Below are 57671 nucleotides of genomic sequence, written 5' to 3' on the forward strand. Positions count from 1 at the left end.
CTCCCTTGCTCCAGAGCTCCCGAAGCTTCTATTGTTCTAACCAATATGACTGCTGCTATATCCATCTCTATCCCTTCCAGCTTGAGCTGGGAACGCGCCTCGGTTGGCTCTGCCTTCTTTTTTCAATAAGCATCTTAAAAGCGTAACAGCTTACCTCCCTGTGGCGCTCCTGCTGCTGGTGTCTTTTGCAGGAGAGGGCACCAACTCAAAAGAGCCTGTCGGGATAAAACCGCTGAAAAATTTTTTGATATTTTCTTCAGCGGGTTTAACCCTTAGAAGTAGGGTTTAAAGGCTACGAAATCAATTAGAGTCAAGATTGGCCAAATACAAAGGGGAATAAAATACTAGGAGATCGGCAGATTGATTGACTCCCTCTCCAAAATAAGTCTTTCCCGAAGAACTCTCCTGAACAGATGTTGAGGAATTCACAGGCCCTTTAATCTTAACCTTGTCTGGCGGGGCGTCAATTGTTACTCCGCTAGAAGTGCTCACAGATCCGCCTTTTATATCGCCCCTCAGGGTGAAGTTCATTTCTTCAAAAAAACTTAGATCTGTAATCGGTAGTGCGCTCATTGTGTCTCTCCTTTTTCTCGACAAAACCGCTGAAAGATTTATCGAGTCTGGCTAGACTTTCAGCGGTTAACCTAGTTCAACTGCTCAACCTCATTAGTCGAGATTTAGAAATCTACGGGTCAATGGCTACGTCTTTGACGCTGTTCGACTGAAGCAGCACCGAGGTGTTGGTAGCAATAGCAGTCGTATTGGCATAGGCGCTTCCTTTGTTAGCGGTAGCCTTCCCGCCGAAAGCGATGGCATAAGCACTCTGGTAAACATCGGCAATGTTGAAAGCGGAGAGATTAACACCGGCTCCCAAAACATCGCTTTCAGAAATGGGTTCAAAATGGTTCAGATCAGAGATAATCATCGGTCGTCTCCTGTATAGTGAGTTGAAAATTTCAGTGGGTTTACTGAGAGGTTTTAGGAGCCCTAAACAGTTCGCAGCGTTTCAGCCGTTCTGCTCTCCTTTTTTAGGACTGCCCAACTGCTCAACCTCATGAGTTGAGGTTTATAAATCTAAGGGTCGATCGCAACGTCTTGGACGTTGTTGCACTGGGCGAGCATGGAGCTGTTGGTAGAAATAGCAGTCGTATTGGCATAAGCGCTGCCTTTGTTAGCGGTAGCCTTTCCGCCCAAAGCAAAGGATGTAGCATACTGGCTCACCCAAGCCGTATTGAAAGCAGACAAGTCAACACCGGCTCCCACAACGTCGCTTTCAGAAACGGTTTCTAAGAGGTTTAGGTCAGAGATAATCATTGTTCTTCTCCTTGAGAATTAATTGAATGTTTCAGGGGGTTTACTGGGAGTACGGAGTCAGGACGCTGTGCTTGTTGCTGTTTTGCTATCCTTTCTCAGGACTCCCCAACTGCTCAACTTCATGAGTTGAGATTTGTATAAATTTACGGGTCGATTGCTACGTCTTGCACGTTGTTCGACTGAACCAGCACGGAGGTATTGGTGGAAATAGCAGTCGTATTGGCATAGGCACTGCCTTTGTTAGCGGTAGCCTTCCCGCCGAGAGCGAAGGATGTGGCATACTGGCTCACCCAAGCCGTGTTGAAGGCAGACAGGTTAACACCGGATACTGGTGGGTTGTAGCTATAACCGGCTCCCACAACGTCGCTTTCAGCAACGGTTTCAAAATGGTTCAGTTCAGAGATAATCATTGTTCTTTTCCTTGACAATTCGTTGAAGGTTTCAGGGGTTTCCTGGGAGTCCCGGAACGGGGCGCAGCGCTTCAGCTTTTCTCCTATCCTGTCTCAGGACTCCCCAACTCCTCAATCTCATGAGTTGAGATTTAGAAGTCTACGGATCTATGGCTACGTCTTGGATGTTGTTCGACTGACAGAGTTCGGAGTAGTTGGTGGCAATGGCAGTCGTATTGGCATAGGCACTGCCTTTATTAGCAGTAGCCTTCCCGCCGAGAGCGTAGGCATCAGCATACTGGGACACCCACGCCGTGCTGAATGCAGACAGGTCAACACCGGCTCCCACAACGTCGCTTTCAGCAACGGTTTCAAAAAGGTTCAGGTCAGAGACAATCATTGTTCTTTTCCTTGACAATTCGTTGAAGGTTTCAGGGGTTTCCTGGGAGTCCCGGAACGGGGCGCAGCGCTTCAGCTTTTCTCCTATCCTTTCTGAGGACTCCCCAACGCCTCAATCTCATTAATTGAGATTTAGAAATCTACGGATCGATGGCTACGTCTTGGATATTGTTCAACTGACAGAGTTCGGAGTAGTTGGTGGCAATGGCAGTCGTATTGGCATAGGCACTGCCTTTGTTAGCAGTAGCCTTCCCGCCGAGAGCGTAGGCATCAGCATACTGGGACACCCACGCCGTGTTGAATGCAGACAGGTCAACACCTGCTCCCACAACATCGCTTTCAGCAACGGTTTCAAAAAGGTTCAGGTCAGAGATAATCATTGTTCTTCTCCTTGACAATTCGTTGAACATTTAAGGGGGTTTCCTGGGAGTCCGGGGTCAGGGCGCAGCGATTCAGCTTTTCTCCTATCCTTTCTGAGGACTCCCCAACTCCTCAACCTCATGAGTTGAGATTTAGAAGCCTACGGATCGATGGCTACGTCTTGGATATTGTTCGACTGGTAAAGCATGGAACTGTTTGTGGAAATAGCAGTGGTATCGGCATAGGCACTGCCCTTGTTCGCGGTAGCCTTCCCGCCTAATGCTGTGGAGAACGCTGTTTGGCACACGTCGGCAATGTTGAAGGCGGACAAGTTAACACCGGCTCCCACAACGCCAGCTTCAGCAACGGTTTCAAAATGGTTCAGGTCAGAGATAATCATTGTTCTTCTCCTCCAAAATGAGTAAAAAGTTGCAGCGGTTTTTATCCAGTGTGAGGAGTCCTAAACAGGTCCGGGGGTTTCAGCCGTTCTGTTCTCCTTTGGCATTTAGGACTCCTCAACCGCTCAACTTCATGAGTTGAGATTTAGGGATCTACGGGTCGATGGCAACGTCTTGGATGTTGTTGGACTGAGCAAGGAAGGAGGTGTTAGTAGAGATGGCAGTCGTATCGGCATAGGCACATCCCTTGTTCGCGGTAGCCTTCCCGCCTAACGCTGTGGAAAAGGCTGTTTGGTACACGTCGGCAGTATTGAAGGCGGACAAGTTAACACCGGCTCCCACAACGCCAGCTTCAGCAACGGTTTCAAAATGGTTCAGGTCAGAGATAATCATTGGATTGGTTCCTCCAAGTAGTTTTTCTGTGGCTCACAACCTTTTCTTGTTGTTATTAACACTCTAACGAACCAGAACATCACCGTGTTGCCAATTTGGCAGATAATTCTGTTTTTTTATCCTGGCAACCGCTCTAGCTTCAGAACTGTAGGCAAAAGCGAGATTCAGGTGCGTTCCTGCCAGGAAGCGCTGACCCGGAGCCGGCTGAGACATCTCTAGCTCGAAGAGTTTAAGCCGGCACCTCCCCATGCCGGTGAGAGGGCGTCTAGCGAGCGCCAACTCTCTGCCACCTGCGCGGGGCTTTTCCTGCGCTGCCTCAAGATTTGTGCTGCTGCGGAAAAGGAACACATGCTCGCACTCTGGGCGGCGGGTTGCGCTCGTCCGTGGCGTGCGCCAATGCCGGCTAAATTTCTTAAGTCCCTGTCCAGCGGGAACGATACAGGCGAGGGTTCTGTGCGGTGCCGGTCTGTAGGAGATATTTGCCGGCACTCGCACCCACCGGCTCTCCTTATAGATAGAACTGCGATCTCAGTCTTCTCGGCTGACTTTTGCAACAGGTCTTGAAAGCGATTTTACCTAATGCAAATTTAGAGGGCCGGCCAGAAAGCCCGCCCCATGAGAATGGCGGGGGCTTTTCGCCCACCCTACAATCACCAGCCGCACAGCACCCATTTACTATAGCAGTATTCACTTAGATTAAGACATTAATAGCATGCGCATAGCGCATGGGGCATAGCGCATGGGGAAGACTCACAGCTTTTGTCCAATGCCCAATACCCAATACCCAACGCCCAATTTTCATGTCCTAAACTTACTGGTTATTGCTATAATAAAACAATTGAATCTGGTTGCAGGGAGTTCCCGCCACCAGACACCGCCCGCTCGCCACCGGCCACTCCCCAGCCACATAAAACAGCTGAAAGCGTGGCAGCCTCCAGCGGTTTCCGGCTCTCAGTAAAGAAGCCATTATTTTACAGCTGCAAAAAGTCAAAGCTATTCAGAGAAATAGCTGTGGCCAGTACGTCGCTCTTAAACCCAAAGGCAGTCGCTCCAGCGATAGCACTCTGTTTTACTAGGGCGCGGTTTACTTCAACTGTGTACCCATACTCTCCCCCTACAATCCTGGGAGGTTCGGAAACATTTTCCAAATAGCTCAAATCCGAAATAATCATTGGATTTCTCCTTGAAATTGAAGCGTTTGAACAACCTCGCTTTGCCTTTCTCCGTGACTACAGCAGGCCACCGATGAAATTCCCAGCGTAAGTCTGCGTGCCAGCCCCACCGCCAATTGAGGCAGCACCAGCAGCAGAACCTGCAGCGCCACCATAACCAATGAGGTTGAGCTTAAATCCATCGGTGAAGGTTCCGCTGACGTCATGGTTTGAAAATGCCAAAGTGTCAATGGCTGTACTGATGGAAGTTGAAACACTGGGTGTCAGACCTGTGGTGTTTATACCCCCAGCGCCCCTGATGTCATATTTGTCAGGACCGGCGGGCTCAAAAAAAGTTAGGTCTGCGATCGCTAATTCGCTCATAGCGTCTCTCCTTTTAAGTAAGGTTAAGTAAGGGATTGAGTCCAGACTTGCCCTATTGCCAAGTCATTCCCCCGAGCGGTTAAGAAGCCGGAAGAATTAAAATCGCTGAAAGATTGATTCCCCCTAGCTCTCAGCGATTTTCTTGTTAAATAGGGAATGACAAAACTTTTTTAACCTACAGACAGTGAAGATGCTGCTGCTATAGAGCTAGAGAATAGGCCGCTGACCGTAGCCGTTTTCACGACGCTATTTGTCAGGGATTGGAACCCAATAGCATCAGCAATCGCAGCGGAATCAGCCTTAGCAATAGGAAGTGCAATCCCCTCAAACGTGTAAAACCAGCCGCCATTGATTGAATTGGTTTCTTCAGAAACGACTTCTAGATGGGTCAAATCAGCGATAATCATTGGGAGTTCCTCCTAAATCTTTGCGTTAGACCTGTTTGGCTAACTTGTTATTAATACTGTAGCTAAATGCAGCTGTTTTGTTTGCCATTTTGGCAATAGCTTTGCCAAAATGGCAATAAAGCTATGGATAGATATTTAATTAGGTTTTCCTCCTAAAATAATTAAAAAAAGGGATCCTTTTTATCTAAAAGAACCTGGCAGGATGTATGTTGCGGGGATTTTGAAGCTTACGCTTAAACTAAATCTCTGTGGGCTAGCATTCCGCTTTAGGGACAGAACACTCATCGTGACTGGATTTACAAGCTTCTCTATGAGCGACTATAACTGCCACCCTTTATCTGGGTTTGCTGGCAGCCACTCTCTTCTCGACAGCCGGCGTCCTTCCTCTGGCGCACGGTAAACTTGCGCCAGCTACTTTGCTGCGAACAGAGCCTCTGCTAGTGCTGTTCAGACTCCCTTAAGAGCACTGGGCTAGCAGCTCCAATCCAGCCTCTTGGCAATTAACCTTTCTTAGGGAAGTGAAGGGGGAGTGTATGCAAAAGCCAAAATGTTCCCGAAGCCAAAAGCTATAGAACCGCCGAATGGTAAATCTCTAGCAACGCTGAAAGTCTCAGCGTTCGTCCTGGTGTATTGGCCCAATGCCTCTGCCAAAACACCAACTCCAACTGCAGACCGGCCACCGAAAACGACCGTCTCTTCAGGCACCAGTCCTGAAGTCTCTAAATCCGAGATAATCATGTTTTCTCCGTCTCTTAGACTTGCAATATTTCTTGCATTGCTTTGATACTAATATACCTTCCCCAATCAGGGCAGTGTTGCCATTTTGCCCTTCTCCCTGAAGCCCCTCTCCCTCTCTCTTCTGGTGGGCAGCCGGCGCACAGCGGTGGCAGGGGCGGGCCCATTGCGCCCGCCCGCAGCGGACAGTCTAAAAAAAAACCGCCCCGTCACAGCAAGTAACGAAGCAGAACTAGCCACCTATAAGCCTTGAGCAATGTTGGAAAACCTAACCGCCGCCAATCCAAACCCGAAACAGCTGGATGCAGCGAGAACGCAAGGGAGAGTGATATCGTGTCCGCCTCGCACCTTATTGTGGGGTGGGGGGGTTCACTAATCGCTTGACCACCCGCCGATATCTGGGATAAACCCACCCCTAAAACTGCGTGCAGAGAATCTATGGAACCAGACACGAGCTTAAGGAGCGTCCAGAGTGATGCCGCTGCGTGAAGAGTGGCGCGTAACAGTCTCTGGGTCGCTCACATCCCCAATCTTGCTGAAACCTTCTGGCGGGTGTCCGCCCCTCTGCTGCCTGATGAAGCTTGGCTGCTGGTGTTTATATTGCTTTTCTCGGCATTCTGTTTGTTAACCTGGGAGTTGTCTTTGATCAGCCTGTTGTAAGTCCTGTAGGGAATGTAGTGTAAGGGATTGTAACCGGCAAAACGCAAAATCAGCACACAAGCCCAAGAATACTTTCCCGCCAGTATGGCGTCCACCACCTGATTGAACTGGTCAGCATTCATTGCTCTGTCCATTTTTGCACTGGAGTACGAAGATTGTGAATACATGCTCATTATCTCCTGATAGTCCCGCTGAGTTAATAAATTTGCTCTCACTTTATTTTGCATAGCGAGGGTTTGGAATCCCCCTCAAGAGGTATTTTGTGCGAGCCAATTTAAAGTCATTCATCTTATAGGTCGAGGCCACTCTTTTGCAGCTGCTTGATAGGAGCTAGAAACACATCTGCAATCCGGCGGCGGCGGATGATGATATCTGCAGTGGCGGTTTGACCCGCCTTAAACGGAATCCTTTGACGGTCGTCTCTCACATAGTTGCGATCCAGAGTTACCTCCACTTCATAAACAGCACCCAGCTTTTCATCCGGTTTTACGTCCGGAGAGATAGATGTAACCTTGCCTTGAACAATTCCGTAATCCTGATAGGGATAAGCGTCAAATTTGATTTTCACCGGCATGCCGGTCTTGACAAAGCCCGCTTCTTGATTCGGCAGGGACGCCTTCAGGACTAGGGGCGCACCGTGGGGAGCTATTTCTGCCACCGTTTGTGCCGGTTGCACCACCTCCCCAGGCTTGCTGACATTCAGCGACAGCACCACCCCATCGGCAGGCGCTTTCAAAAACCTCTCCTTCAGCTTTACATTCGCACTGTGGAGCAGATTCTGCGTCTCAACAATTTTGGCTTTCAGCGCCGTCAGCTCAACTTCCAATTGCTGAATTTGCTGCTGCGCCTCCAGCTGAATCCGTTGCGCCTCAGCTTGCTTCTGGCTGACCACAGCCTGCAGCTGCTCGGCTTGCGCTTTCGCTTGCTGAGTTTCACCCTCCGTTTGAGTGATCGACTGCCGGCTCTCTCGCAGAGCTTGCTCTGCCGCAAACAACTGCTCCTTCAAATTCGTCCCCTCTTGCAACTGAGTTTGGGTAATCGCGCGAGTCGCGCTGCTCAAACCTTGCTCCGCTTGAAACAGCTGTTCCTTCAAACTCGCGCCCTCTTGCAACTCATTTCTCGCAATCGCGCTTTGCCGGTCGCGCAAAGCTTGCTCCGCTTGAAACAAAAATTCTTTGGAGATCGCCCCCTCTTCCACCAGCGGTTTTAACCGCTCGACTCGCTCTGCCGCCGCCTCAACATCCGCCTGCAATTGCTGCTTCAATTCTTCAGAAGTGCCCGCCAGAGGTTTCAGCCGCTGCAATCGCCCAGATGCAGATCGCGCATCCCCTTGCAGTTGCTCGATCAATTTTTGGTTAGTCGCCAGCAGCGGTTGCAGCCGCTCCAGTCGGGCTTGATGCGCAATCACTTGCTTGCGCAGCGCTTCCAGCAGCTGGCTGGCCGTAGCCGCCTTCTCCCTCGCCGCCACCAGCCCCGCTTTTTGCGCCTGAATGTCAGCCTCGGCAATGGCTGCGCGAGTGCCGGCTTCCAGACGCGCTTTTTCCAGCAAAGAAAGCTTCTGGTTTAATTCAACTTGGTAGGACTTCAGCTGCTCCTCCAGTCGCTGGACCTCACCGGCAAAAAGCTGGGTGTCCAGTTCCACCAGCACCGCACCGGCTTTAATCGCCTCACCTTCCTTGACCGCCACATTTGCCACCTTGCCTAACTCAACCGGGTGAATTTTATAGACCTCTCCTAAAGGCACCAATCGCCCCCTGGCGTGACCCACCTCTTCGATTTGCCCCAGCCACGCCCAGCCGGCAAACGCGGCGCAGAAAACCAAACCTGCCACCATCACGCGCGAGGTAAACGACGCCGGCGGTCTGTCGAGCACCGTCTGCAAGGACACAGACCAGTTGGGCAACGCTGGAGCCCCTATCTGGGGAGCAGCCAGCGGGCGCTCTTCTGGGAAATTTGCCGGTGTTTGCGGAATTTCCCTCACGGGAGCCGCCACACCCCCATAAATAGAAGCAGCCCGCTCAGACGCATCAGAGGCAAAATTGCCGTCGCAGTCATTTAAGGAGAGATTTTGCACTCCGAGATCCATCTCCCGATGCAAAACTCCCTCCTGACTTGAGGCATTGCTCCCATCGCACCCCTGTAAAGGATTGGCAGCTGCCAAACGATTTCTGAAACCAAAATTCATCGTCTGATTTCCTTTCCCTTTCGAGACTGCTTGCCACTTACCCAATCGAACCCTCCCACACTTGACTGATCCCATTTCGGGCTGCCAACCGCTGGCATGAATGCCTATCGCCCCTCAGTATCTTCCCAAAACCTCTCTCTGCGTGACTGTACAGAGTTCCTGCGGATAGACGCTCTTGCCTCTGGAAGGGTTCCGTAATTATACTAAGACGGAATTCAGGGCTGAGTTGGCCATATTGGCATCTTTGTAGCTTGATTTACAGTTTCTTTAAACTTCTCTCGCACAATCTCGTGGCTTTGCCGCTATTTTAAAGTTTTCGTAAAGCACTTGCTGCCTGACCTCCGTGTTTGTACTGCATTCATAAAGTTGCAATCAAGACACCGCTGGAGCGGGCCGGCAGTGCGCACCTCAGGCTGCGAGGGGTTTTCAGCTGGATTGAGGGCCCTCCAGAAACCCGGTTTCTTAAAGAAACCGGGTCGCACCTCAGTTAAAGATCCAGCTGCTGCTGCGCTAAGTGATAGTACAGACCGTGCAGCCCCATCAGTTCCTCGTGCGTGCCTTGCTCTACCAGAACGCCCCGGTCGAGCACGATGATCGTGTCAGCGTTGCGCACCGTAGACAGCCGGTGGGCAATAATAAAAGTCGTGCGATCGCGCGACAAGCGCTCCAGATTCTGCTGAAACCGGCGTTCCGATTCCGTATCGAGGGAACTCGTCGCCTCGTCGAGCACGAGAATCCTCGGATCGCCCAACAGGGCGCGCGCAATCGCAATCCGCTGTCGCTGTCCCCCAGAAAGCAGAGATCCCCGCTCACCCACCTTGGTGTTGTATCCCAAAGGCATGTCCTGGATAAATGCGTGCGCCTCCGCCAGTTTGGCCACCTCCGTCACTTGCTCCAGGCTGAATTCAGACCGGTATAACGTGATATTCTCCAGAATCGTTCCCGAAAACAAGAAGCACTCTTGCGGCACCACGCCAAGTTGCGACCGCAAAGATTGTGGAGAAATCAGCCGGATATCGTGCCCGTCTATCACGATGCGACCGCTCTCAGCATAATACAGGCCCTGCAGCAAACTCACCAAGGTGCTCTTTCCGGAACCGCTGCGACCGACAATGGCAACCGTCTGTCCCGGACGCGCCTCGAAGGTAATATTCTGCAGCGTGTTGCGATCGCGATCGCTAGAGTAGCGGAAGGTCAGGTTCTCGAACCGCACCTCCCCCTGGATGCGGGGCAAAATCAGCATCAGCTTTCCAGGGCTTTCTTCTGGCTGGGCTTCAAACACATCATTGAGCCGCTCCACCGAGATGAACACTTCTTGCATCTGGTTCCAGAGATTCACCACCGACAGCACGGGGCTGATCACCTTGCCAATCATCATGTTGAACGCCACAAACTGGCCAATGCTCAGTTCGTCCTGAATCACCAGCGTGGCTCCATACCACAGCAATGCCGTGTTGCCGAGCGTATTAATCGACGCGCCGATAACTTGCAGCACATTCCCCAGCTTCTGGCCCCGAAAGGCCGCATTCAGGAAGCTGGTAAAGCGGTCTTCCCAGCGCCAGCGCAGCTCTCGCTCCGCTGCAGCCGCCTTGACTGTGGACACGCCGGTCAGCATTTCTACCAGCAGCGAGTTCTGCTCTGCTGATTCGTTAAAGATTTCCTTGGAGATGCGCCGCAGGAAAGGAGTGGCCACTAGGGTCAAGATCGCCAGCGGGGGAATCAGAGCCAGCACCAGCAGGGTCAGGTGCCAGTTGTAGTAGAGCATCAGCCCCAAATAGATAACCCCCATCAGCATGTCCAGCCAAGCCAGGACGACTTGCCGGGTGAGAAATTGCTGGATTTTCTGGTTTTCCTGAACCCGCGTGATGATGTCCCCCACCCGGCGCGATTCAAAAAACTTCAGGGGCAGGGTGAGGGTGTGGCTGACAAAGCCGCTGATTAGGGTGAGGTCAAAGCGATTGGAGAAATAGTCCAGCAGGTACTGGCGGGTGGCGGTTAAGCCAATGCTCCAGACGCCAAACAGCACCAGCCCCAGGGCAAAGACATTCAGGGTGACGAAGCTTTTGTTCACCACTACCTGGTCGAGAATGATTTGGGTGAACAGCGGGGTAATGAGGCCAAAAATCTGGATCAGTAAGGAGGCAAAGATGATTTGCCCGATCGTGGAGCGGTAGGGCGCAAGGGCGCTGGCGAACTTCCCGAGGGAGATTTTCTGAGATTCAGCTTCTTTCAGCCGCTCTGTCGGCTCGAGCAGCAGCGCGTACCCACTCCAGTTGGCGACAAATTCTTCCCGCGACAGGGTGCGCTTTCCCGCTCCGGGATCGCCAATCAGCACGCGGTTGCCTTTGCAGCGGTACACGACGATGTAGTGAATTCCCTGCCAGTGCGCTATCCAGGGGCTGCTGGACTCGGCAAGTTTGCTCAAAGACGCTCGCACCGGCCTCGCCTGAAAGCCCAGGCTTTCCGCCGCTTTGGCTAAACTTTGCAGGGAAGCGCCGGAACGCCCCACACCGGCAATCTCCCTGAGAAAGTTGATGCTAAACCGCTTTCCCCAATACTGCCCGATGGTAGCTAGGCACGCCGCCCCGCAATCGGAAGAGCTCTGCTGCTCGATTAAGGGATATCGAGCGAAAAAGTCCATCACCCGCCGGCGAGTTGGTTTGGGAAATGCTGCTGTTTCCGCTTTGGCATTTTCCGCTGCTGCGCCGGCGCTCCCCCCCTGCCGCGATCCCGCGCTGCGGGGGGCTGCCGGTGCGCCGGCGCTCCCCTGCTGTGCGGGTGAGGGAAGGGAAATCTCTGTGCGCTGGTGCTGGAATCGGGCTCTTGGCTTCAGGTGTCCGCTGCCACCTGCAATCTCTCCAACGGCTAAAGCCAGTGCCGGTGCGACTCCCTGTGCGGCTTCCCAGTGTTCGCAGGGCAGCTGCACCACCCACAAATCGGTTTGGGCAACCCAGTCTGCCGGTGTTGTGTTCGGATACCCCCAGCTGCCACCGGCTCCTTTGGGCTGGGATGGGTTGGATGGCTGGTGAATTTTCCCAGAGCGCAGCCAGAAGCGTCCCGTTTGTGCCGGTGTTGCTTTCACAAGCTGAGCGCCTCTGTCAATCCGCTGTTCTGTCAGGTAAGGCAGCAGTTGCTGCAGCTGGTGGCTCGAAAGCGAGCGCAGTTCTGTCTGCGTTTTGAAGAATAGCTGCCGCTGGCGCACCTCGGCTTGCTGTTGCAGGCGATCTCGCAACCCCGACAGCTCGCTGAGCTCGGCGTGCAGTTTGGAAACAGAAATGCGCGCGCACGAGCCGGCAGAGGCTGCGATCGCCCGGTAAGGCATGGGATCGTTGCAGAACAGGCGATCCCCGCCAAAGGTGTCGCCGGTTTCCAGCACTGCCGCTGACACTTCCCGCTGTCGCTCCGGGTCAAAGGCAACCAGCCGCACCCGCCCCTGACACACGACGTAAAGATCGCCGCTCCTTTTTTCGGAGTGCGCGGTTTGTTCTGAGAGTTCTGGAACTGTGTCATTGAATAGCACGTCCCCTAACTGGAAATCGCCGGTTTCAAAGGCTTTTTTCAAGTCAGACGCCGCTCTGGAATTGCTGCTCATTGGAATCAGCAGGTTGAGCGGAGCGGCACCCTGCGCCGGCTCTGCCGGCAATCGTGAAAAAGGAGGTTGGGATTCCTCCCTACCTTCTAAGTTGTTTTTCATAAACCAAATCGGGCCGCACGCTCATCCCCGTAAGGGGATTGACAGGAAAGCCCGCCTCCGAAAGACAGCAACTGTGAGACAGTAATATCAAGTTGAGATAGAGAGTATTTTTTTGGCACGGCAAAAGCCCCTTGATGTCTCGGGTTTTAATCCCAAATTTAAGCCCGATTACCTGTAGAGTGGCTGCCTGAGTAGCAGCGGGGTGCGTTCTGAACGCACTCCTACTTGTGGGGTGGCGGAGCAAGTCCTGAAAAGTTTAAGTTTTTCTGACATGGTTTTTGCTTGTGAGCTGGTTCACCTGTTTGGGGGCGCGCGCCAGGTCATTCAGGTCTGTTGCAGATTGCGCGAAGAGCGAGCGCGCTTCCGTTTGGGCGCGCCGGCGCACCCGGGCGCGCTGTTTCAGTCGCTGCTCGCCCAGAGGTTTTCCCAGACCTCAGACCGCCACCTGTCAAACCCAAAAGCCCATAGCAGCTAGGTGGTATCTCTTCTCGGTCTGCGCCACCTTCAAAATGGACTGGCTAGCGCTCTGTCTGTAAATTCACTGGCCCTTACTAGGAGAGTAGAGCGCTGCTGTGAAGAACTTGTGAAAACTGCGGAGCTTTACAGAAACTTTAAATTACTCGGTTCGCCCTACATCATTTCTTTAAAAAACTCTCCGGTGATTTACTGAAGCCGGCACCCTCCGGAATGCAGGCTGCGCGCACGCCCTTCCCCGGCGCACCGCTCTTGTCCCTTCCTGCTTTGAAGGGAGCTGCCACCAACCGCCGGCAGCTCAGGCACGCGGCGGAGCCGCACCCCTCAAACCCAGCCCAGACACCGGCTTTAGGCGCTTCCCTGACGGTGAATTTGTTTTTACTGCCTCTATCATAATAGTGTGAAAACACAAGCTTTTTTATAAAAATTTAATCTAAAATCTCACCAAGGAGAGATGACTTGTGGGATTCACCGGCAACTCTACCATTCAGTATATTCCCTGGGTCGCAGGGCTGCATTTTCTGGAGCCCTGTTGATGTGAAGCCCAGTTAATTGCCAGGTGGAATGAATATTTCGCTCGGCGCTCCGAGACGCGGTGAGACGCGATAAAACGCCCGGAGACGCTATGAATCGCAGCTGTACAAGCAATGGTGGGGGCGGGGGCTCCTGCGCCGTTGCAGTGCCGCCGGCACGTTGCGCTGCGATCGCCCCTCCCGCCGGCTCTCACTCCCGCCATGCCGGCGCACACTTTTCTGCGCAATTACCGGCTTTAACGCTCTCACAACTCCTACATATTTGTTCATAGAAGAAATCTGCCAAAATGGCAATAGCTATGTGGGGGCCTCAGCTATAATAAAAAAAAGAGAACCCTTTGCTTTTATCCAAAAAAATGTTGGCCACAGGCAGCGTGAGGGAGGAAAGAGTGTTATGAAAACAGACAAGAAAATTGCCCAGCGTCTAGTCGCGCTAATTGCTCCAATAGTTGCCGCACCGGCATGGTCGCAAGCGCCGGCAGTGGCAGCCACCCTGGTTTCTTCTGAAGCAACTTTCCAATTCGATAACTTCAGTCACACCGCTTATTCGGTGGGGGCGGCAACAAACACTAATACTTTGACGCTCACTACAGGGCCAGCCTCCTTAACAACAGCAACGGCCAGCGCTTTTGGCTATTTTGTCCCCGGAATGGCAGGCACTTTTTCTTCGAGTGCAGCCAGTGGCCAAGGGAGTTCTTACTTGGGTGTAGCGCAAAGTCTGGCCCAAGTTGTGGGGAATTTTTTAGTAGGGCCAGGAGAGTCTTTTGGTTTCAATTTCAGAGCTTCTTTAGCCCTGGCCAGCTCAGTTAGCGCTCCCCAATCAGAGAGGGCAAACGCTGCAGGAAGAATAGCTTTCTGGCTGTTTGGCAGCGCTAATGGTGGGCCGCCAAGTCTGCTAGACTCTTTTTCAGCATTCGGGCAAGTAGCAGCCGGTGGAAATAATTTTTTGGGCTTGCAAAGTAGCGGCAATATTCGGTATAGGGGCGGTGCGAACATGTACGGAACCGCCACAGAATCCTTGGCTTCAGCTAACTTTCAGGGTTCCTATCAGCGTGATTTCAACAGCGCAACTCAGCTTACTTTAGTGGAAGTGCAGGAAATTGAGGCGAACGTTGCCGTTCCTGAACCTTCAGTCCCACTGGCGTTGCCCCTGTCTATCTTCTTCCTTTGCGTTGGGTGGAAAGCCAGAAAAAAAACCGCAATCCTCGGGAAACTAAAGCCATAGTAACAGTCATATAGGTTAAGACATTCGTGACCTAGGGAAAAAGGCGTAGGACAGGTGTTCCTTCCGACCCTAATGTCAAAAAAAAAGGCGTAGGACAGGCGTCTCGCCTGTCCTGATGTCCTAACCTAAATAAATAATGCTCGCAATTCACAGAAATTAAATCCGGTAAGCGTTTCATCTGGGTTGCATCTTAAACAGATATTATAGCCTCTCTCATATTGGTGAGGTACTCAGAAACCCGGTTTCTTTAATAAACCGGGTTTATGGGCTATAATTCATCCAACTGAGAAACGCTATATAGAAGGTATTGCGAGAGAGTGCCGGTGCGGGGTAAAATAGGTAATTGTTGGGGGCGAATTTATCAATAGGCGCAAATTCCCTGGGTGGGGGCGGGTTTATGAATTTCCGCCGCTTTCCCGATACATTTCGGGCGAACCCGCCCCTACAGAGCGCTGGGAGAAATACTGGGCAATTAATATCATGTCCGCTTGCATCGTTTTTGTATACATACCCTTGTAGGGGCGGGTGAGCGCCAAGATAACAGCGGTACTAACGGACATTCATGTTTTCTTTATAAAACCGATCGCAGAAGTTGAGCTACTGCTGCAACTGTTTCCAGAGGAATGAATTTTGACAGAAACAGTTTGGCGGACTGTATTTTGGCTATTGCCGGCGGCGAATGCGGCACTGGTTGCCTCGGCGGGGACTTTCCCATCTGGAGACGTTAGCCGGTGGGTGAAAACTCTATAATTGGTCATTTTTCCTCCTAGCAGTTAGTGGGTGCGTTCCTATTTGCGAAACGCTAGATTGTAACAGTTAGACTCCTCACACCGGCACAGCTATTTGAGAAGTCAAGCTCTGATTACTGAGATGGTAGTTCAACTCACTGTTTAGCCATTGCTGAAACATGCGGTTAAGGAGTTCTTGATACCTTTCCGGGGATAACTGAGCGGGGATAAACTCCTCAACCATTAGCAGGTAATATCCCTGTTCTGTGCGCAGGGGACCGATTGGCTCTCCCAAAGGAGCGCTAAATACAGCAGCAGCGATCGCCGGCTTCATCCCCCACCGGCAAAGCTTGCCTTCATAACCGCACTGCAGCCGGCGGCGCTCATCAATGTCATAAAGGCGAGCCGCTTGATAAAAAGTTATTTCCTGATTTTCTATTTCATAGTAGAGTTCTCGGGCGAGCTTTTCATCCCGCAGCAGGATTTGATAGAGCAAGACTTCCTCAAAATCCAGCTTATTTTGGGCGAAAAACTTTTCAACCTCTTTGGCAAACAGATAATCAGCGAGTTTTTTCGCCAGCAGGCGATCCCGAATGCCGGCTTCCCAGTCATCCGCCGTCATCATTTGGTCCGCCAGCCAAGCTAGGGTGTCGGAAGCCTTCTGCAAACGCTTTTCATAGCGCTGGCGATTCGCCTCCGCTTCAATTTCTTCGGGAGTAATGGTTACGCCTCTCTCCCGAGCAACTTTTTCTATAAGTTTTTGGTGCAATAGTCTCTGAGAGACTTCCTTGAATTGGATGTCTCTTTTTAGCAAGGTAAGCAGCTCACCCGCTTCAATATAAGATGCTGACAAGTTCATGATTTCTCTCTCAACTGAGGCGGTTCAAAAAAGCTGAGGTATCCAAATATAAATCAAGGGAAGGACTTACGCATATTGTCTGTGATTTTATCCGCAATTCTGCGTAAATCCTAAAGGAATTTTTGCCCGCTAGTTAGCGCTACGCGAGCTAATTAGAAAGTCCCCGCTCCCGTATATGTTCCGGCGTAGGTAGAGCCATCAGCAATGGCACCAGCTACTGCAGCAGCAACGCCAGCGGAGTGCCCAGCCGAGACTACATAGCCAACGCTGCCGGTGCTTCTGTCAAAATAATAGCCTGTAAAATAGCCTGAACTGTGAGCGGAGTTAGCACTGGTTGAATAGGCACCTCTAGGGGAGTAGACAGTAACTCCCAATCCGCCTCGCACTTCTCTATTCGTGGGAATTGCGCTCTCGCAGAAGCTGAGATCGACAATTGTTAAGTGACTCATTTTCCCCCCATTAATATTAATGGATCGCTGAAGTTTTTCCTAATTTTATTTATTTTAACTTCAGCGATCCCTCTACTTCAGGACTTACGCAGCGACATTTAATGTAGTGTAATGCCGGTGACACTATCGCGTTTTACACCCTACATATAGAGGCTTTGCGTAAGTCCTGTACTCAATCGCATTCAGCTTCAACTAAGCAGCAGCTGAGCTAGAGTAAGAGCCAGAGGAAGCAGAAGGACCGTAGTAATACCCGTAGTAACCGTAGTACCCGTAGTACCCGGCGGCATTGGCGTTGGTATAAGTGCTGGTGTAGCTAGAGGCGAAGTAGTTCCCGCTAGCACCGGCACTCGAATAGGCATCAGCAAATGCGTACCCACCTTCGACGCTGGTTTCTTCAGAAATGACTTCCAGTTGTGACAGATCGCAAATAAGCATAGCGTTTCTCCAATTCCACAAATTCCAAAGTGTTGACAAAAGAGCGCAAAGAGCGCATTCACCAAAGCTTCAACTAAGCAGCAGCTGAGCTAGAGTAAGAGCCAGAGGAAGCAGAAGGACCGTAGTAATACCCGTAGTAACCGTAGTACCCGTAGTACCCGGCGGCATTGGCGTTGGTATAAGTGCTGGTGTAGCTAGAGGCGAAGTAGTTCCCGCTAGCACCGGCACTCGAATAGGCATCAGCAAATGCGTACCCACCTTCGACGCTGGTTTCTTCAGAAATGACTTCCAGTTGTGACAGATCGCAAATAAGCATAGCGTTTCTCCAATTCCACAAATTCCAAAGTGTTGACAAAAGAGCGCAAAGAGCGCATTCACCAAAGCTTCAACTAAGCAGCAGCTGAGCTAGAGTAAGAGCCAGAGGAAGCAGAAGGACCGTAGTAATACCCGTAGTAACCGTAGTACCCGTAGTACCCGGCGGCATTGGCGTTGGTATAAGTGCTGGTGTAGCTAGAGGCGAAGTAGTTCCCGCTAGCACCGGCACTCGAATAGGCATCAGCAAATGCGTACCCACCTTCGACGCTGGTTTCTTCAGAAATGACTTCCAGTTGTGACAGATCGCAAATAAGCATAGCGTTTCTCCAATTCCACAAATTCCAAAGTGTTGACAAAAGAGCGCAAAGAGCGCATTCACCAAAGCTTCAACTAAGCAGCAGCTGAGCTAGAAGAAGAGCCAGAGGAAGCAGAAGGACCGTAGTAATACCCGTAGTAACCGTAGTACCCGTAGTACCCGGCGGCATTGGCGTTGGTATAAGTGCTGGTGTAGCTAGAGGCGAAGTAGTTCCCGCTAGCACCGGCACTCGAATAGGCATCAGCAAATGCGTACCCACCTTCAACTTGCTTGTCTTCAGAAACGACTTCCAGCTGTGACAAATCGCGAATCAACATAACACTCTCCTAGTACACAAATCCTTTTATCTTGGGGGAGCTTTCTCGGCTCGCCCTCTCTATATATATAGACTAACTAACCCAACTCGCTCTGTCTAGAGGTAGGCTGCCAAAATGGCAGCTTTGTCACTCAAATCCCTGGATCCCACATCCCGCCTTACTTTCAGGCATTTTACATAGAAGTATCGCCAGGAATAGCCCACCTAATTTATCAAAACTTTCACCTATGCAGGTGGCCATAATTCTTGAATTCATCCAGACATACCTAACCCGAATCGCGCTGTCAATAGGTATTCAGCCAAAATGGCAGGTTTGTCTCTCAAAACTCTGGACAGCCTATCCCGCATTACTTTCAGCAATTTTATATGTAACAGGACTTACGCACAGCCTCTATCTGTAGGGTGGGGAACGCGTGCTTCGTAACCGGCAACCACATGAAACGTCGCTGCGTAAGTCCTCTGTAAGTAACGCCCAGACTAGCCGGCCTAATTCATCAAAACTTTCCCCCCGACATCTGGCTAGAATTATTAAATTCATCCAGACATACCTAACCCGAGTCGCTCTGTCAATAGGTATTCTGCCAAAATGGCAGGTTTGTTAGAGAAAAATTTGTATCGCCCCGCCGGCTATTCTTCGGGACTTCCGCACAACTGTGGGATGAAACCGGGTTTCTGGTTCTGAAACAAGGGCTGTTGCCTCAAGACATCGCGGGAGGGAACCCAGGTTCTGCCGGCGTCCTATTCCTATCTGATTGTTTATAAAAGTCTCAAAAAGAATAGCCAACCTAATTCATCTAAACTTTAAATTAGGCAGCTAATAAGCGTTAAATTGTAAAGCTTCTGTAAAGGCAGTTCAATTGCCCACACCGGCTGTCCCAAAGCCCTCCCTCAAATGGCCAAGCAACCAGAGCCGGCTGTGCGGGATTGGGGGCAAAATCCAATCCTGAATCAATCTTCACCCAGGACATCGGCGCGGCGTGCGAACGATCAAAAGGCACTCCCGAACCGAGTCTAAACCATCGATCTGACAGATCGCGCCGCAGCACCGGCGCGAAACTGTGACATACCGGCAGGGACACATTCGCTCGCCATCTGGGAGTGACTGACAGACTCCCCCTTCATTCCCTCACCGAGCTCGTTTTCCTTAAGCAGCCGGTTGTACGTCCGGTACGGAATATACTGCAAAGGATTGTAACCGGCACAGCGCAGCATCAAAACACAAGCCCAAGAATACTTGTGTTCCTTGATCGCTCCCACTATCTGCTGGACTTGCTCGGCAGAAATGGTCTTTTCGACTTTTTTGTTAGAGATTGACCGAAACATGATAAGTCTCCCTGATGAGTACACAGCCCGTTTTACAAATCAATGCCGCCCTTTTGCAATTGCTTAATGGGGTCAAGCAACACATCCGCAATCCGGCGGCGGCGGATGACAATATCTGCAGTGGCAGTTTGGCCCGACTTAAAAGCCGTTTTGCCAGCACCTTTCAGCCGATCGCGCTCCAGAGTCACTTCCACCCGGTAAACAGCGCCCAACTTCTCATCCGGTTTGGCATCCGGCGAGATAGCAGTCACCTTCCCCTGGACAATTCCATAATCCTGATAGGGATAAGCGTCAAATTTCACCTTCACATCCATGCCGGTTTTCACAAAACCCGCCTCTCGATTCGGCAAACTCGCCTTCAGCACCAGTGGCGCATCCTTAGGCGCAATCTCCGCAACCGTTTGTCCGGGTTGCACCACCTCCCCAGGTTTGGTGACATTCAGCGACAGCACCACCCCATCCGCCGGCGCAGTCAGGAATCTGTCCTTCAGCTTTGCCTTAGCGCTATTCAACAGCGTTTGCGTCTCCGCAATCTTGGCTTTCAGCTGAGTCAGCTCAACTTCCAGCTGCTGCACCTGCTGCTGCGACTCGATTTGAGTCCGCCGCGCCTCCGCTTCCTTGCTCAAAAGCACCGCACTCAGCCGGTCAGCTTCCCCTTTCGCTCCCTCAGCTTCGCCCTCCCTTTGAGTCATCAACTGTCGGCTGTCGCGCAGCGCTTGCTCCGCTTGAAACAGCTGTTCCTTCAAATTCGTACCCTCTTGCAGCTGGCTTTGGGTAATCGCGCGCGTCGCCTGCGACAGGGATTGCTCCGCTTGAAACAGCTGTTCCTTCAAACTCGTCCCCTCTTGCAACTCATTTTTGGTAATCGCGCTCATGCGGTCCCGCAGGGTTTGCTCCGCTTGATACAGCTGCTCTTTAGCAATCGCGCCCTGTTCCACAAGCGGTTTTAACCGCTCAACCCGCTCCTTGGCGGCGTCAACATCCGCCTGCATTTGCTTGAGCAACTCCTCATTAGTGCCAGCCAGCGGTTTCAGCCGCTGCAATCGCTCCTTCGCCGCCACCGCGTCTCCCTGGAGTTGCGCCTGCAGTTCTTGGTTTGTCGCCTGCAGCGGTTGCAGCCGGTCGATACGAGCTTGATGGGCCACAGCTTGCGAGTTCAGTTGGGCCAGCAGCACCTCCGCCGCCGCCGCTTTTTCCTTCGCCGCCGCCAGCGCCGCGTTTTGAGCCTGAATCTCCGCCGCCGCAATCGCCTCACGAGTTCCGGCTTCCAGACGCGCTTTTTCCAGCAGCGTTTGCTTCTGGCTCAACTCCACCGAATACGACTTCAGTTGCTCCTCCAGACGCTTCACCTCACCGGCAGCCACCTGGGTGTCCAGTTCCACCAGCACCGCACCGGCACTCACCGGCTGGCCTTCCTTAACCGGCACACTGGCCACCTTGCCCAGCTCCACCGGATTAATCTTATAAACCTCCCCTTTCGGCACCAGCTGTCCGCGAGCCTGTCCCACCTCTTCAATTTGGCCCACCCACGCCCAAGCGGCAAAAGCAGCGCAGAACGCCATACCCCCCAGCATCACCCGAAAGGCAAAAGACGAGGGTGGCTCATCCAGCACACTCTGCAGCGAAGGCGACCAATTCCCCACCGGCACAACCGCTTTTTCCGCAGTTTCTGGCGGAGATTGCTCTGGCAAAAAAGCCAGTGTCTGGGGTGCACTTACTGCCGAAGCGATCCCCCCATAAATCGAAACTCCCTTCCCATAAGCATCGGAACAAAAATCGCCGTCGAGATCCTGCATAGAAACCCGGTTTCTATCCGGGGGCCCAACAGCTACAGCCGGCTCATTCAAAACGCTCTCCTGACTGGAGGCATTTGCCTGCATCGCGCCCAAAGGACTGGCCGTTACGAAATGTTTTCGGAAGCTAGTCTTCATCCTCTCTACTCTTCCTTCATTCAGAGTTATTGGCGCTTTCCTAATCGAACCCTGTTTGGACTCAATCAGGATTGCCACCCACTGACCTTTCCGCTGTCGTTCCCGCTCCCTTCCCGCGAAGGGCAAATTTTAGTACGCTAGGGCGCATTAAATTTCCACGCTTACATCTCTATCCCTTCCAGTCTCAGCTTTATAAAGCCGTCTTGGAGGCTCTGTCTCCTTTGGGCAGATAGGAAGATTAAAAGCAGAAAAGCCTAGCTGTCCCTCATTCCTCTCAGGAACTCACAGCGGATTGCAATCGCCCACATTAAATTTACTGCTTTTGTCGGTGACTTTGACAGTTCCATAAGTAACTTTACAGAATCTTTAAAGTTGCGGGCTGAAATTTAACTGGGAACCGCCCTTTTTTAAAGTTTTGATGAAGCTGGGTTTGCAAAAACACGGATATCGCCTTCCAGAGCCCAAATAGCCGCTGTCAGAAACTTTGTCTTTTTATAAAGCCAAGTTTCAAAACCAGGGGCTGTTCCTGCAGTGAACTCTTCTCTTAATCCCCCCTCCCCGTGAAGGGAATGGGGGGTGGGGGGGGGAGGGGTTTCCCCCTCTTGGTACAAAGCCCTTCACCCAACAACTGATGTTGGGGGTTTCCGTGGAATTACAGATCCAGCTGCTGCTGCGCTAAGTGACAGTAAAGCCCTCGCCGCGCCATCAGCTGATCGTGAGTGCCTTGCTCCACCAAAATCCCCCTGTCCAGCACAAGAATACTGTCCGCATTGCGCACTGTACTGAGCCGGTGGGCAATAATAAACGTCGTCCTGTCCCGCGACAAACGCTCCAAATTCTGCTGGAATCTCCGTTCCGATTCCGTATCCAGAGAGCTCGTCGCCTCATCCAGCACCAAAATCCTCGGATCTCCCAACAAAGCCCGAGCAATAGCAATCCGCTGTCTCTGTCCGCCAGACAGCATTGAACCCCGCTCGCCCACCTTAGTGCTGTATCCTAAAGGCATGTCCTGAATAAAAGCGTGCGCCTCCGCCAGTTTGGCCACCTCCGTGACTTGCTCCAGCGTGAATTCAGGCCGGTATAAGGTGATATTCTCCAGAATCGTTCCTGAAAACAAGAAGCACTCTTGCGGCACCACGCCCATTTGCGATCGCAGGGATTGCGGAGAAACCAGCCGGATATCGTGCCCGTCAATCTGGATGCGGCCCGAATCAGGGCGGTACAGAATTTGCAGCAGGCTGACCAAGGTACTCTTTCCCGAACCGCTGCGCCCGACAATGGCCACCGTCTGTCCCGGACGCGCCTCAAAGGAAATATTCTGTAACGTATTGCGCTCCTGCTGCGGGCTGTAGCTGAAGGTGACATTCTCGAAGCGCACCTCCCCCCGCAACCGGGGCAAACTCAGCATTTGCTGTCCGGGAGTCTCTTCGGGCTGGGCTTCAAAAACATCATTCAGCCGCTCCACCGAAATCGACACTTCTTGCATCTGGTCCCAGAGATTCACCACCGCCAGCACGGGGCTGATCACTTTGCCAATCATCATGTTGAAAGCCACAAACTGGCCAATGGTGAGCTGGTCTTGAATCACCAGGGTAGCTCCATACCACAGCAAAGCCGCACTCCCCAAGCTATTGATAGAGCCACCGGCAGCTTGCAGGACGTTGGCCAGTTTTTGGCCGCGAAACCGCGCATTCAGGGCGCTGGTAAATTGATGCTCCCAGCGCCAGCGGATTTCTCGCTCCGCTGCAGCCGCCTTGACAGTGCTGACGCCGGTGAGCATTTCTACCAGCAAGGAGTTCTGACCGGCTTCTTCGTTAAAAACGTCCCGCGACACCCGCCGCAGCAGGGGAGTCGCCACCAAAGTTAAGATGGCAATCGGGGGAATCAGAGCCAGCACCAGCACCGTCAGCTGCCAGTTGTAGTAAGCCATCAGCCCCATATAGGCAGCCCCCATCAGCATGTCCAGCCACGCCAGGACGACTTGGCGGGTGAGAAATTGCTGGATTTTCTGATTTTCCTGAACGCGGGTGATGATATCCCCCACCCGGCGCGATTCAAAAAACTTCAGGGGGAGGGTGAGGGTGTGGCTGATAAAGCCGCTAATTAGGGTGAGGTCAAAGCGGTTGGAGAAATAGTCCAGCAGGTACTGTCGGGTGGCGGTTAAGCCGGTGCTCCACACCCCAAACAGCACCAGCCCCAGCGCGAAAACATTCAGACTGCTGAAGCTTTTGCTCACCACTACTTTGTCGAGAATGAGTTGGGTGAACAGTGGGGTGACGACGCCAAAAGCCTGGATCAGCAGGGAGGCGAGGATAATTTGCCCGATCAGAGTGCGGTAGGGGGCAAGGGCGCTGGCAAACCGGCTCAGGGAGATTTTCTGAGATTCCACCTCTTGCAGGCGATCTGTGGGATCGAGCAGCAGCGCGTACCCGCTCCACTTGGCCACAAACTCTTGCCGCGAGATGGTGCGCCGGCCTATCGCTGGATCGGCAATCAGGATGCGATCGCCCTTGCAGCGGTAGACAGCGATATAGTGAATTCCCTCCCAGTGCGCGATCCAGGGGTTTTTCCGGTTTTCTAGCTTGTTCAGGGAAGCCCGCACCGGCACGGCGTGGAATCCCAGGCTTTCTGCAGCTTTGGCCAGCCCTCCCGTCAGGGACGCCCCCGACCGGCCCACATTGGCTAGCTCCCGCAGGTAGTTGAGGGTAAACCGCTTCCCCCAATACTGGCTAATCATCGCCAGACAAGCCGCACCGCAATCCGATGAGCTCTGCTGCTCAATGAAGGGATATCTCGCCAGAAAATCCAGGAAACGCCGGCTTGCCGGTTTGGCAAAGGCGACAGGGGGCGGTTGGACGCTCTGTTTTGCTCTCTCCTGTTTATTTGGCTCTGCTGTGTCCGCACCGGCAGCGGGGGACAGGTGTCCTGATTCCCTAACCGCTGACAGGTGCCGTCTGGGGGCGGGTGCCGGCTGCCGGTTGCCATTCCCGCTGCCTTCTGGTAATTTGAAATGTGCCGGTGCGACGGAGTGGGCTTGCTGCCAGTGTTCCACCGGCAGGTGATAGACGAGCAACTCTGTGGCAGCCACCCAGGAAGCCGGTGTGGCCTCCGGATAGCCCCAGCTCGTCCCAATCTCCGGCGGTTGCGAAGCCTCGCCCTGGTGCGAGATTTGCCCGCCGGCAAGCCAAAATCTGCCTTTTTCGGCGGGAGTCCGCGCTGGCAGGGATTCGCCGGCGGCAACCCGCAGTTGCGTCAAATAAGGCAGCAGTTCCTCCAGTTGCAGGCTGGAGCACCGGCGCAATTCTGTTAGAGTTTTGAAGAATATCAGGCTCTGTCGCTTGCTGGCAATGGAGCACAGGTGGTTTTGCAGATTTGGCAGTCGCTGCAAATACTGCTGGAGTGTGCCGGTGGCAATGCGAGCCACCGAAACGGCAGTGGCTGCTATAGCTCGGTAAGGCAGGGAATGGTGGCAGAATAGAGCGTCCGCGCCAAAGGTATCGCCCGCTTCCAGCACCAAGGCTGACACCTCTTGCTGTCTTTCCGCATCAAAGACAACCAGCCGCACCCGCCCGCACAAAACTAGATAAAAATCACTCTGAATATCTTGAGATTGAGTGTTTTTAGCTGAGGGGTCTGACCCTACATTAATGAACTCTTCCCCTAACTGGAAACTAAGCGCTTCAAATGCTTGGCTTAGTTCTGAAGCCATCCTGACATCACTCTGACTGGCTGTCAAAAGCTGGGCGATAGCCAGCCAGCTTGTTGAGGCGTTTGGTTCCGCACCTTCGTGACTCCCTGAGATTCCTTTCATAGCACCCATTTTGACTCCCACCACACGCTGTACTTTCGTGAAATTATCCCAACTGTTTGTTTCGGCGCAACTCATTTGTGTGAGTTATGGCCGGTGGCTGGCTCCTTTCCAGGGGAAACCCGCCCGGACTGTAAATTTTTTTGAATGGGCCAAAAGCGCGTTTCTCTGGCTTGGCTAAAGACGGTTTCACCCGAAGATAGGTTCCAGGCGCTTTCCCTAAAGTTTTCCTACTTAGCATATCTAGAGAGTAGCATTCCGGTTTAAGTTTTTTGGCTCATTTCACGGCTCATTTCACGGCTCATTTCAGGCTGCTCTTCCTGACCTGCCCAAGCTGTAGCGCGTCTTAATAATTGGGATAGCAGCAGTCCTATTGGGAACGCACATTAATGGCATGGCGCATGGCCCCAGGCGCATGGCCATTACTGAGCTGTCTGCTGCTATAAAACCTCCGCCGTTAGGGTCCGGGGAGACTGCCCCTACAGTTCTTGTCCCCAGCCGCACCCCCCGGAACAGACGGGATAAAAAGCACTCTTAAAAGAGTGTTTCTAAAGAAAAGTTAAGCCAAACTCAGTTTCTCACTCCTAGGCGTCCTTAACAATTATTTATGACTGGGCTCTAATCTATTGAGATTGAGTGTTTTACTGAGGGGTATGACCCCACATGACTCAGCGCATCCCCTCACTGGAAACTAAGCAGTTCAAATGCTTGGCTTCGTTCTGAAGGCATTCGGACATCGCTCTCACTGGCTGTCAGGAGCCGCGCGACAGCAAGCCAGCCCCATGAGGCGGTTGGCAGCAATACTGGGGAAAGTCCCGCACCTTCCTGACTCGCTAAGTTTCCTTTCATAGCACCGGTTTCACTGGCATCACACCTTCAGTTTTCTGAAAATGTTCCTGACTGTCTGTTTGGGCAAAATTCCGTTGCGTGCGTTCTGGCAAGTGGCTGCCTCCCTCCCAGGGGAAACCCGCCCGGACTGTAAATTTTTGTGCGATGGGCCAAAAGCCCGTCTCTCTTGCTTGAGGAAAGCCGGTTTGTTTTTTTTAGGGACAACTTTCAGGCGCTTTCGCTTCTGTTTACCCACCTACCGGATTAAAAAATAAGTGGACAATCCGAGGTGTAATTTCAGTTACTTAAAAACCGCTATGTTTAGGTGTTAATTTTCACGGTCAAACCCAGGATATAATTGTTTGATTTTCTCTGAAAAAGGCCAAGTGCTATCCGGCAATTTTTGCAGGACAATACCCACTCTTGAAGTGTTGGATTGCGCTCTACATGATTTGTTTTTCTTGAGTGAGGTTAGGGAGCGCAACCGCACCTCATTCTAGTGAGTTACTCCTGCGTTCTTGTACTAACCGCCTTCAACTTGCATGCCTTCAAAACCGATTTTCTGTTGTTACAAATCGCAAATCAACATAAAACTCTCCTTGGCTGCACACAAATTCTTTAATCTGGGGTAAAATTTATTTATCCGCCCTCTCTATATAACCCTAGTTGCTACCTACAGGTCTAACGATCCATATCCTCCCTTTTCCCCCTAAAAAAGGGGGCGCTTTGAGATTGTCCCCCCTTTGTTAGGGAGGGCTAGGAGATATCTCGCCGGACTTACTGGGAAGTAGGAACTTGAGTTATCTATCTTGAGTTATCTATATAGACTAGCTAAGCAAACTCGCCCTGTCTAGAGGCAGTCTGCCAAAATGGCAGAATTGTTTATAAAATATCTAGATGGCTCATCCCGCCTTAGTTTCAGCAATTTTACCTATAAGCAGCGCCAAGAATAGTCCGCCTACTTTATCAAAACGTTCCCCCAGGCATCTGGCCAGAATTATTCAATTCATCCAGACACAGCTCACTAACCTCGCGCTGTCAATAGGTATTCTGCCAAAATGGCAGGTTGCGGGGCATAAACGCAAATCTCCTAATATCCGGTTGAAAGCATATATACAAAACTCGACTGCTGGCCGTGTTTTGCGAATTTCATTTAATCGGATAATTTATCAGATAGTTTCGGTTCGAGGACGTAGCACAGGCGAGACGCCTGTGCTCCCGCGCCTGTCACTTTGCGCCTGTATTTACATGCCTGTAATTACGCGCCGGTGCTAAATTGCCGGTGCTTTTGCGCCGGTGCTGACTCGCCGGTGCGGGGAGGGGGTGGGACAGGCGGGAGGCCGGTCCTACGCCTGGAATTTGGTCAGGACGCCATAAATCGCCCAAATGGCCATAGGGCGGAGGTAGGGGCTGGCGCGAAAGGTGCCGGCGGCTGCGATCGCTTCCGGGGCGCACAATTGCAACCCGCTGTCGCAGACTTGGCGTTCTGATTGCTGTATAATGGTTGCATGAGGCTGCGCAACTGCGACCTTCGCCGCGACCGTCCTTTAGTTATCGTACCCCCATACTTGCTGCATTTCTATGAAAAGGCTTAAAAACTTTTTTCTTGTTACTGATATTGGATTCATCCTTTATTGGTTAATCACCTTATTTCATTTGCTCCCCGAGAGCTATCTATTTAAAGACTATAACAATCCCATCTTAGTCGCATGGAATTGGTCGTTTCTGCCCCTTGATTTGTTGATATCGGCCACGGGCTTTTTTAGCTTGTTTCTCTACACAAAAGGTAGGAAGAATTGGGATCGAGTGGCGCTCGTATCGTTAATCCTGACCTTTTGCTCTGGCCTTCAAGCAATTTCATTCTGGACGCTTAGAGCTGATTTTGACCTGAACTGGTGGCTGCCAAATTTATTTTTACTGCTGTATCCGATGTTCTTTATCCCTCGCTTCATATCAAATAAAATAGGGGAATGAGACTGTCTCATTCCCCTTCAGGTAAGGCAAACCGAGCGTGGCACGGGGGTCACGCTTTCGCAGACGCGCCCCAGTTAGTTTTAATGGGTTCCGCCACTCAGGTTCAAACCAATCACTCCTATTATAATCAGTCCGATTGACATTATTTTCAAGGTATTTGCAGGCTCCTTAAACCACAAAATGCCCAGAATTGCGATCAGAGCTGTTCCCAAACCTGACCAGATTGCATAAGCGACACTTAAATCGATCCTTTTAAGGGCAATCGTCAGGGAACTGAGACTGAGGACATAGAAGAGGGCCATTAAGATTGAAGGAAATATTTCAGTGAAGCCTTTTGAAAATTTCATGCAAGTGGTGCCGGCCACTTCTAGGAGGATTGCCAAAATGAGGGGAATCCAGCGCATTGAATGTAACTCCTGTTCAGATAAATGTGGTTGTCAACATGGATTTGGCGAGCGCCAAGAGCGAGAATTCAGCGGTCCTGTACTATGCTGTACTGTAATAGCGGTTTATTTTTTGGGGCAAGGGCTGCCAGAAAGCGTCCTAGCGGTTGCAGCTCTCCAGCAAGAGCTGCTGACCTGCAAAACCCTGATTTCGGTTGAAACCGCTTGGGTTGCTTCTACACTGGGCAGCGCCTAAACGGGTCAGGATATATTATAGCCTAAATTTCGCCGCTGCAACTGGCACACCGGCTAAATTGTGAGCAGCAGTTCACCGGCAAGTCTTCTCGGAGTTGCATTGAGTCAGAATTAGAAAAGATCGGCTGGGTCTGCAGAACGCAGTTTAAAGACTGTAAGCGCCCCGGCGATAAAGCACATTAAAATGGTCAGGGCGAGTACCCCAGAAGCCCTGAAAACATTCATGGCGATGGGTAATAAAGTTGCTGTGGCAGCCAACCTGTACAAGCCAAAAGATAACGCCAATCCAGGAAGATAGCCCAAAACGGCCAAAATCAAGGCTTCTTGTAAAACCACACCCAGAAAGTAGATATCTGCATACCCCATTGCTTTAAGGGTTGCATATTCAGCTAGGTGAGCGGAGACATCAGTATAAAGGATTTGATATACAATAACAGAGCCAACAATAAATCCCATGATTACGCCCAGGCCAAAGATAAAGCCAATCGGCGTGCTGCTAGCCCAGTGATCTCGCTCAAAGTCCACAAATTCCTGCTTGGTAAGCACTCTCACGTCCCCCGGCAAGTTAGCCACTAAATTATCCCGAATTTTTTTGGCATCTGCCCCAGATTTTAGGGAAATTAAGCCCACCTCTATTTGTTCTGGAGTGCGGCCTTGCAATCGGAATATTTTCCAGAAAGTCAGGTCACTTGTAATTAAATTTCCGTCAGCTGCAAAAGAACTTCCTAAATCAAATAAACCGCCCACTTTAATTCTGTGGCCGCTCACTTCAGTATAAACCGCCTGTCCTTTTTCAATTTTCTCTCCGACCTCAGCCGTGCCAAATTCAGGGCGAGAGTCCCGGTCTAGCAAAACCACATCGGGGATTTTTGTTTGGCCTATATTTTTCGCAATTCCGGGCAAGTTTAAAACTCGAATGTCGGGATTAAATCCTAAAACTAATAGCGTCCTGTTGCGGCGAGTTTCTGGGTTCCTCCACCGAATAAAATCGACGTACAGGGGGCTGGCAGACTTGACCCCATCAAACCCTCTCGCCTGGTACAGGCGACGCCGGTCGAAACTTTCCATATAGGCAATGGTTTGAGATTGGGGGCTGATTAAAAACAAGTCGGCCTGCAAACTCTTGTGGAGCTTGGTATTGCTTTCATAGAGAGCCGCTTGAAACCCCAATTGCATAAACATGAGAATGTCGGCAAAGGCAATGCCGGCCATTGCCATCAGGAGGCGCATTTTTGCGCTGCTCAGTTGCAGCCACGCTAGGGATATTCTGACAGACATCAGCCAAGCCTCTTGAAATCTCTAATGCCGGGTATGGACTTGATGAGAGAGGTCAAAGATCAATGACCACCTCTACTTGTAAATTAGTCAGTCCTGCAACTTGTTTGCTATCTGGTGGGGCGAGCCGGATTTTTACTTCCACCACCCTGACATCCAAGTCGGCGGTTGGGTCGGGATTGAAGATATTCTTTTTGCCAATTTGCGCCCCAATCTGGGTGACAGTTCCCCGCAATTTACTTGCAAGCGCCAGACTTGTAACAGTGGCCCGCTGCCCGACACGCACTTTAGTAATATCTGTTTCATAAACCTCAGCCACCACATACATTTGGTTCGTTTGACCCAGATCGGCAATTCCTCGCTCGCCGACAATTTCTCCAGGTCTAGCGTGAATTTTCAAAATCTGGCCCGCTACAGGCGAGCGCACATAGGCTAGCTCCAGGTCTGACTGAGCCTGTTTTACTGTAGCGAGGGCACTATCAATCTCCGCTTTCGCTGCTGTCACATCCACAGGACGCACTTCAGAAATCTGCTCCAGAGTCGCTTTGGCTTCCTCGATTTGCTGTTGCAGTGTTTCTTCCGTCTCAACCCTAGTAGCTGTCGCCTCCTCGATTTGCTTTCCACCGGCGGACGAAATCTTGTTGAGGGTGGCTTGCTGTTCGATGAGCTGCTGCTGGCTGGTCGCCACAATCTTGTTGAGGTTGGCTTGCGCCTCTTTGAGCTGCTCGCTAGCGGTGTCTAGTGTCAGGCGCTTACTGTCAAGCAAAGAAATGGAAATCGCACCTTCTTGGTAGAGCAGCTGGTAGCGCTCGAACTCCTTTCGAGCATTGCTGGCATCTGCCTCAAGTCGGGCAATCGTTGCCTGTTGAGCGGCAATTTCCCCTTGCAGCTGAGCCTTAAGTCGGGCAATCGTTGCCTGTTGAGCGGCAATTTCCCCTTGCAGCTGGGCTTTTAGTCGGGCAATAGTGGCTCCTTGAGTTTCTTTTTGTCCTTGCCGCTGGGCGTTAAGTCGGGCAATAGTTGCCTTTTGAGCGTCAATTTCTCCTGCTTTCGCACCGGCTTCGACTTGTGCCAGACGCGCTCGGGCAACCTTGACTTGTTCTTGCGCTTTTTCTAAAGCAGCTTGCAGCCGGGTTCGGCTGTCCAGAATGGCAATCACCTGTCCGGATTTAACCCAGTCATTCTCTTTGACAAGCAGCTCAGCCACTCGGGCACCTTCAGGGGTTGGAGTTGCGGACAGGTGAATAACTTCCCCTTCCGGTTCCAAACGCCCCAAAGCAGCAATCCCAGTCACAGCCGGCGTGCTGGGAGTTGGGGAGTTACTTTGACTCTGTTGTGCGGTTTGGATATTTGCCAGACTGTAGAAAGCGATGCCGCTGGGAACTAGCGCAGCAGCAATTGATAAGAGAATCACCCAATGACCTCCTGCTTTTAGGCACAACACATCTTTCATCTTTAACTCCGGCGCGGCTAGCCAAGCTTAACCTTTTGATCCCCTGTCAATTATTTTAGCTGCCTCAGCGCTGTCAGGGCTGCTGGGGAGTGGCTTGAATTTATTTTAACTTTTTTGCAATCGGGCTTGTTCCTTTTGACAGTGGGACTCCGGGCCGGTTCAAGAACGGACGCTCGGCAAATAAGAAGAAGATATAGGCTGCCGCCAGAATCAGTGGGTTGCCGGCAAGAAGAAGCAAGACAAACTCGCTGGTGTCTCCTAGATGCAATGGATGCAGCGCGTACTGCCAGATCAATTGTAGCAGGGGGGCGTGAATTAGGTAGAGGCTGTAGGAGAAAGTGCCAATGAATACAAGGGGTTTAAAACTTAGAAAATCGCGCAGCCTATTTTCGCCCTGACCACCGGCAGCAACCAGCAAACACAGCGTGGCAAACGCACAAAGCGTATCTAAGAAAGCAAACCGCGCCTCTGCTGTGTCGAATCCCCACACATAGCAGAAGAAGACTATCAGCAAAGTTAAACCAGCAGCAGCGAAGTGCCAGGGAAAATGCCGGCGCAGCACTGGCCACAAATCCTGTTGGGAAAACACGATGGTTGCCGCAAGCATTCCCAGCACGAAATGAAAGCACAGCCCTATAAATTGTGGCGGAATGTCTCTCACCTGCGCCCGTTCGAGCGAGAGAATAGTCGCGTAGGTAAAAAAGCCTGCAGCAATTGTTGTGCCGGTGCTGCCAAAGCGCCGCCAGCTCAGTACGAGAGGGGGAAAGCAAAGGTATAGCTGCGATTCTAAGGCAATCGACCAGAAGACATAGTTAATTTCTGTCGCAGCAATCAGGTCCTGCAACATAAAAAAGTGAGCGAGCAAGCCAACTTGTGTGACTGGCAAGCTGATATCCCACTGCGAGCCCGTCTTTGAATCAATACAAACCCAGATGAGAAATAGTGAGAGCAACAGAGCGAAGTAGTAGGGAGGCAGGATGCGCCTCGCACGCCTTTTGAAAAATTCTACTGTGCCGCCGCGCAAAGTGCCATCGCCTCGAATAACCGGCAGCATCAGGCAAAAGCCTGACAGCACGATAAACACAACTACGGCAAAATGCCCGTAATAGAGCCAGCTGGTTAAGATAAGCGTCACTCCGGTCGGTCGGTCACTGTACCCAAAGGGCGGGACAACAGCCGGCCATATTTGATACCAGGTATGGCTGACTAGCACAAACAGAGCAGCGAGAGCCCGCAAGCCGTCCAAAAAGTCAATATGTTTCCTAATAGATGGTTCTGCAGACGCCACTGCTTGTCCTCCTGCTTTCTCTACCTTTGATAATCTTTTGTAGTAGAAACGAGTGTGAGGCGATAGCCTCACTGCAAGCTGATTTTACCGACACCTTCTGAACAGATGCCGGTCAGAGCTATCTTTTTAAGCTTTGATTCCGACAAGAGCGCAGAATTCATGCCGGACAGGCACCGGCTTACCCATAGCCAAACGCCGGTCTGCATAACTGACAAACGTTCGCATAACTTCAGGAAGAAGTTTTTTATCCAAGGCGTCTATAAAGCCAGCAGCTGCACCAGATTTCGTCATGTATTCAGCCACTTCATCTCCGTTCTGACAGGGAACCAAAACTTGGCCTTCCCACGCCTCTTGGACGCGGAACTTCCCTTGCCCAAACTTCTTGACAAGATAATTCTTATCTTTGGGCAGGTTGAGGTTTACATTCTTAATCATGGCCTCCGGGAAATCGAGTATGACTTTGCTGAATAGGTCAGAAATCTCCTTCAAAGACGATGCCTTATTTTCAAGGATTCCCAAAAATCCACCCGGTTTAACCACTCTTTCGACTTCCCGGATAAACTTGCCATGATCCATATAGCAAATTCCCCAGGCACAAACCACTCCGTCAGCTGAACTATCTGCTATTCCTGACAAAAACGAGAGAGCGTCAGAGCGCACGAAGGTAATATTCGAGAACCCCTGTTCAGCGGCAGTTTCTTGATTGCGCTGCAGCATGCCGGCAGAAAGGTCTACTGCCACCACTCTCCCACGCTCTCCAACTTTCCCCGCTAACCGGTGAGTGAAAAAGCCGGTGCCGCAGGCCAAATCTAAAACATATTGCCCCTCTCCCACAGGAAGTTTTTGCAACATTCCTAACGCACTTTTGCCCAAATTTTGGGAATAATAGGCATCGTAAGACGCAGCCGCTGTATCGTAGTCTGCCGTTTGGTCTGAGTCAGCGTGACTCAGCTTGAGCATGGCTGTTCTGTAAATCAGCTTTGGCAATTTCCAAGTAGACTTCATTGATTATCCTTTGTTTGGCAAAACAATTGGTACAGGGCTCACCAGCGCTGTCCTCGCCCGGAAAGGCCGGCATTCTTTTCGCCAGTCTATTGACTGACTTTCGCTACAGGATAGCGCTGGATCTTGGCTAACTGGTCAGCAACAGCACTGACAGTGAAGCGGATTTGCTCCTCGGTATGGGTGCAAGCTAGAAAAAAGCGCAGACGCGCGGCATTATCTTTAACAGCCGGATAAATTATGGGCCGGACATTAATGCCACGCTGGAATAGCATTTGGGAGAGTTGCACGCACTGCAAAGAGTTGCCGACAATAACTGGAACCACAGGAGAGTTTTGGCTAAAACCGGTATTCAGTCCTCGCTCTCGACACAGTTTTAGAAATAGCTTCGATCGCTCGTGCAGACGTGCGACTCGCTCTGGTTCTGCCTTGATCGCCTCGATAGCGGCTAGCGCCGCCGCTGCATTTGGCGGCGACATGCCGACGCTGTAAACAAAACCCGGGGCAGTATATTTCAGGTATTCTACCACAGCTTTGCCACCGGCAATATAGCCGCCGCAACTTGCGAATGACTTGCTGAGCGTGCCCATCCACAGGTCAACATCAGCGGCAGGGATTCCGAAGTGCTCCCCGATGCCTCGCCCCCGCTTTCCCAGCACCCCTGCGGAGTGAGCTTCGTCCACCATTAAAAACACCTTATGGCGCTTTTTGACCTCGATGAACTTTGGCAGGTCGGGAATGTCGCCATCCATGCTGTAAACGCCTTCGATGACGGCAAGCACCCGTTTGTAGCGGCGGCGCTGGTTGCGGAGTATCTCATCGAGCGCTCGCCAGTCGTTGTGCGGGAATGAAAGTCGCTTGGCTCCAGACAGTTTACAGCCTTCTAGGGCGCTGTTATGAATCAATTCGTCATGCAATATCAGGTCGTCTTCACCAAATAAATGACCAATGGTCGTTACGTTCGTTGCGTGCCCCCCTACATAAACAATGCAGTCCTCAGTGCCAATAAACTCAGCCAGCTCTTTTTCTAACTGCCGGTGCAGCGGTCTTTCCCCCGACGCAACGCGGCTTGCCGATACAGATGTGCCATAGCGATCAATAGCTTCTTTAGCAGCTTGAGACACTGCTGGGTCGCCGGACATGCCTAAATAGTTGTAGCTGGCATAATTGATCAGTTGCTGACCCCCAATCTGGGTCGTGTCGCTGTTGATACCTTCATGCTCTGTGAAATATGGGTTTAAAACTCCACTCCCTTCCATCTCCTGCATTTGCTGTCGCAGATTCAGGTATTTCGGGTACAGCTCGAACCGATAGTGTTCTGGAAGAATCTCGCCAGCGCCAGCAGGCAATTCGCTCTGTTTTGGCAACATAACAGGCTGGCCTAAGCTAGAATAGCTATTCGCTTTTTCCCTGAGCAACTGCTTGAGAATGGCGCGTTTTTCTTCCAGGGATAGGGCAGAGATATTGGCGGCATTAGGGCTCACTGACAGACCTCCTAATTCAATAACTTGTTAAGCAACGAATCTACTTCCTCTTCTGAAAGATTATCGACCAGGACCAGCAGCTCTGAGCCCGGCGCAGAACTTAAATGTTGGGCGATAGATTCAATTGTGGGGTGATCGTACAGCAGGGTGGGAGAAAGCCGGCACCCGAGCCAGTCTTCCATCTGGCCAGAAAGAGTGACCGCCGCTACCGAATCCAGACCGTAACTGGTGAGGGGCTGCCGCACATCTATCTCGTGAGGGTTAAGTTTCAGCAGCTCGGTAATCTTAGAAACTAACCAATCTCGAATAGCTTCCGCTCGCTCACACACCTTTTGGCAACTGGCTGTACCGGCAGCATTATTCTCCCCCCCACTGGCACTGTTCAGCTGGCGATTTTGCAGTTGCCGCTCCAAAAATTCTACTTCCTCAATCAAGTGCCTGTACTCGGCTTTCATGCGAGGATTATTCGTCCAGTCCGACACCACCTCCAAACTGTTATTCAGAAAACCTGTCCGGCAAGCGTAGCGCTGAATCTTGCCACTAGATGTTTTCGGGATGCTGTTAGTTTTGAGCAGCAAAATGGCATAAACTTCTAAATCGTGCTGCTCGGCCACTGCCTGACGGATATTCTTCACCACCGCATCTGCATCCAGCTTCCGCAGGTATTGGCGCTCAACCTCAAAGGCAATGACCAGCCGCTCCTCTCTATCCACATCCACTGAAAACGCCGCACCGCAGCCGGCTCGCAGTGCTGGGTGGCTTTCTTGTGCGGTCCGCTCAATGTCTTGCGGATAGTAATTGCGCCCCCGAATAATAATCAAATCTTTTATCCGACCGGTGACAAACAGTTCGCCATCCTGCAAAAATCCCAAATCGCCGGTGCGCAGAAATGGCCCCTCTCCCGTGTCTGCCAGGTAAGCTCGGAAGGTGCGCTCTGTCTCTAAGGGCTGGTTCCAGTAACCTTGAGCGACGCTAGCGCCAGACACCCAAATCTCACCCACTTCTAAGGGCGAGCAGCTGGTGAGAGTTTCGGGATGAGCAATGACAATCTTCTGTTCCAGGCAGGTTTGACCGCAGGAGACAAGTGTCCGGGCTGCATCGCTGTTTCTCACCGCTGCAACCACCCGGTTTTGCTGCAGCGCATCTTCCTGGACGGTTTTCAGCACCGGCGCGGCTTCCTTAGTCCCGCCAGAAACAATCAGGGTTGTTTCAGCCATCCCGTAGCAGGGATAGAAGGCACTGGCGCGAAAACCGCAGGGCTGGAAAGCCACTGCGAATTGCTCCAAAGTCTCGGCGCGGACAGGTTCGGCTCCGTTGAAAGCCACCTCCCAGCCCCTCAGGTCGAGATTCGCCCGCTGTTCGGGAGGGATTTTGCGAAGGCAGAGGTCGTAAGCAAAATTAGGCCCGCCGCTGGTGGTTGCTCTGTAGCGGGAAATGGCCATAAGCCAGCGCAGGGGGCGCTGCAGGAAGTCTGCCGGCGACATCAGCACCATCTGCGCCCCAACGTAGAGTGGCTGCAATATTCCGCCGATAAGTCCCATGTCGTGATAGGGGGGCAGCCAGCTCACCCCTTTGCTGTCGGGGGTGTCCTTGAAACACTGGCGGATCGCAGCTGAGTTGTGCAGCAAGTTTCTGTGGCTGAGCATCACTCCCTTGGGGTTGCCTGTAGAGCCAGAGGTGTACTGCAGCAAGGCTAGGGTGTGGCGGCTTACTGCTGGCTCAAGCCACTGCTGTGCCGAGTCGCTAGGAATGCTGTCGGTTGCCAGACAGCGCAGAGCCTGTAGAAGAGCAGACTGGGCCAACTTTCGCTCTATATTGGAGAAGACGGCTGTGGTGGTGAGCGCTAGCGTCGCCTGCGCATCCGCCACAATCGCTTGCAGGCGGGACAGAGACTGGTTCGCGCGGGGGGGATAAGCGGGCACTGCAACGACTCCAGCTAAGAGACAGCCGAAAAACGCCTCTATGAATTCTAAGCCTGGTGGGTAAAGCAGCAGCGCCCGCTCCCCTGGTTCCGCCAGGAACTGCAGTTTGGCAGCGATGGCTTGAGCGCGCTGTTCTAACTCTCGGTAGGTCAGGCTGACTTCTTCTGTTTCTCCGTCCCGCAGAAAGGTGTAAGCGGTTCGCTCCGACTGGTGTAGCGCTCTGTAGCGCAGTAACTCCACTAAGGTGGAAAAGTTGTATGAATTAAAAGAGCCGGTCATATCATTCTTTACTCTGGATATCTAGCAGATTGCAACTGAGTGAGGTACAGAAATTCGATCCCCCCTAGCTGGGAGCGCCCCTCTTTTTTTGGGGGATTTTGGAGGATATAACTGCACTCCACGCCACTGAAAACTGCTGTAAAAACGATCTCCCCAGGCTTTCAACAAAAAAGTCACCGGCCATTTCCGCAATCGGCTGCTTTAAATAAAGGAAGACTGTAGCTGCGCTAATCACAGGTAGGTTGCCAAAATGACAATTTTTTGATGAAGGCGTGACAGCAGACGCTTCACGGATTGATCTCAGCCATGTGTGGAATTCGTTGCTGTGACGCTCTTAGAGCGTCCTCAGCCGGCAAACCGCCTGCCACTACTTCCCCAACGCGGCGCACCGCACTCCTGAAATAAGACCGAATGCAAGCGCGAATAGAGTGCCAAAGGATTCCATGAACTCTTTGCTGTACTCTCGTCGTCCGTCTCGCTTCGTATCTCTATTGAGATATCAGGCTAACCGTCTACTCTTTATGCACGATGCCCCCGAATTGTTACAAAAATTAACATTTGGAATCTCCCACAGCCCTTGTCTGTGGCCCGCTCTCTCGCGCCACCCACTGGGATCTGGGATTATTAAGAAAGTATTTATAAAATAAGTTATCGGGCGGTTTTGTGGTAAAGGGTGAGATATAGCCCGCCCTGAAGTTGACCTGAGAGCAAGGCCGTTTTTTGCGAATCTCATTTAATCGGAAAAATTATCAGATCGCCTCCTTTCGGAGGACGTAGCACAGGCGTCTCGCCTGTGCACTCGCCTGTGCCTTGGAGGGGTGGGACAGGCGGGACGCCTGTCCTACGCCTGGGAATGGGACAGGCGGGACGCCTGTCCTACGCCTGGAATTTGGTGAGGATGCCATAAATCGCCCAAATGGCCATAGGGCGGAGGTAGAGACTGGCGCGGAAGGTGCCGGCGGCGGTAATCGCTTCCGGGGTGCGGAATTGCAGCCCGTTGTCGTACACTTGGCGCACAACCGCTTCCGTCATCCGAAACGCCTCATCTTTCATCCCCATCTGCACCATAAACGCCGCCAGCCCAAAATTAATCCCTGTCCACACTTCCAGAGGGTGGGTGGCGTTGGGATTCACCGGCTTCCCGGAAGGCAGAACCCCATTCGCCGCACCGAATTCCCCGCCGTGGAACTTCACAAAGCAGGCGTCGTAGACTGTTTTCAGGGCGCTGAGGGCGCGATCCACCGGCACAATATCCGCCAGTCCCAGCAGTTTGGCGTAGAATTGGCCGCAAAGCTGGTCCGCCATCACGACTTCTGAACCGCTTTCGCTGTCAAGCCGATAGTATTGCCCATTCCAGAGTTTCTCCTCATACACCGGCTTTGCCTGTTGCAACCAGGTGCGGTAAGTGGCGGCGGTTTCCTCAAGATTGACAGTCGGGATTGGGGAATTTGACGACTCGGTGTCTTCAATGAGAATCTCGGCAATGGCGATCGCTGCTTCTAGCGCCGCCAACCACAGCCCGCCGCAATAGGCGCTGACGCCTTGCAATTTCCAGTCGTCAAAAGTCTGGTCGGGTGCGCCGCCGTTTTCGGGGATGCCGTCGCCGTCAAAATCAAAGGTTTTCAGGTAGGCGAGGGTTTCAACTGCAGCCGGCCAGCACTCCCACAAGAATTCTACATCCTTTGCGCCGGTGAGGAGGTAATCGCGGTACACCTGCAAGACGAAATCGCAGGGCAAGTCTTTCCAGAGGTTGCAGTCCTGGTAGCTGGTATAATTGGTTTGCTGCCAGGGGTGTTCGTTGGGTGCCCCCAAGTCGTGGGGGGTGGCACCGGCAATCTTGCGAACTGCTTCCGCCTGGTTGTAGCCAATAATCCGGGGCGTGTCGTCGCGGGTGGGAATGGCGCGGGCGAAAGCGAGGAGGACAGATTTTTCCAATTCTGGCCACAGCATTAGCAGCCCGAATGAGCCATAAAGCCGCACGTCGAGGCTTTCGTACCAGCGGTAATCGAGGCACTCCAGCACCGCAAACCGGCCTTTTGGGTCGTTTTCATCGGCAGCTGTCCACAGCGCCCCACCGGCAGTCAGGGCGTACAGCTCATTAAATAATGCCATTTTAAACCAGTCGGGCAAATCCTGCCGGTCTAGGATGGGTTGCTGCCAAGATTGGATTTGCTCTTTCCAGGTGTCGCCATGCTTGAGGGCGGTGCGCACCATCGCCCAGGCGTTTTTGCCATTGCGCCCGTAAAAATCCGTGTAGCGCCGGTAGTACCAGGCACCGGCGGCAAATTCGGTGACAGGCAAATCCCACGCTAATATAAAAGGTATTTTGCGGCTTTTTCCCGGTCGGAGGGTGAAGCGGATGGTGAGGGCGACGGCGACTTGCTGTCCAGGATCTGCCGGTGTTTCGTCTTGCACATCTGGCAGAGATCCGTCTTGAGAGAACATCTTCCAGACATCTTCCCCCGTGCCGGTGGGATTCCAGCGGGTGTGGTAGAATGCCTGCACTGCCGGGTTGGTAATGCTGGCAATTGCCAACTGCCCCTCACCTTCCTGAACCTCTTCGTGAATGCTGACGCGGTTCATCACGCACCCGACGCGGTGGAAATCCTCAACCAGCTGGTTGAAGTTGCCGGTGCTCTCCCCCCACTTCGGTTGGTACTCGTAAACCGGACTGCCATCATCGCGCACCCGCACCTTAGGCGATTTAATTAAATTAGTAAACCAGCCCAAGGTATTCTGCCAAGTGAGCATTATACTGAGAGTGATAGGCTCATCCGTGGGATTGTGGGCAGTCCACTCAAATATTGCCAGCGGATAGCTGCTTTCCTGATAGTTGTGCGCCCACACCGGCGAGAATTGCTCGCAACTCAATTCTGCCTGAAACACGCCATTATAAGTAAACCAACTGCGCGGGTAAAGGGCGTGATAAGTCCCAGAAAACTTGTCTTCTTCCCCCTTAGCGTCTGGGCGGTTAATTTTTTCAGGATACCACTTCCAAGCGGAGAGACTGCCATCCTCAGGCGCTTCCGAGCACATCGCATAAGCTTGCTTCTTGCCGGCAGCTTCTTCAAAGACGCTAAACTGGCAAGCGGGCAAATTGCGGAAGACGTGTTCGCCGCCATCGAGGTGCCAGAAATTGAAGTCGCCGCGCGGGGATCTGCCAATACAGCCGGCACCGAAGCCCCCCAGGGGCATACCGTGCCAAGGGCCATCGTCGAGGTTGCTGGCGTAGCGGACAGTGTAAGGTTTGTCCCACCCTTTGCCGGTGGGCCGGTGCCAGGTGCAGGCGGGGATTTCGGGTGTGGTCGGTTGGTTGCTCATGTGGTAGATTTTATCAGTCTGGTGCTGATTTGGGCGTTTCTTGTTGCTGCTGGTGCAATTCTATATATTCTAGAACCAGCAGTCGCAGGTAATCCAACATCTCGATATAAAACTTCATTTTAGGGTAATTTTTGGAGGAATTGAAGTACCATTGGGCGACTGCCGGTGTGCTCAAAACTCGCCTTTTATGCAGTTTATTAGCTAGGTTTGTAGTTGGGCTTTAGCCCAATCAGCGTCCCTACTAGGAGCGCACAAATTTCATCGGTGGTGCGCATTTCTGAAGTGATTGACTTGAAAATGTTTGTAGTTGGGCTTTTTGTTATATTATAACATTCGCGGGTATTGCTAGGTTCCCGGCGATTGGAAATCGCGGGAATTGCTAGTTTCCTGGCGATTGGAAATCGCGGCTATACAAACGAAGCCCGCCTTCGCGGGCTAAGAGAAGAGCGAGACTCTCGAAATTTGCGCGGGTTCCCCTGGTTTCTCCTCGTTCCCAGCCTCAGGCTGGGAACGCCGTTTTGGAGGCTCTGCCTCCTTCAGGATAAATTCGGGTTATATTATAACATTTGCGGGGATTGCTAGTTTCCTGGCGATCGGAAAGATGGTGTTGGCGAATTGATAGGGGGTTTGACCCCACCCCCAACCCCTCCCCGTTAACGGGGAGGGGAGCTTTCGAGAGAACCTTTCGTCCCCCCCTTTCCTCGTCTTTCCTCGAAAAAAACCGCGCTTTGGAGTGAGAATCTTGCTCTACTCTTAGCCCGCGAAGGCGGGCTTTGTCTGTATAGCCGCGATTTCCAATCGCCAGGAACTTGCGATAATCGCCGAGGAACTAGCTGTAGGTCTAACCCCCCGTTAATTGCCTGGGAACGCCGTTTTGGAGGCTCTGCCTCCTTCAGTAGCCACTGAGTTATATTATAACATTCGCGGTCATTTCTAGTTTCCGGGCGATGGGAAATCGCGGGGATTGCTAGTTTCCCGGCGATGGGAAATCGCGGGGATTGCTAGTTTCCTGGCGATTGGAAATCGCGGCTATACAAACGAAGCCCGCCTGCGCGGGCTAAGAGTAGAGCGAGACTCTCAAAATCTGCGCGGTTTCCCCTCGTTTCTCCTCGTTCCCAGCCTCAGGCTGGGAACGCCGTTCGTTCCTCGTTTCTCCTCGTTCCCAGCCTCTGCCTGGGAACGCCGTTTTGCAGGCTCTGCCTCCTTCAGTAGCCCCTGAGTTCTATTATAACATTCGCGGTCATTTCTAGTTTTCCGGCGATTGGAAATCGCGGTCATTTCTAGTTTCCTGGCGATTGGAAATCGCGGCTATACAAACGAAGCCCGCCTGCGCGGGCTAAGAGAAGAGCGAGACTCTCAAAATTCGCGCGGTTTCCCCTCGTTCTCCTCGTTCCCAGCCTCTGCCTGGGAACACCGTTTTGGAGGCTCTGCCTCCTTCAGTAGCAAATGTGTTATATTATAACATAGGGGGGAGAAACAAACAAGCCCTTTCCCCCCGCAACAACCTCTCTTCTACCTTGGCGTCCTTGGCGTCTTGGCGGTTCACTAAACCTATGCCCAACTTCGCAACAAAACTGCGCCCCTTAATCCTAGCACTGTTGCTCGGCGGAATAGCAGCGGGATTCCCCCTACAAACCCCTACCCCGGCAGTTTTTTCTCAGCCCGAAAGAGTGCAGGTGGCGGAAATTGCGCGGCGGGTGACGGTGCGGATTTTATATGATTCGGGAGCGGGTTCTGGGGTGATTGTTAAGCGGGAGGGGGGGACTTATACGGTGCTGACGAACCGGCACGTTGTTGCGGGGAGTCAGGAGAATGGCTATACTATTATAACAGAAGATGGGGCGGCTCATGCGGGGAAGTGGCTGCGAGATGTGGGGAGGGTATTTGGTGAGGTGGATTTGGCTTTGGTGGAATTTAAGAGCGGGGAGAGTTATGGGGTGGCGGTGCTGGGAGAGTGGGGGAAGCTATCTGTGGGGGATGCGGTTTATGCGGCGGGTTTTCCCAATTGGCAGTTGAAGAATGGGAGTGAGATTGAGAATACGCGGGAGTGGGGGGTGGTGAGAGCGTTTCGGGTGACGGGGGGAAAGGTGGGGATGCTGCCGGCGGAACCGCTTGTTGAGGGATACCAGTTGGGTTATACTAATGATATCGCGCAGGGAATGAGCGGCGGGCCGGTGCTGGATGGGGAGGGAAAGTTGGTGGGGATTAATGGCCGGTCGAAATACCCTTTGGCGGGGATTGATGCGTTTAAGTTTGCCGGTGGGGGGGTGCCGGTGGATGAGGTTTTCCTGGAGATGGAAGCTTTGAGTTGGGCGATTCCTATCTCGTATTTGGGGAATCTCGCTCACCCCCGGCAATCTGTAGGGGCGGGTTCGCCGGAATTATTTGGGACAAAACGGAGAATGTGAATAAATCCGCCCCGACACCGCCGGCAATCTATTAGGATAGCTCTTTGAGCCGATTAAGCGAATTTTGATACCACTCTTGGTTTCCTTGTTGTTTATAGAGAACGGCAGCTTTCTGAAAATCTTCTCTCGCGCCTTGTTTATTTCCCGTGTCGCGGTGGACAAGACCCCGGTTGTAGTAGGCATTGGCAAGGTTGGGATTAATCCGAATAGCCTCAGTGTAATCGGAGAACGCCCCCCGTTTGTCCCCTAAGTCGTAGTGAACAAGACCCCGGTTGTAGTAGGCATTAGCAAGGTTGGGATTAATCCGAATAGCCTCAGTGTAATCGGAGAACGCCCCCCGTTTGTCCCCTAAGTCGTAGTGAGCAAGACCCCGGTTGTAGTGGGCATTGGCATAGTTGGGATTGATCCAAATAGCCTCATTGTAGTCGGCAAGCGCCGCCTGTTTGTCCCCTAAGTCGTAGCGGACAAGACCCCGGTTGTAGTAGGCTTCTGCATATTTGGGATTAATCCGAATAGCCTCATTGTAGTCGGCAAGCGCCGCCTGTTTGTCCCCTAAGTCGTAGCGGACAAGACCCCGGTTGTAGTAGGCATTGGCAAGGTTGGGATTAATCCGAATAGCCTGATTGTAGTCGGCAAGCGCCGCCTGTTTGTCCCCTAAGTCATAGCGGACAAGACCCCGGTTGTAGTAGGCATTGGCATCACTGGGATTGGTCTGAATAGCCTTATTGTAATCGGCAAGCACCGCCTGTTTGTCTCCTAAGTCGTAGCGGACAAGACCCCGGTTGTAGTAGGCAGGGGCATAGTTGAGCCCCATCCGAATAGCCTTATTGTAATCGGCAAGCGCCGCCTGTTTCTCTCCTAAGTCGTAGCGGACAAGACCCCGGTTGTAGTAGGCAGGGGCCAAGTTGGGATTAATCCGAATAGCCTCAGTGTAATCGGCAAGCGCCGCCTGTTTGTCTCCTAAGTCGTAGCGGACAAGACCCCGGTTGTTGTAGGCTTCTGCATATTTGGGATTAATCCGAATAGCCTCAGTGTAATCGGCAAGCGCCGCCCGTTTGTCTCCTAAGTCGTAGCGGACAAGACCCCGGTTGTTGTAGGCTTCTGCATATTTGGGATTAATCGCGATTGCCAGGGAATACTCAGCAAGTGCACCCTTTAAGTCACCTCGCTTTTCGAGAGCAAAGCCTTGGCTGAAATGGGCAGTGGCATCCTTGGCCGGCTCAGGTTGAGTGTTTTTCGCCATCTGGCTGTCATGCTTTAAAAACACCTGAATGGGAATCCCCAAATTGTCTCCTGTCTTTTCCCCGTTTTCCCTGTCGCCCTTTCCGTGGATGCCAATCACGCGCCCCGCTTTATCCAGCACCGGCCCGCCACTCATCCCCCGCAGTGTGGGATTATTATAAATCAAAGTATACCCCTCAGAAGGCTGCTTCGCCAGACCCACAATTTTGCCCTCAGGCACCACTAAAGTCCGCTGTGGGATTCTCTCGCTGAATGCCGGTGCGCCGGCGACGTAAACGATTTTGCCGGCAGTCGCTTTTTCTGAATCGCCCCACTTGGCCAGCTTGTAGGTTTTGTCGCTATTAAAAGTCTGCACCGCCAAATCCACACCAGGCACCGGCGCAGTCACTTTACCGGAATCTACCCGATACACGGTTCCATCTGGCGCAAACACCAGACAAATCGCATCCGACTTATCGACAGTGTGCTTAGCGGTGAGTACCGAGTAGGTATGTCCCTCACGTTTGTAAAGCACCCCAAACCCCGAATTGCAGCCATCAATTATAACCGTAATTTCTGTAGCTATTTTTCCCACCTGTTCTGACGATGAAGCGGGACTGTCCCCTGCCGACAAGAGGGAACACCCACCCACTGCTAGACCAATTCCGACTGTAATTGAGAGTCTGCGCACCATAATCAACCTCCTCGCCGGGAATAAATGATATCCTGTCCTGAGCAATTTTTTCTATTATAGGGGAGAAGCCGGTACATTAGCAACCTTTGCCTTGGTGGGGTGGGGGCGGGTTTACCTGGATTTACTCTTAGCCCGCGTAGGCGGGCTTTGTCTGTATAGCCGCGATTTCCAATCGCCTGGAACCTGGGATGGGAGCGGGTTTATCTGGTTTTTTCCCAATGTCCCAAGGTGTCGGGTGAACCCGCCCCTACCGGTTATTGGGGGCGGGTTTATCTGGTTTTTTCCCAATCGCCAGGAACCTGGGGTGGGGGCGGGTTTATCTAAAAATCCGCCTATTTCGACAGTCTTACTCTACTCTTAAGCCCGCCTACGCGGGCTAAGAATGGAGCGAGACTCTCAAAATCTGCCCGGTTTTTCCTCCTCCCAGATCGTGCTGGGAACGAGAAAACTTGGGGGTGGGGTCTTACCCTACATCAATTCGCCAACAGCATCTTTCCAATCGCCAGGAACCTGGGGTGGGGGCGGGTTTATCTAAAAATCCGCCTATTTCGACAATCTTACTCTACTCTTAGCCCGCGTAGGCGGGCTTTGTCTGTATAGCCGCGATTTCCAATCGCCAGGAACCTGGGATGGGGGCGGGTTTATCTGGTTTTTTCCCAATGTCCCAAGGTGTCGGGTGAACCCGCCCCTACCGGTTGTTGGGGGCGGGGTTAGAAACCGCTATCCTTTGGCAACGAGCGATTGACCAATGTTTCCAAAACAATGGACTCGGTCACCCCACTTTATGTTCCTGTCATGTCAGTAGCTTTCCCCAGGGCAAAATTGGTAATCTGTGCCAGCACAGCACTGGGGTTTTTGGCATTTTCCTTATTCAAGGTAAACAGCATATTGGCCAAGGTGCAATTCCTTTGCCCCTCCGTCGCCAAACAGACCACAGTATAGCCCTTGTCTACCTGGCCAGTCGTTAAATCCAAATTCCTCAACTTTCCCCCATTCGCTTTCACCGCATCCGTTAGCTTGCTGGACACAATTTTGCAGCGCTGTTCGGGTGTGTACTCAGGGCCAAAGTATGTGCTGTTCCACGTCAGCAGGGGCGCAACGGAAAACACATTCCCTCTTTTGGCAATAGTCGCCCACCCACCTTCTTGCTGCACGCACTCGAAGCTTGTCGAGTCGGTGGAATTGGAAGCTGTCGCCACTGCCGGTGTCTCGCCCTCGCTGGAAGCGCTTTGCGGCGAACACCCTACAGTCCCAGACAGCATCAAACCCGTAACGAGAACTGGCATCATCAACCGGCATGTCTTGACAGTCATAGTCCAATCTTGTCAATGGGGTGAATTGAACTTTAAGCGATAGCCCTTGACAAATTTACTGCATTATAATACTTTTTGCTAGAGTGTGCAATAATAGAGCCTAATTTTACCATATTAGCTCTATGATGACTCAGGGACCGGCCCTTGGCGGGCGCTACCAGATTATCAAGTTGCTGGGTAAAGGCGGGTTTGGCGAAACCTATCTCGCCAAAGACACCCACCTACCTGGCCATCCCCTGCGGGTGGTCAAGAGACTCCAGCCCCAGTCCAGCGATCCCTTTGTCCTGCAAACGGCTAGCCGGCTGTTTGAGACGGAGGCGGAAATCCTGTACAAACTAGGCAAGCATGACCGAATTCCCGAACTCTTCGCCCACTTCCAGGAAAATCAAGAGTTCTATCTTGTCCAAGAATATATTGAAGGGCACGACCTCACTAAGGAAATTATACCGGTAAAACAGCTAAGTGAGACTGAGGTAACAGAACTGTTGCGCGGTATTTTGGAAGTCCTGGAATTTGTCCACCGGCACAAGATCATCCACCGCGATATCAAACCCGCCAATTTAATCCGACGCGCCAAAGATGGGAAAATTGTCCTCATCGACTTTGGGGCGGTGAAACAAATCAGCACCCAGATACATGCTCAAGGGCAATTCAATGGAACAGTTCCCATCGGCACAGAGGGCTATATGCCCAGCGAACAATCGAAAGGGCATCCCAAATTGTGCAGCGATATCCATGCAGTGGGAATGGTGTGTATTGAAGCCCTCACCGGGGTGTTGCCCAATCAGCTACCAACAGATCCCAACACCCTGGAAGTCATCTGGCAATACCGGGTTTCAGTCAGCCCAAAGTTAGCCACAATTTTAGATAAAATGGTACGCTATCACTTCAAAGAGCGCTACCCATCCGCATCGGAAGTCTTGGCGGATATTAACGCCCAAATGACATTACCGGCACCCCCCACAGTACCTCTCCCTCCACCCCCGCCACCCCAAACACCCAAATTCCTCTGGTTAGCTGGAATTGCCTTGGCAATCGCCGCAATAGCCGGAATTGTTATCCCAAAACTTATCCCTCAACCTGTTATATCACCCTACCCGCCAAATCCCAAACCTTCCCCAACTGATAAAATTATCTGGTAAAGAAGAGTGCCGGTTTGTTAGGGGTGCCGGCAAAATATAGCCGGCCTCATATTAGTGAGGTGCATAAAAACCCGGCGATCGTAGGGGCGGGTCCCCGTGCTATCGGTGTCAACTTAAACTGTGTCCCGCAGTCTCTCGGCGGTTGAAACCGCAGCTATACAGACAAAACCCGCCTGCGCGGGTTTTAAGATTCTAGCTCTTTTCTTAAGTCCGCGAAGGCGGACTTCGTTTGTATAGCCGCGATTTCAATCGCCGGGAGCTTAAGTTGACGCCGATGGTCCCCGTGCCCGCCCCCTTTCGGGGGGAGCGTACCTCATTCAACTGACCGCCGCTCTGCCTAACCAGCCGGCAAATTCAGACTGCCGGCTTTACAATTCTTAATCGTGCCGGCTTCCTGCTGGCGTTGACAGGCGTCCCCAAAGCCAATACCCTGAAAAGATTCGGCAGAAGTGCCGGTGACTCAACCGCAATTAGGCACCGCAATTGGCAGATTCCCAATCCCCAATGCCCCATGCCCAATGCCCCATGCCCAATCCCCAATCCCCAAAATCCGTATCCCCGCAAAATGCCTCTCAAGATTGTTGAAAACTTCGACAGCAGCTTTACCCTCGAACCGGCAGCAAAAGAAACCCTCTTCAACTTATTGAAGGGTGAAGCTTTCCTCCAGCAAGTCGCCGAAAATGCCACATCTAAAAGTGTGGAATTCACCGAACTCATATTCCAGCCGGTGCCCTACAGCACAGCCACCCCCAAAGGAATGCCGGCGGAATTTGAGCCCTACTACCAGTCGGCGGATCATATCATAATCAACGTCCCGCCAAACTTCATGTTCAAAGCCAAAATATTCAACCCCAGCCGCCTCTGCGCTATTTATCGCCAAGTGAGATAATACCCCCATGACAGCAGGAACAGACATTCCCTCCCTCGCCACTCTGGAATACATGCCCTACCTGGATGCCGGCGGTCAAATCCCCGAGGAATTTCAGGGAAAAATCGGCGTCTACGCCATATTCGATGCCGAAAAAGTGCTACAATATGTAGGGTACTCTCGCGACGTGTCTCTCAGCCTCAAGCAGCACCTCGTGCGATCGCCCCAGCAGTGCTACTGGCTGAAAGCCCAAACGATCGAACGCCCCAGCCGCACCATTCTAGAAACTATCCGCGAGTCTTGGATTGCCGAAAATGGCGCACCACCGGCAGGAAATGCCGGTGACGAAGCGAAATGGACTCAGGCGATTGATGTTAGAATGCTGATGACGCCTGAAGAAAAGGCGAATTATGAAAAGGCTGCCGGTCAAGAATTGGAACAGGTAAAAGTGCTAAAACAAGTAGCGCGGCGGGTTCAAGCTGATATTTTAGCATCCCTAGAAGCCCGTGGCGTGCGAATGGAACTTCGCTTCAATCCCAAAATCAAAGAAAACGGCTTGCTGGATTTAAAGTAAGCCGCGCAATTGAAAAACCGACTTTCTTCAAGAAAGCCGGTTATACCCTCGTTCCCAACGAGGAATCATTCTACTAATCGGGAAAACTCGCTCTATTCTTAGCCCGCGAAGGCGGGCTTCGTTTGTATAGCCGCGATTTCAATCGCCTGGAACCTGGCCAAACGTGTGGGCATCTCACCATCGAGACACCGGCACCCACCGGCACACACCGGCTACCGCTCACTCCCCCTCTCCCCTTGTGGGAGAGGGGGTTGGGGGGTGAGGGGGAATTTCTACTTGACAGAAGCCTTAGCACCGGCTTCTTCAAGCTGCTTCTTGATATCAGCCGCAGCATCCTTAGCCACCGCTTCCTTAACCGGCTTCGGCGTAGATTCCACCAAGTCCTTGGCTTCTTTCAAACCCAAGCCGGTGATAGCGCGCACCACCTTAAGAATAGCAATCTTCTTGTCAGCAGGAACCTCTTCCAGGATAACGCTGAACTCAGTTTGCTCTTCCACCGGCTCAGGAGCTGCAGCAGCGGCTGCAGGGGCCATCATCATCATACCGCCGGCAGGCGCAGCCGCGCTCACCCCGAAAGCTTCCTCAATCTGCTTCACCAGCTCAGCAGCTTCCAGCAGAGTCAGACCTTTTAGTTTCTCCAAAATTTCATCAGTTGCAGCAGACATTGATTAACTCCTGTGTTGAACGTTCTAAAGCGATCCGTTATCCGTCAAAAAGCAAACAATTAGGCAGCCGGCTTATTCCGCAGCCGGTTCTTCCGCAGCGGGCGCTTCTGCAGCCGGTTCTTCCGCAGCCGGTTCTTCCCCACTGCTCTTGTCCTTATCAGCAACAGCCTGCAAACCGCGAGCGATCGATGCCGGCACTTCCTTGATGCCCACAGCAATCTTGGTCGCCAGCCCATTGATAGCCCCGGCGATTTGCGCCATCAGCTGTTCCTTGGATGGCAAATCCGCAATTGCCTTAACATCAGCTTCCTTGAGAAGCCGCCCTTCCATCACGCCGCCCTTCAGTTCAGTCTTCTTGGTGGCTTTTTGGAAGTCTTGATAGGCTTTGATGGCACCGCCGATATCGTCTTTGACGAGCAAGAACGCCGAAGAACCCTCCAGCAACTCCTGCATCGGCTGCCATTGCTTGTCACCCTCAACCGCAATTCGCATCAGCGTGTTTTTGGTGACTTTGCACACCGCGCCTTTCGGGCGCAGCCGCCTGCGCAAATCCGTAATTTCCGAGACAGTTAGACCTTTGTAGTCGATCACAACTGCAATTTGCGACTCGCTCAAAGTTTCTTTGAGTTCGGCGATAATCGCATTTTTGTTCTCTACTGTTCTCCCCACGCTAATTTCACCTCCTTAACTGGGAACCCCCTAATTTTGAACCCTGAATTTAGATTGCGAAACCCAATTCAAATTTCAAAATTAACCAATCAAAAACCCCGGACATTTGTCTCCTGCCGGGGTTCCGCGCACCCCTGATGGCGTGCAGTCACCTGCCGCTGGCGGCGGCAGCACTGGCCATTCAGGGTATTGGGGCGCAAACCTCGGCAGGAAATTAAGCCACAGGCACCTGCTGTCTTAGGCAATTGCCTATTCAGTTCACTTTTACTTTTGACTTGACAAATCTGAACTGATTTGCTATCGAGATTTCCTTCTCTACAATTAGCCCGCGCAGGCGGGCTTTGTTTGTATAGCCGCGATTTTCAATCGCCGGGAAACTCTCGATTCAAAATTTTCTTCAGGCGGCTTCATTCAGCTTCATGTCGCGCAGGGCGTTGATGTCCAGTTGAATCGACGGGCCCATCGTAGCGCTGACATAGAAAGTGCGCCAGTAGCGACCTTTAGCACCTGAGGGGCGGTTGCGGTCAATGGTTTCTTGCAGCGCCTTCAAGTTCACGAGCAGGTCATCGGCAGTAAACGCCGCTTTGCCAAACATAACGTGAACGATGCCGGTGCGGTCCGCCCGAAACTCCAGCTTACCAGCTTTGAACTCCGCAATCGCACTCGCCAGATCGAATGTTACCGTACCGCCTTTGGGGGATGGCATCAAACCGCGCGGACCGAGTAGTTTCCCGAGTTTGGCCACTTGAGGCATCACATCCGGCGTTGCGATCAGCTTGTCAAAGTCCATCCGCCCTTGCTGGATTTCGGCGATCAGCTCTTCCGAACCCACAATATCCGCACCGGCACTGGTGGCTTCTTGCACCTTTTCCCCCCGCGCAATCACCGCCACGCGCACGGTCTGGCCCGTTCCCTTGGGCAGCACCACCGTCGTCCGCAGCTGCTGGTCCGTGTACTTGGGGTCAATCCCCAGGCGGATGTGGGCTTCTGCTGATTCCGGGAACTTGGCTGTGGCTGTCTCTTTTAACAGGTTCAGCGCATCCAGTGGCTGGTACAGCCGGTCTTCAACTTTTTTGTTCAGTTCGCGCAATCGGCGCGAAATTTTTTTCGCCATCTGTGTCTCCTGGGGTGCTTAGCGAGGCCATGCCTCTCCCCCGATAATTCATTTTACGGTTAAACGGCTAAAACCTGTGAGAGTGTCGCGCCGGTAACGGCATTGCGCTCACACCAGCCCTATCCCTAGTCAGCCACCGAAACGCCCATATTCCGGGCGGTGCCTTCCACGATTCTCATCGCCGCCTCCACATCATTAGCGTTGAGGTCAGGCATTTTCTTTTCGGCGATCTCCCGCAGCTGAGCCCGGGTAATCGACCCGACTTTGGTGCGGTTCGGCTGGCCCGAGCCGCGCTCAATCCCCGCAGCCTTGCGAATCAGCACTGAAGCCGGCGGCGTCTTCAGAACAAATGTAAAGCTCCTGTCTTCATAGACAGAAATTTCCACCGGCACCACTAGACCTACTTGGTCAGCTGTTCTGGCGTTATATTCTTTGCAGAACGCCATAATATTTACGCCGTGCTGACCCAGCGCTGGCCCGATGGGAGGTGCCGGATTGGCCTTCCCCGCCGTGATGGCCAACTTCACCACCGCAACTACTTTCTTTGCCATCTACCTGTCAGTGTTTTTGAACCTGATTAAACTCCAACTCTACTGGCGTATCCCGTCCAAAGATTGAGAGCAATACTTTTAGCTTACCCCGTTCCGGACTCACTTCTATCACTTCGCCTTCAAAATCTTTGAATGGCCCTGACAGCACAATCACCTTGTCGCCAACGCCCGTGCTAATTTTGAGGACCGGCTCTTGTTCGCGCGCTTGCCTGAAGATCCGCTCCACTTCTGAAGCGCTCAGCGGCACCGGCTTGACGTGTCCGCGCCCTCTTCCGTAGCGGCGCTTCTGTTCCGCCCCCACGAAGTTAATCACATTTGGGGTGTTTTTCACCACCTGCCAGCTTTCATCGTCCATCACCATTGAGACGAGGACATAGCCGGGGAAGACTTTCTCGTCCGTTTGCTGGCGATAGCCATCCTTGCGGATTTTGATCGCCGCACTCTGGGGGATCTCCACCTGGAAAATCCTGTCCCCAACGTCTAGCGTTTGAATCCGCTGCTCCAGGTTCGTCTTCACCCGCTTCTCACAGCCAGACGCGACCTGAACCGCATACCACCGCGCCTCGGGTAGAGACGCCGCCTTTTGCAGATCCGGTTCAGCCCGTTTCTTTGAAACGCGCGATTCTTCTGATGCAAAACTCATCTAAACACCTGTAAAGCTACCCAAGCAAATAAGTTATCCACCAGGTAGATGAATGTTGCCGCCAGAGTTACCATCAACAGCACGCCTAGCGATTCGCTGATCAGCTGCTGCCGCGAAGGCCAAACGACTTTAGCGAGTTCCTCTTTGGTTTCGTCAAAAAAGGTGCCAATGTTAAACCCCGCCGGAGGGGTTTGCTGAATTTCAGCTTCGTTTTTCTTTGCCATCTTCTTGCGGCCTCGCTCTTGGGATCGCTACAGGCTATATTTTATCGCTTTCCGGGTCTTGCCCCCTTCTGGAGGGCGGTTAAGCCTCCAGTTTTTCTCCGCCTGCCGGCCTTCAACTGGCCCACCTGTCCCGGCCCGATGTTCCGGAGGGCGGCTTTCGGAGCAATCCCTTTCTTTTCCCCCTTGCCCCCTCTCCCCAGTGGTTAACCCACCTTCCCCCGACAGGGAGGGGGTTTGGGGCTCGGGTCGCGCTTTGGCCGGTCCCGATATTTTCTATCTCGGACCTGCCAGTAGCGGCTGCTCACCTACCGGCTGGATGTCCAGCCCCCGCCACGCCAGTGCGCGCGCGGTCAGTTAGTGACTCCTATGACAATTCTACCCGAAATTTTACCACTTTGATGCGCGTTTTGCATCTAGCCAGCTGCTTTCGGGCAGGACTGCTCTTCGACCTTGTTCAGCGCGCCCTGGAGGATTTGAACCCCCGACATCAGGTTTTGGAGACCTGCGTTCTACCAACTGAACTAAGAGCGCACGGGGCACGACTCTGAGCTTGGCTCTCATCTGCCTGTCTAATTTAGTATAACGCATCGCTGCGTTATTGGCTAGACTGCCAAGCCAGAATTTTTTCTAAACACTTTTGTCGAACCGCTGCTTGAGCCTGGTTGCCTTGCCAACCCGATTCCGCAAGAAATACAGTTTAGCACGGCGTACCACACCGCGACGCAGGACTTTGACGCTTTCAATCCGGGGGGAGTGGATCAGGAAAACCCGCTCGACGCCCACCCCTTGGAAGATGCGGCGCACGGTAATGGTGGTGTTGAGCCCCCCATTGCGCTTGGCAATCACGGTTCCCTCGTAAGGCTGAACCCGCTCTTTGCCGCCCTCTACAATCTTAACGCCCACTTTGACAGTATCGCCAATGTGGATGTCCGGCAGATTGGTTTTCAGTTGCTCCGCTTCGATGGAGCGGATAATCGCTTCAGCATTCATAACGCTATAAAAACTCACAATCGTCTATTGTATATCGCTGCCTGACAAAAAGTCAAGAACATTCTTGAAAAATTTTTCCGCCACCGGGGAGCGGGGGGTGTGGCCAGGGGGAGAGCCGGCTAGACCATCTAAAATCTAAAATCTAAACCTAAAACCGACATGACAGTCCTGCTTGCCCTTCTGGCCTTTTATCTGGCCTGGAATCTGGGGGCGAACGACGTGGCCAACTCGATGGGCACCTCTGTGGGGTCAAAGGCGCTCACCCTGCGCCAAGCCCTGACAATTGCCGGCATCTTGGAGTTCACCGGCGCGGTATTATTGGGCGAAAGGGTATCCGCAACACTGGCCACTAAAATCGTCAATCCCGCTGAGTTTGTCGGCTCGACCGGGGTGCTGCTGACCGGCATGGTATCCGTCACCCTCGCCTGCGGGCTGTGGGTGCAAGTGGCCACCCTGCGGGGCTGGCCTGTTTCCTCCTCCCACGCTATTGTAGGGGCAATCGCCGGCTTCAGCTGGGTGGCTGGGGGTGCCGGTGCGGTGCGCTGGTCACAAATTGGCACCATCTCCCTGATCTGGGTGGTGACACCGGCAGTCAGCGCCGCCATTTCAGCCGGCCTGTACAGCCTGGTCAAGCGCTGGATTCTCGACAGCCCGGAACCCGCACAGCAACTGTACGAGTGGGTTCCCTGGCTCTCGGCGCTGCTGCTGGGCGTCTTTGGGTCGCTGGCACTGCCGGCTCTCAGCGCACCGGCACAGGCGTGGATCGCACAGCGGTTCGCTGTGGCGATTCCCCCTCACGATATCTCCCTCGCCTTGGGTGCCGGCGCTGCAGTTGGCCTGACCCTAGTCAGCTGGCGGCTGCTGGACACATTAGGGGCGAGCCCAGGGGCGGCGGGTGGGGCTAAAGCCCAACTACAAACCTTAGGGCTAAAGCCCAGCTGCAAAGGGGAAACCGGTGGGGCTAAAGCCCAACTACAAACCCTGGGGCTAAAGCCGAACGACAAACAGGAAACTGGTGAGCCAGAACCCAAGTCAGTGGAAGCTGTGGAGCGGTTGCTGGCGCGGTTTCAAATCCTCAGCGCCTGTTTTGTGGCTTTCGCTCACGGCTCCAATGATGTGGGGAATGCGGTGGCTCCCCTCGCCGCTATCGATTATATCCTGCGCACCGGCTCGGTTCCCAGCGCCAATTTCTCAGTCCCGTTTTGGATTCTGGTGCTGGGCGGTGCCGGCATTGTCGCCGGTTTGGCCGTGTTGGGCAAAAACGTGATTGCTACAGTTGGGGAGGGGATTATTCCCCTGCAGCCGAGTGGGGGATTCTGCGCCGAACTGGCCACCGCCACCACGGTTTTGCTCGCTTCCCGTTGGGGGCTGCCGGTTTCCACCTCTCACGCCCTTGTGGGCGGCGTTGCCGGCATTGGACTTGTGGGCAGCTGGTCGAAAACTGGCTCGCGGACCGCCATTCGCTGGGAAACTGTGCGGGGAATCGTCTTGGCGTGGCTGATTACGGTTCCCATCGCTGCCGGTCTGGGTGCCGGCATCTTTACCATTGCTCGCAGTCTGGGGGGTGGGGCTTGGGGGTGAGGGGGTGAGGGTGTGAGGGGGTGAGGGTAAGACGCGATTTATCGCGTCTCTAAAAGAGGCCTCCCTCGCTCCCGCCATCCCCTGGCGGAAACGTTTCAGCCGCCGGCAGCCAAGCCGCGCACAAGCAATTCCGGCGGGAAGCAACTGCGGCAAAATCCCCTAAACCTCTGCAGGGTGAGGTCTAAAACAGAAGATTACATTTCTTTAAGGGGAACTGACGCCCATTGGGAAGTTAATTTGCCAAAATACATGCCAGCATTGACGAAATGGCGCACTTGCAATTAGAACCCTTGATAGCAACAGAGTAGAGGTTAGACACTGATGCAGCCCCTGGACAATGGACCGGACAGACCGGAAGCAGGCGATCCTCAAGCCGTGGAGAAGGCTTTGAGGGCGGTGACTCAGGATCTGAGGCATTTACAGCAAGATTTAGTCGTCAAGTTTTCTGAAGACTTCACGAGGCTTTTGTCTGAAACATCTCGCTTGAGTGAGGAAATCGACAAGCTGCTCATCCAGCAGCAGCAGCAGCAGCAATTCCAGAAGCTGCAATCTCTCTCCCAGGAGCAAAAGGCCCAGCAGGAACAGCTGGTTGAGCGGCTCGAATCCCTTTCCCAGCAGCAAAAGGCCCAGCAAGAACAGCTGACGGCGCAACTCGCTGACTTGGTGGCGGCGCAAGTGCAAGAGCGACTGTCGCCGCAGATTGATGAGCTGGCAGCGGCGGCTAAGCAGTCAGTCGCCGCTGCGGATGCGCGACTGGCACCGGCATCCAATGCCGGTCGCGACAGGAGGGGTGCTGGGGTGTTCCTGGCATCGATGGACGGCACCCTGATGGCCAACTACGAGGCAGCGCGAGAGGAGCTCGACGGCTATCAGAACCGGCTCGCCGAACACCTGAAGCGCCTCAACAGCCTGCAGCAGCAGGGTGAGGTCGTTTTGGAGGCGCTGGTCAACCGTCTGATTGAGCAGCTGAAACAGGAAGGAAACGCTGTCCCAACTGCGGCTGAGCTGTCACAGGAGGATTTGGAACACATATTGCAGAACAGCCAGCCGGCTCAGCTTGGCCCGCAGCTGAACTCCGGCAAAACACCTGTGCTCGCTCCCTCCTCGAAGCCGGTAGCGCCCCCTGTGCCGCCGGTGCCTGAGGCACCCATCGCTCAGCCGGTTGTGCCAAAGGCACCGGCACCGGCAGCTGCGCCCAAACCGGCATCGCTGGTGCAGGTGGGTTTGGTGCTGGCTCTGATTTCTTCGGTGGTGCTGTCGCTGTTTAATGTTTCCCTGAAGATTATCCTCAAGGCTAAGGCTCCCCGGATGATTTTTGGCATCTGGCAGCTGCAAGGATTTATCTCGCCCGGATTCGGGAATTCGCTTTTGATCCTGCTGCTGCGGACAATTGTGGTGATTGCGGTGATGCCAATTCTGGCGACTTTCCTGTACCCGCAAGTCTGGCAAGACCTGAACCGGTTTTTCAAGTCTCGCGATCCTGACCAGTGGCTGAAGGTGGTGGGCAGCGGTTTCTTTCTGTTCCTGTCGCAGGTGCTGATTTATATTGCGATTGGGAATATTCCCACCGGCATTGCGATCACGATTTTCTTTATTTATCCGATTGTGACGGTGCTGGCGTCCTGGTGGCTGTTTGCAGACAAACCTTCGATTGTCCGGATTGCCGCAATGGGCGTGATTACGGGAGGCGGTGTTTTGGCGCTGCCGGCAGGGGGTGCTCAAGGCAATCTCCAGTTGGGCGTTGCTGCTGCAGTGGGAGCCGGTATCGCTTTCGCCGGCTACGTGCTGACGGCGCAGCTGGGGCAGAAAAAGCTGCACCCGATTCCTTTCACTCTGGTTGGATTCCTGTCGATTTTGGTGTTTTGCACAGTCAGTTTGCTGCTGCCTTTACCAAAAGCAATGGCAGTGCAGTTCAACTGGAGTTTGTGGCCCAGTCTGGTGATTGGCAGCGCTATATTGGGGCTGTTCACACTGGCTAGCTATCTGCTGAATAACTTTGCTATTCGCTTTGCGGGGGCGGCGCTAGCGTCGATTATCGGGACGAGCGGGCCGGCTCTGACGGCTTTGTTTGGCTTTGTGATTATTGGGGAGAAGTTGTTAGCCATGCAGATTTTCGGTATGGTTCTGGTGACTTTGGGCGTTGCTGCCATGAGTGTTGAGCGCATGCTCGCTCAGAAGAAGCCGGCGGCTCAAACTGCTAAGTGATAGGTGAGAGGTTCGCACAGGAAGGGTGAATTAACGAGTGTTAGTTCGCCCTTCTTTTTTTATTTGACTCGTTCCCAGTCGTAGGGTGCGTTCCGCCGGCGCACCGGCACCACTTCTGCCAAGTTTTTCCATGCGGCGGAACGCACCGGCTCTCTGGAAGGGTT

54 protein-coding genes, 1 tRNA gene and 1 other annotated feature are annotated in these 57671 nt (G+C 52.7%); of the genes, 9 read left to right on the top strand and 46 right to left on the bottom strand.

The features are described 5' to 3' along the window. Positions 1 to 300: 300 nt before the first annotated feature. The 17 genes from OSC10802_RS0134990 to OSC10802_RS52100 all read right to left on the bottom strand — a co-directional run bounded on the left by OSC10802_RS0134990 (position 301) and on the right by OSC10802_RS52100 (position 13746). Positions 301 to 573, bottom strand: coding sequence for a hypothetical protein (locus tag OSC10802_RS0134990; RefSeq protein WP_017721417.1), 273 nt, complete (start codon positions 571 to 573; stop codon positions 301 to 303). 112 nt (positions 574 to 685) lie between these two features. After that, the gene (locus OSC10802_RS0134995; RefSeq protein WP_017721418.1) at positions 686 to 925 is read right to left on the bottom strand and encodes a hypothetical protein; all 240 of its coding nucleotides are present in this window, start codon (positions 923 to 925) and stop codon (positions 686 to 688) included. 149 nt (positions 926 to 1074) lie between these two features. Then, positions 1075 to 1314, bottom strand: a complete 240-nt coding sequence (locus OSC10802_RS0135000) for a hypothetical protein (protein ID WP_017721419.1) — start codon at positions 1312 to 1314, stop codon at positions 1075 to 1077. 143 nt (positions 1315 to 1457) lie between these two features. Continuing rightward, entirely contained in the window at positions 1458 to 1724 is a 267-nt protein-coding gene (locus OSC10802_RS0135005) for a hypothetical protein (RefSeq protein WP_017721420.1), read from the bottom strand. Between the two features lie 139 nt (positions 1725 to 1863). After that, positions 1864 to 2103 carry a hypothetical protein gene (locus OSC10802_RS0135010; RefSeq protein ID WP_017721421.1) on the bottom strand — a complete coding sequence of 80 codons (240 nt, stop codon included), beginning with the start codon at positions 2101 to 2103 and terminating at the stop codon, positions 1864 to 1866. A 139-nt stretch (positions 2104 to 2242) separates the two neighbouring features. Beyond that, positions 2243 to 2482, bottom strand: coding sequence for a hypothetical protein (locus OSC10802_RS0135015; protein ID WP_017721422.1), 240 nt, complete (start codon positions 2480 to 2482; stop codon positions 2243 to 2245). Between the two features lie 140 nt (positions 2483 to 2622). Beyond that, a complete protein-coding gene (locus OSC10802_RS0135020) occupies positions 2623 to 2862 on the bottom strand; it encodes a hypothetical protein (protein ID WP_017721423.1) in 240 nt (79 codons plus the stop codon). Positions 2863 to 3013: 151 nt separating this feature from the next. After that, positions 3014 to 3253, bottom strand: coding sequence for a hypothetical protein (locus OSC10802_RS0135025; RefSeq protein ID WP_017721424.1), 240 nt, complete (start codon positions 3251 to 3253; stop codon positions 3014 to 3016). A 63-nt stretch (positions 3254 to 3316) separates the two neighbouring features. Then, positions 3317 to 3748, bottom strand: a complete 432-nt coding sequence (locus OSC10802_RS0135030) for a hypothetical protein (protein ID WP_232731893.1) — start codon at positions 3746 to 3748, stop codon at positions 3317 to 3319. A gap of 476 nt (positions 3749 to 4224) precedes the next feature. Next, positions 4225 to 4425, bottom strand: a complete 201-nt coding sequence (locus tag OSC10802_RS0135040) for a hypothetical protein (protein WP_017721427.1) — start codon at positions 4423 to 4425, stop codon at positions 4225 to 4227. Between the two features lie 57 nt (positions 4426 to 4482). After that, on the bottom strand, positions 4483 to 4788 hold the full coding sequence (locus tag OSC10802_RS0135045) for a hypothetical protein (RefSeq protein WP_017721428.1): 306 nt from the start codon (positions 4786 to 4788) through the stop codon (positions 4483 to 4485). 170 nt (positions 4789 to 4958) lie between these two features. Further along, entirely contained in the window at positions 4959 to 5195 is a 237-nt protein-coding gene (locus OSC10802_RS0135050; RefSeq protein WP_017721429.1) for a hypothetical protein, read from the bottom strand. A 1253-nt stretch (positions 5196 to 6448) separates the two neighbouring features. Then, on the bottom strand, positions 6449 to 6757 hold the full coding sequence (locus OSC10802_RS48315; RefSeq protein WP_155969123.1) for a HetP family heterocyst commitment protein: 309 nt from the start codon (positions 6755 to 6757) through the stop codon (positions 6449 to 6451). Positions 6758 to 6879: 122 nt separating this feature from the next. Further along, on the bottom strand, positions 6880 to 8775 hold the full coding sequence (locus tag OSC10802_RS0135065; RefSeq protein WP_017721432.1) for a beta-barrel domain-containing protein: 1896 nt from the start codon (positions 8773 to 8775) through the stop codon (positions 6880 to 6882). Positions 8776 to 9262: 487 nt separating this feature from the next. Next, positions 9263 to 12469, bottom strand: a complete 3207-nt coding sequence (locus tag OSC10802_RS0135075) for an ABC transporter transmembrane domain-containing protein (protein ID WP_082218476.1) — start codon at positions 12467 to 12469, stop codon at positions 9263 to 9265. 635 nt (positions 12470 to 13104) lie between these two features. After that, positions 13105 to 13353 carry a hypothetical protein gene (locus OSC10802_RS55225; protein WP_017721436.1) on the bottom strand — a complete coding sequence of 83 codons (249 nt, stop codon included), beginning with the start codon at positions 13351 to 13353 and terminating at the stop codon, positions 13105 to 13107. A gap of 213 nt (positions 13354 to 13566) precedes the next feature. Beyond that, positions 13567 to 13746, bottom strand: coding sequence for a hypothetical protein (locus OSC10802_RS52100; RefSeq protein ID WP_155969124.1), 180 nt, complete (start codon positions 13744 to 13746; stop codon positions 13567 to 13569). A gap of 124 nt (positions 13747 to 13870) precedes the next feature. On the opposite strand from OSC10802_RS52100, the gene OSC10802_RS0135090 reads away from it, so the two are divergent. Continuing rightward, a complete protein-coding gene (locus OSC10802_RS0135090) occupies positions 13871 to 14701 on the top strand; it encodes a hypothetical protein (protein ID WP_155969126.1) in 831 nt (276 codons plus the stop codon). Between the two features lie 395 nt (positions 14702 to 15096). Here OSC10802_RS0135090 and OSC10802_RS52105 read toward each other — a convergent pair whose 3' ends face one another. From OSC10802_RS52105 to OSC10802_RS0135145, 11 genes are all read right to left on the bottom strand, one after another. Next, positions 15097 to 15261: a hypothetical protein gene (locus tag OSC10802_RS52105; RefSeq protein WP_017721439.1), complete on the bottom strand. Its 165-nt coding sequence runs from the start codon at positions 15259 to 15261 to the stop codon at positions 15097 to 15099. Positions 15262 to 15526: 265 nt separating this feature from the next. Continuing rightward, positions 15527 to 16288, bottom strand: a complete 762-nt coding sequence (locus tag OSC10802_RS0135105; RefSeq protein ID WP_017721441.1) for a peptidylprolyl isomerase — start codon at positions 16286 to 16288, stop codon at positions 15527 to 15529. 152 nt (positions 16289 to 16440) lie between these two features. Then, the gene (locus tag OSC10802_RS0135110; RefSeq protein WP_017721442.1) at positions 16441 to 16737 is read right to left on the bottom strand and encodes a hypothetical protein; all 297 of its coding nucleotides are present in this window, start codon (positions 16735 to 16737) and stop codon (positions 16441 to 16443) included. A gap of 192 nt (positions 16738 to 16929) precedes the next feature. Next, the gene (locus tag OSC10802_RS0135115; RefSeq protein ID WP_017721443.1) at positions 16930 to 17172 is read right to left on the bottom strand and encodes a hypothetical protein; all 243 of its coding nucleotides are present in this window, start codon (positions 17170 to 17172) and stop codon (positions 16930 to 16932) included. A 73-nt stretch (positions 17173 to 17245) separates the two neighbouring features. Next, positions 17246 to 17488: a hypothetical protein gene (locus OSC10802_RS0135120; protein WP_017721443.1), complete on the bottom strand. Its 243-nt coding sequence runs from the start codon at positions 17486 to 17488 to the stop codon at positions 17246 to 17248. A gap of 73 nt (positions 17489 to 17561) precedes the next feature. Next, on the bottom strand, positions 17562 to 17804 hold the full coding sequence (locus OSC10802_RS0135125) for a hypothetical protein (RefSeq protein ID WP_017721443.1): 243 nt from the start codon (positions 17802 to 17804) through the stop codon (positions 17562 to 17564). Positions 17805 to 17877: 73 nt separating this feature from the next. After that, positions 17878 to 18120, bottom strand: a complete 243-nt coding sequence (locus OSC10802_RS0135130) for a hypothetical protein (protein WP_017721444.1) — start codon at positions 18118 to 18120, stop codon at positions 17878 to 17880. Positions 18121 to 18943: 823 nt separating this feature from the next. Then, entirely contained in the window at positions 18944 to 19117 is a 174-nt protein-coding gene (locus OSC10802_RS52110) for a hypothetical protein (protein WP_155969130.1), read from the bottom strand. Positions 19118 to 19130: 13 nt separating this feature from the next. After that, the gene (locus tag OSC10802_RS52115; RefSeq protein WP_017721445.1) at positions 19131 to 19442 is read right to left on the bottom strand and encodes a HetP family heterocyst commitment protein; all 312 of its coding nucleotides are present in this window, start codon (positions 19440 to 19442) and stop codon (positions 19131 to 19133) included. Positions 19443 to 19474: 32 nt separating this feature from the next. Then, a complete protein-coding gene (locus OSC10802_RS0135140) occupies positions 19475 to 21373 on the bottom strand; it encodes a beta-barrel domain-containing protein (protein ID WP_155969132.1) in 1899 nt (632 codons plus the stop codon). 652 nt (positions 21374 to 22025) lie between these two features. After that, complete coding sequence (locus OSC10802_RS0135145) at positions 22026 to 25184, bottom strand: ABC transporter transmembrane domain-containing protein (protein WP_026099082.1); 3159 nt, start codon at positions 25182 to 25184, stop codon at positions 22026 to 22028. A gap of 2057 nt (positions 25185 to 27241) precedes the next feature. Between OSC10802_RS0135145 and OSC10802_RS55230 the strand changes: the two genes are divergently transcribed. Together OSC10802_RS55230 and OSC10802_RS56880 are read left to right on the top strand one after the other, a co-directional pair. After that, positions 27242 to 27499: a hypothetical protein gene (locus OSC10802_RS55230; protein ID WP_155969136.1), complete on the top strand. Its 258-nt coding sequence runs from the start codon at positions 27242 to 27244 to the stop codon at positions 27497 to 27499. 91 nt (positions 27500 to 27590) lie between these two features. Further along, a complete protein-coding gene (locus tag OSC10802_RS56880) occupies positions 27591 to 27983 on the top strand; it encodes a YvaD family protein (RefSeq protein WP_017721452.1) in 393 nt (130 codons plus the stop codon). 80 nt (positions 27984 to 28063) lie between these two features. Here OSC10802_RS56880 and OSC10802_RS0135170 read toward each other — a convergent pair whose 3' ends face one another. The 8 genes from OSC10802_RS0135170 to OSC10802_RS0135215 all read right to left on the bottom strand — a co-directional run bounded on the left by OSC10802_RS0135170 (position 28064) and on the right by OSC10802_RS0135215 (position 40645). After that, positions 28064 to 28387, bottom strand: a complete 324-nt coding sequence (locus OSC10802_RS0135170) for a DMT family transporter (RefSeq protein ID WP_017721453.1) — start codon at positions 28385 to 28387, stop codon at positions 28064 to 28066. 345 nt (positions 28388 to 28732) lie between these two features. Further along, the gene (devC, locus tag OSC10802_RS0135180) at positions 28733 to 29899 is read right to left on the bottom strand and encodes an ABC transporter permease DevC (protein WP_017721455.1); all 1167 of its coding nucleotides are present in this window, start codon (positions 29897 to 29899) and stop codon (positions 28733 to 28735) included. A gap of 52 nt (positions 29900 to 29951) precedes the next feature. Next, entirely contained in the window at positions 29952 to 31310 is a 1359-nt protein-coding gene (locus OSC10802_RS0135185; protein ID WP_232731894.1) for an ABC exporter membrane fusion protein, read from the bottom strand. A gap of 139 nt (positions 31311 to 31449) precedes the next feature. Further along, positions 31450 to 32637, bottom strand: a complete 1188-nt coding sequence (locus OSC10802_RS0135190) for an acyltransferase family protein (RefSeq protein ID WP_017721457.1) — start codon at positions 32635 to 32637, stop codon at positions 31450 to 31452. Positions 32638 to 32763: 126 nt separating this feature from the next. Further along, a complete protein-coding gene (locus tag OSC10802_RS0135195) occupies positions 32764 to 33642 on the bottom strand; it encodes a class I SAM-dependent methyltransferase (RefSeq protein WP_017721458.1) in 879 nt (292 codons plus the stop codon). Positions 33643 to 33728: 86 nt separating this feature from the next. Then, on the bottom strand, positions 33729 to 35123 hold the full coding sequence (locus OSC10802_RS0135200; RefSeq protein WP_017721459.1) for an aminotransferase class I/II-fold pyridoxal phosphate-dependent enzyme: 1395 nt from the start codon (positions 35121 to 35123) through the stop codon (positions 33729 to 33731). 11 nt (positions 35124 to 35134) lie between these two features. After that, on the bottom strand, positions 35135 to 37324 hold the full coding sequence (locus OSC10802_RS0135205) for an AMP-binding protein (RefSeq protein WP_017721460.1): 2190 nt from the start codon (positions 37322 to 37324) through the stop codon (positions 35135 to 35137). Positions 37325 to 38200: 876 nt separating this feature from the next. Next, positions 38201 to 40645 (bottom strand): GH116 family glycosyl hydrolase, encoded by a 2445-nt coding sequence (locus tag OSC10802_RS0135215; RefSeq protein ID WP_017721462.1) that lies wholly within the window; start codon positions 40643 to 40645, stop codon positions 38201 to 38203. 1553 nt (positions 40646 to 42198) lie between these two features. On the opposite strand from OSC10802_RS0135215, the gene OSC10802_RS0135225 reads away from it, so the two are divergent. Next, positions 42199 to 43053, top strand: coding sequence for a S1 family peptidase (locus OSC10802_RS0135225; protein ID WP_017721464.1), 855 nt, complete (start codon positions 42199 to 42201; stop codon positions 43051 to 43053). A 31-nt stretch (positions 43054 to 43084) separates the two neighbouring features. On the opposite strand, the gene OSC10802_RS0135230 is transcribed toward OSC10802_RS0135225, so the two are convergent. Then, positions 43085 to 44968: a tetratricopeptide repeat-containing S1 family peptidase gene (locus tag OSC10802_RS0135230; RefSeq protein ID WP_082218477.1), complete on the bottom strand. Its 1884-nt coding sequence runs from the start codon at positions 44966 to 44968 to the stop codon at positions 43085 to 43087. Positions 44969 to 45750: 782 nt separating this feature from the next. Then, a complete protein-coding gene (locus OSC10802_RS43290) occupies positions 45751 to 46281 on the bottom strand; it encodes a COP23 domain-containing protein (protein WP_082218478.1) in 531 nt (176 codons plus the stop codon). A 122-nt stretch (positions 46282 to 46403) separates the two neighbouring features. Here OSC10802_RS43290 and OSC10802_RS0135240 point away from each other — a divergent pair, with 122 nt between their 5' ends. The 3 genes from OSC10802_RS0135240 (at position 46404) to OSC10802_RS0135250 (ending at position 48865) form a co-directional block, all read left to right on the top strand. Beyond that, positions 46404 to 47423 (top strand): serine/threonine-protein kinase, encoded by a 1020-nt coding sequence (locus OSC10802_RS0135240; protein WP_232731895.1) that lies wholly within the window; start codon positions 46404 to 46406, stop codon positions 47421 to 47423. A gap of 565 nt (positions 47424 to 47988) precedes the next feature. Next, a complete protein-coding gene (locus OSC10802_RS0135245) occupies positions 47989 to 48312 on the top strand; it encodes a hypothetical protein (RefSeq protein WP_026099085.1) in 324 nt (107 codons plus the stop codon). A gap of 7 nt (positions 48313 to 48319) precedes the next feature. Further along, positions 48320 to 48865 carry a GIY-YIG nuclease family protein gene (locus OSC10802_RS0135250; protein ID WP_017721469.1) on the top strand — a complete coding sequence of 182 codons (546 nt, stop codon included), beginning with the start codon at positions 48320 to 48322 and terminating at the stop codon, positions 48863 to 48865. A gap of 272 nt (positions 48866 to 49137) precedes the next feature. On the opposite strand, the gene rplL is transcribed toward OSC10802_RS0135250, so the two are convergent. From rplL to rplS, 8 genes are all read right to left on the bottom strand, one after another. Continuing rightward, the gene (gene rplL, locus OSC10802_RS0135255) at positions 49138 to 49530 is read right to left on the bottom strand and encodes a 50S ribosomal protein L7/L12 (RefSeq protein ID WP_017721470.1); all 393 of its coding nucleotides are present in this window, start codon (positions 49528 to 49530) and stop codon (positions 49138 to 49140) included. A gap of 72 nt (positions 49531 to 49602) precedes the next feature. After that, complete coding sequence (gene rplJ / locus OSC10802_RS0135260; RefSeq protein ID WP_017721471.1) at positions 49603 to 50199, bottom strand: 50S ribosomal protein L10; 597 nt, start codon at positions 50197 to 50199, stop codon at positions 49603 to 49605. Positions 50200 to 50280: 81 nt separating this feature from the next. Further along, positions 50281 to 50459 (bottom strand) — a sequence feature (ribosomal protein L10 leader region). 137 nt (positions 50460 to 50596) lie between these two features. Beyond that, entirely contained in the window at positions 50597 to 51313 is a 717-nt protein-coding gene (gene rplA / locus OSC10802_RS0135265) for a 50S ribosomal protein L1 (RefSeq protein ID WP_017721472.1), read from the bottom strand. A 125-nt stretch (positions 51314 to 51438) separates the two neighbouring features. Then, a complete protein-coding gene (gene rplK, locus OSC10802_RS0135270; protein ID WP_017721473.1) occupies positions 51439 to 51864 on the bottom strand; it encodes a 50S ribosomal protein L11 in 426 nt (141 codons plus the stop codon). 7 nt (positions 51865 to 51871) lie between these two features. Beyond that, complete coding sequence (nusG, locus tag OSC10802_RS0135275) at positions 51872 to 52507, bottom strand: transcription termination/antitermination protein NusG (protein ID WP_017721474.1); 636 nt, start codon at positions 52505 to 52507, stop codon at positions 51872 to 51874. Continuing rightward, positions 52504 to 52731, bottom strand: a complete 228-nt coding sequence (secE, locus tag OSC10802_RS0135280; protein WP_017721475.1) for a preprotein translocase subunit SecE — start codon at positions 52729 to 52731, stop codon at positions 52504 to 52506. The genes nusG and secE overlap by 4 nt, the downstream gene beginning before the upstream one ends. A 458-nt stretch (positions 52732 to 53189) precedes the next feature. Next, a tRNA-Trp gene (locus tag OSC10802_RS0135285) sits at positions 53190 to 53262 on the bottom strand. Positions 53263 to 53358: 96 nt separating this feature from the next. Then, positions 53359 to 53721 (bottom strand): 50S ribosomal protein L19, encoded by a 363-nt coding sequence (rplS, locus tag OSC10802_RS0135290; protein WP_017721476.1) that lies wholly within the window; start codon positions 53719 to 53721, stop codon positions 53359 to 53361. Positions 53722 to 53880: 159 nt separating this feature from the next. Between rplS and OSC10802_RS0135295 the strand changes: the two genes are divergently transcribed. Continuing rightward, positions 53881 to 55302: an inorganic phosphate transporter gene (locus OSC10802_RS0135295; protein WP_017721477.1), complete on the top strand. Its 1422-nt coding sequence runs from the start codon at positions 53881 to 53883 to the stop codon at positions 55300 to 55302. A gap of 321 nt (positions 55303 to 55623) precedes the next feature. Beyond that, positions 55624 to 57507: a DMT family transporter gene (locus OSC10802_RS0135300; protein WP_017721478.1), complete on the top strand. Its 1884-nt coding sequence runs from the start codon at positions 55624 to 55626 to the stop codon at positions 57505 to 57507. Positions 57508 to 57671 lie beyond the last annotated feature (164 nt).

It is taken from the genome of Kamptonema formosum PCC 10802 (genome assembly GCF_000332335.1).
Classification (GTDB): Bacteria; Cyanobacteriota; Cyanobacteriia; order Cyanobacteriales; family Oscillatoriaceae; genus Oscillatoria.

Bases quoted from the DNA above. Each gene is read 5' to 3' on its own strand.
- OSC10802_RS0135090 (WP_155969126.1), top strand. From the start codon at position 13,871: ATGAAAACAGACAAGAAAATTGCCCAGCGTCTAGTCGCGCTAATTGCT.
- OSC10802_RS0135040 (WP_017721427.1), bottom strand. From the start codon at position 4,425: ATGATTATTTCGGATTTGAGCTATTTGGAAAATGTTTCCGAACCTCCC.
- OSC10802_RS0135295 (WP_017721477.1), top strand. From the start codon at position 53,881: ATGACAGTCCTGCTTGCCCTTCTGGCCTTTTATCTGGCCTGGAATCTG.
- OSC10802_RS0135015 (WP_017721422.1), bottom strand. From the start codon at position 2,482: ATGATTATCTCTGACCTGAACCTTTTTGAAACCGTTGCTGAAAGCGAT.
- OSC10802_RS52105 (WP_017721439.1), bottom strand. From the start codon at position 15,261: ATGTCCGTTAGTACCGCTGTTATCTTGGCGCTCACCCGCCCCTACAAG.
- OSC10802_RS0135145 (WP_026099082.1), bottom strand. From the start codon at position 25,184: ATGAAAGGAATCTCAGGGAGTCACGAAGGTGCGGAACCAAACGCCTCA.
- rplL (WP_017721470.1), bottom strand. From the start codon at position 49,530: ATGTCTGCTGCAACTGATGAAATTTTGGAGAAACTAAAAGGTCTGACT.
- OSC10802_RS52100 (WP_155969124.1), bottom strand. From the start codon at position 13,746: ATGAACAAATATGTAGGAGTTGTGAGAGCGTTAAAGCCGGTAATTGCG.
- OSC10802_RS0135065 (WP_017721432.1), bottom strand. From the start codon at position 8,775: ATGAATTTTGGTTTCAGAAATCGTTTGGCAGCTGCCAATCCTTTACAG.
- OSC10802_RS0135000 (WP_017721419.1), bottom strand. From the start codon at position 1,314: ATGATTATCTCTGACCTAAACCTCTTAGAAACCGTTTCTGAAAGCGAC.
- OSC10802_RS0135140 (WP_155969132.1), bottom strand. From the start codon at position 21,373: ATGAAGACTAGCTTCCGAAAACATTTCGTAACGGCCAGTCCTTTGGGC.
- OSC10802_RS0135195 (WP_017721458.1), bottom strand. From the start codon at position 33,642: ATGAAGTCTACTTGGAAATTGCCAAAGCTGATTTACAGAACAGCCATG.
- OSC10802_RS0134990 (WP_017721417.1), bottom strand. From the start codon at position 573: ATGAGCGCACTACCGATTACAGATCTAAGTTTTTTTGAAGAAATGAAC.
- OSC10802_RS0135130 (WP_017721444.1), bottom strand. From the start codon at position 18,120: ATGTTGATTCGCGATTTGTCACAGCTGGAAGTCGTTTCTGAAGACAAG.
- OSC10802_RS0135020 (WP_017721423.1), bottom strand. From the start codon at position 2,862: ATGATTATCTCTGACCTGAACCATTTTGAAACCGTTGCTGAAGCTGGC.
- OSC10802_RS0135110 (WP_017721442.1), bottom strand. From the start codon at position 16,737: ATGAGTCACTTAACAATTGTCGATCTCAGCTTCTGCGAGAGCGCAATT.
- rplA (WP_017721472.1), bottom strand. From the start codon at position 51,313: ATGGCGAAAAAAATTTCGCGCCGATTGCGCGAACTGAACAAAAAAGTT.
- OSC10802_RS0135120 (WP_017721443.1), bottom strand. From the start codon at position 17,488: ATGCTTATTTGCGATCTGTCACAACTGGAAGTCATTTCTGAAGAAACC.
- devC (WP_017721455.1), bottom strand. From the start codon at position 29,899: ATGTCTGTCAGAATATCCCTAGCGTGGCTGCAACTGAGCAGCGCAAAA.
- OSC10802_RS0135045 (WP_017721428.1), bottom strand. From the start codon at position 4,788: ATGAGCGAATTAGCGATCGCAGACCTAACTTTTTTTGAGCCCGCCGGT.
- OSC10802_RS0135115 (WP_017721443.1), bottom strand. From the start codon at position 17,172: ATGCTTATTTGCGATCTGTCACAACTGGAAGTCATTTCTGAAGAAACC.
- OSC10802_RS52115 (WP_017721445.1), bottom strand. From the start codon at position 19,442: ATGTTTCGGTCAATCTCTAACAAAAAAGTCGAAAAGACCATTTCTGCC.
- OSC10802_RS0135025 (WP_017721424.1), bottom strand. From the start codon at position 3,253: ATGATTATCTCTGACCTGAACCATTTTGAAACCGTTGCTGAAGCTGGC.
- rplS (WP_017721476.1), bottom strand. From the start codon at position 53,721: ATGAATGCTGAAGCGATTATCCGCTCCATCGAAGCGGAGCAACTGAAA.
- OSC10802_RS0135240 (WP_232731895.1), top strand. From the start codon at position 46,404: ATGATGACTCAGGGACCGGCCCTTGGCGGGCGCTACCAGATTATCAAG.
- OSC10802_RS0135230 (WP_082218477.1), bottom strand. From the start codon at position 44,968: ATGGTGCGCAGACTCTCAATTACAGTCGGAATTGGTCTAGCAGTGGGT.
- OSC10802_RS56880 (WP_017721452.1), top strand. From the start codon at position 27,591: ATGAAAAGGCTTAAAAACTTTTTTCTTGTTACTGATATTGGATTCATC.
- OSC10802_RS43290 (WP_082218478.1), bottom strand. From the start codon at position 46,281: ATGACTGTCAAGACATGCCGGTTGATGATGCCAGTTCTCGTTACGGGT.
- OSC10802_RS0135245 (WP_026099085.1), top strand. From the start codon at position 47,989: ATGCCTCTCAAGATTGTTGAAAACTTCGACAGCAGCTTTACCCTCGAA.
- OSC10802_RS0135010 (WP_017721421.1), bottom strand. From the start codon at position 2,103: ATGATTGTCTCTGACCTGAACCTTTTTGAAACCGTTGCTGAAAGCGAC.
- OSC10802_RS48315 (WP_155969123.1), bottom strand. From the start codon at position 6,757: ATGTATTCACAATCTTCGTACTCCAGTGCAAAAATGGACAGAGCAATG.
- OSC10802_RS0135050 (WP_017721429.1), bottom strand. From the start codon at position 5,195: ATGATTATCGCTGATTTGACCCATCTAGAAGTCGTTTCTGAAGAAACC.
- OSC10802_RS0135300 (WP_017721478.1), top strand. From the start codon at position 55,624: ATGCAGCCCCTGGACAATGGACCGGACAGACCGGAAGCAGGCGATCCT.
- OSC10802_RS0135225 (WP_017721464.1), top strand. From the start codon at position 42,199: ATGCCCAACTTCGCAACAAAACTGCGCCCCTTAATCCTAGCACTGTTG.
- rplK (WP_017721473.1), bottom strand. From the start codon at position 51,864: ATGGCAAAGAAAGTAGTTGCGGTGGTGAAGTTGGCCATCACGGCGGGG.
- OSC10802_RS0135170 (WP_017721453.1), bottom strand. From the start codon at position 28,387: ATGCGCTGGATTCCCCTCATTTTGGCAATCCTCCTAGAAGTGGCCGGC.
- OSC10802_RS0135075 (WP_082218476.1), bottom strand. From the start codon at position 12,469: ATGAAAAACAACTTAGAAGGTAGGGAGGAATCCCAACCTCCTTTTTCA.
- OSC10802_RS0134995 (WP_017721418.1), bottom strand. From the start codon at position 925: ATGATTATCTCTGATCTGAACCATTTTGAACCCATTTCTGAAAGCGAT.
- OSC10802_RS0135105 (WP_017721441.1), bottom strand. From the start codon at position 16,288: ATGAACTTGTCAGCATCTTATATTGAAGCGGGTGAGCTGCTTACCTTG.
- OSC10802_RS0135215 (WP_017721462.1), bottom strand. From the start codon at position 40,645: ATGAGCAACCAACCGACCACACCCGAAATCCCCGCCTGCACCTGGCAC.
- OSC10802_RS0135125 (WP_017721443.1), bottom strand. From the start codon at position 17,804: ATGCTTATTTGCGATCTGTCACAACTGGAAGTCATTTCTGAAGAAACC.
- OSC10802_RS0135205 (WP_017721460.1), bottom strand. From the start codon at position 37,324: ATGACCGGCTCTTTTAATTCATACAACTTTTCCACCTTAGTGGAGTTA.
- OSC10802_RS0135005 (WP_017721420.1), bottom strand. From the start codon at position 1,724: ATGATTATCTCTGAACTGAACCATTTTGAAACCGTTGCTGAAAGCGAC.
- secE (WP_017721475.1), bottom strand. From the start codon at position 52,731: ATGGCAAAGAAAAACGAAGCTGAAATTCAGCAAACCCCTCCGGCGGGG.
- nusG (WP_017721474.1), bottom strand. From the start codon at position 52,507: ATGAGTTTTGCATCAGAAGAATCGCGCGTTTCAAAGAAACGGGCTGAA.
- OSC10802_RS0135250 (WP_017721469.1), top strand. From the start codon at position 48,320: ATGACAGCAGGAACAGACATTCCCTCCCTCGCCACTCTGGAATACATG.